This window comes from Amycolatopsis rubida (assembly GCF_900115345.1).
GTDB classification, from domain to species: domain Bacteria; phylum Actinomycetota; class Actinomycetes; order Mycobacteriales; family Pseudonocardiaceae; genus Amycolatopsis; species Amycolatopsis rubida.
This window is the reverse complement of record NZ_FOWC01000015.1, coordinates 1-57,671: the sequence shown is the minus strand read 5'-3', so window position 1 is coordinate 57,671 and position 57,671 is coordinate 1. Positions and strand designations below refer to the sequence as shown.

The window sequence follows — 57,671 nt, the reverse complement described above, 5'->3', positions numbered from 1 at the left end:
GACCAATCTCGACGTGCCGCTCAATCCGGCTTTCGGCAAGGAACTCGCCGAATTCGAGCGAGTGCTGCTGGCCGCGGCGGGTGTCGGATTCCGGTCGAATACCTCCGTGCGCAGCTACCACCCGGGCCCGGCCGGGACGACACGCGTCGAGCTGGAGACGGGCGCGGTCCTGACTGCCGACCTCGTCGTCGAGGCAGTCGGCGCCGAACCGTGCACCGGCTGGCTGGCCGGGAGCGGGCTGACCGTCGACGACGGAATCCACTGCGACGCAGGCCTCCAGGCCGCGCCCCACGTGTACGCCGCGGGCGACGTATGCCGATGGTTCAACCCGCGCTACGGGCGTTCGATGCGGATCGAGCACTGGACGAATGCCCTCGACCAGGCCGCGCTGGCCGCGCAGAACATCGCGGGGAGCGAAAAGCAGGTCCTGGACGGCATTCCCTACTTCTGGTCCGACCACTTCGGCTGCCACCTGCAGTTCGCCGGCACCACCACCGGCCACGGGGTGAGCGGCCAGCGAGGCGCGGATTCCCTGACCGTCCGCTACCTCGACCGCACCGGCCGCGAGATCGGCGTGCTGTCGGTCAACGACCCCCGGCCCATCCTCGAACACCGGCGGCAGCCCGCCGCCGGATGACCCAGCCGCAAGGAGCCTTCTCATGCCCGACGTCCTCGTCGCCGGCACCCCGTTCGGCCTCCAAGTGGCCGACCCGTGCGGGCGCTGGCTGACCGACGCGCACGAAACCGTCCTCGAATCCCTTCCCGGGGTCCGGCTCGAACACCTTTCCGCGCGCGAACTGAGCGACGGTGTGCGGCCCCGGCGCAAGCCGAACGTGGTACTGCTGGAGACCAGCGGCATTTCGGCCGAGTACGCGTCGCTGCCCGGGCTGATCCCCCGCTCGGCGCTCGACGGCATCATCACCGGGGAGCTGCGGTGGATCCAGAGCTGCTCGGCCGGAGTCGAGCACCTGCTGCCGCTGGTTCCCGGCGGTGTCCCGCTCACCAGCGCTTCAGGGGTCCACGCGAAGGCCGTCGCCGAGGTGGTCCTGGCGGGAATCCTGGCCCACGCCAAGCGGTTCGACACCCGGCGGGACAATCAACACCGCCGCGCGTGGGAGGCACTCGATTGCCGTGAGCTGGGGGCGACCACGGTCTGCGTGCTCGGCGTCGGGCACATCGGCGCCGAGATCGCCCGGCTCTGCAACGCCTTCGGCATGCTGGTCGTCGGCGTGGCCAGGAATGCCCGGAAACTCGACGGTTTCGGGACAGTCTTCCCGCAGTCCCACCTCCACGAAGCCTTGCGCGGAGCGCGATACGTGGTCGTGGCCTGCCCGCTGACCGAGGCGACCCGGGGAATGGTGGACGCGGCCGCACTGGCGCAGCTCGACCCGTCGGCGTATCTGCTCAACATCGCCCGCGGGCCGATCGTGGACGACGACGCCCTCGTTGACGCCCTGCGCAGGAACGCTCTCTCCGGCGCCCTTCTCGACGCATTCGAGCTGGAACCCTTACCGGGCGACCACCCGTATTGGAGCCTGCCCACCGTCCGGCTCCTGCCACACGACAGCCATTCCTCACACCGTCTCGGCGACAATCAGATCAAGGCGTTCGCCGACAACCTGCGCCGGTTCGTCGACGGCGAAAGCCTGCTGAACGTCGTCGACCCGGACGCAGGCTATTGACCTGCCACCCCGCGAGAACAGGAGAAAACCCTTGAGCGACCAGATCGGATTCGCCGGACTCGGCGTGATGGGACTGCCGATGGCGCTGAATCTGCGGCGGGCCGGCCATTCCGTCCGCGGGTTCAATCGATCGTCCCGCGGCCGCGACGAGTTCAGTGCGAGCGGCGGCGAACTCGCCGGATCGATCGGCGAACTCGCCGCCGAGTGCACTGTGGTCTTCGCGATGCTTTCCGACGACGCCGCCGTCGAGGAAGCCGTGCTCGGCCCGGACGGGATCGTCCGGTCGGCGCGGCCCGGCACGCTGCTCATCGATTGCAGCACAGTCAGCCCCGCGACGGCCCGCCGCACCGATGCCCTCGCGGCCGAAAGGGGACTTCTGACCGTTGACGCACCTGTCAGCGGCGGCGAGGAAGGCGCCCGCACCGGCACGCTTTCGGCCATGGTCGGCGGGAGCGCCGAGGCGGTGCGGCGGGCGCGGCCGTATCTGGACGCGGTGGCGGGCACGGTCACCCACGTCGGCCCGCCGGGTGCCGGGCAGCTGGTGAAGGCAGCGAACCAGGTGATGGTCGCCGGTCACCTTCTCGTGCTCGGCGAGGCGCTGCAACTGCTGTCGGGATCCTCGGTGGACACGGCGGCGGCGCTCTCGGCATTGCGGGGCGGGTTGGCGCAGAGTGCCGTACTCGACCGGAAAGCCGAGCGCATGCTCGCCCGCGAATTCGCTCCGGGCTTTCGCATCCGGCTGCAGCACAAGGACATTCGCATCGCACTCGGGGTCGCCGAAGAATGCAACGCGCCAGTTCCCCTCACCGCGCTCGCCGCTCAGTTCCTCGCGGGCGCGATGTCCGCCGGGCTCGGCGAGCACGACCATGCCGCGCTGGGCCTGGTGCCCGGGCTGCTCGCCGGGCATGCTCCGGAATGACCGTCACGGCCGGGCGCTCGACCCCCGGAGGTACACGGTGGTGGTCGTGGTGAAGAACTCCCGCGCCGCGCGGCCCTGTTCTTTGGGGCCGAACGCGCTCTGCTTGGTCCCGCCGAAGGGCACGTGCGGGTCTGCTCCGGCGGTTTCGGAGTTGATGTGCAGCACCCCGACGTCCAGCTGTTCCACCGCCGCGCGAACGGCCCGCAGGTTGTCGGTGAACACCGCCGCGGACAGCCCGAACGGGCTCTCGTTGACCAGATCGAGCGCGGCCTGGTCGTCGCGGACCCGCCGCACCGCCAGCACCGGGCCGAACAGTTCTTCGTGCCACAACTCGCTTTCGCCCTCCAGCTCGACGATCGTCGGCGGCAGGAAGGCTCCGGCCTGGCGGAATTCGTCCGGATAGCGATACCCGCCGGTGAGCACCCGGACCGGATCCCGCTCGGTGGCATCGAGCGCGGCCTGGATCCGGTCCCGGGCGCTCGCCGTGACCACCGGCCCCATCTGGATTTCCGGCGACAGCGGGTCCCCCACGTTCAGCGCTGCGGTGCGGTCGGCGAGCATCGCGAGGAATTCGCCGGCCACCGCGTCGGCGACCACGAGGCGCGAAGTCGCCGTGCACTTCTGTCCCGCCGACCGGAAGGCACCGGCCATCACCTCCGCGGCGGCGAGGTCGAGATCGGCGTCGGCCAGGACCGCGGCGGCGTTCTTGCCGCCCATTTCCGTCTGGATCGGGCGCGCGCGGCGGCCGCAGATCTCGATCAGCCGGGTGCCGACTTCGGTCGAGCCGGTGAAGGTGACGGCATCGATGCCGGGGTGATCCACCAGCCTGCCGCCCAGGTCGCCGGTGGTGAGCAGCAGGTTGAGCACGCCATCCGGCAGCCCGGCCGTCACGAGCGCCTCGGCGAGCCGGATCGCGAGCAGCGGAACGACGCTGGCCGGCTTCCACACCACGGTGTTGCCGTAGCTCAGCGCCGGGGCGATTTTCCACGCCGGGATCGCGATCGGGAAATTGAACGGCGTGACGACCGCGAACACCCCGACCGGCTTGTGCAGCACCTGGATCTGCTCGCCTTCCCGCGGCGAAGCGAAGACCTCGCCGACCGGCCGCAGGCCCTCGGAGCCGGAGAAGCGCAAGATCTCCGCGGCCCGCCGCACCTCGCCGATGCCCTCGGCGACGGTCTTGCCTTCTTCGCGGGACAGCTCGGTCCCCCACTCCTGCGCCCGCTGGTCGAGGAGGTCGGCGGCCCGGCCCAGGATCCGCCCGCGGACCGGATGCGGGGTCGCCGACCACCGGGGAAACGCCTCGCGGGCCGCGCCGACCGCCGCGTCGAGCTCCCCGGCGCCGGCCAGCAAGCCCTCGGCCACGATCTCGCCGGGGCGGGCCGGGTTCACGTCGATCAGCTGCGCGCCGGAGCCGGTCCGCCACTGCCCTGCCACCAGATGCCGGAGAGAAGCACTCGGGGTATTCGCTGTCACAGCAGTCCTTCCTGATCGACGAGGATTCGTCCATCGTGCCGGGCACGGCCGCGGTCCACACTGGACGCATCGGCGTGCGCGATCGGCTGCCGCACGCCGTTTCGGCCATCGATCTCCCGCCGTGGCGCTGTTTGCATCGGTACCGCAGCGAATCCGTCCTTTCTGGAGGCCACGACATGACCGACCAAGTCCGCCGCGTCCGCACCGAGGTACCGGGGCCGCGGTCGCAGACCTTGCTGGCCCGGCAGCGCGCGGCCCTCCCGGCCGGGCTCGGCTCCGCGCTTCCGGTGTTCGTGGAATCCGCGAGCGGTGGCGTCATCGCCGACGTCGACGGCAATGCGTTCATCGACTTCGGCAGCGGCATCGCGGTGACGACCGTCGGCAATTCCGCGCCACACGTGGTAGCGCGGGCCACCGAGCAGCTCCGGCGGTTCACCCACACCTGCTACCTGGTCAATCCTTACGAATCGTATGTCGCGGTCTGCGAAAAGCTGAACGAGCTGGCGCCGGTCGCCGGTGCAGCGCGCACGGCATTGTTCAACAGCGGCGCCGAAGCGGTCGAGAATGCCGTCAAGGTCGCCCGGGCGGCCACCGGACGACCCGGGATCGTCGTGTTCGATCACGCCTTCCATGGCCGCACCCTGCTCACGATGGCCTTGACTGCCAAGAACATTCCGTACAAACAGGGTTTCGGGCCATTCGTCGGTGACGTCCACCGCGCCCCGATGGCCTACCCCTACCGGTGGCCCACCGGGCCGGAGAACTGCGCGCGGGAAGCCGCCGACGCACTCGCCGATCTCATCGACCGCCAGGTCGGCGCCGGCACTGTCGCGGCCGTGGTCGTCGAGCCGATCCAGGGCGAGGGCGGGTTCATCGTGCCTGCGCCCGGATTCCTGCCGGCGGTCCGGCAGATCTGCTCCGACCGCGGGCTGATCCTGATCGTGGACGAGGTCCAGGCCGGCATCGCCCGCACCGGCTCCTGGTTCGCCAGCGAGCACGAAGGAATCCGGGCGGACCTCGTCACCTCGGCCAAGGGTCTCGGCGGCGGGCTGCCGATCGCCGCGGTCACCGGCCGGGCGGACCTGATGGACGCCGCGCCCGCGGGCGGCCTCGGCGGAACGTTCAGCGGGAATCCCGTGGCCTGCGCGGCCGCGCTCGGCGTGTTCGAAGAGATCGAGGAACACGATCTGCTGGCCAGGGCCCGCCGGATCGGCGAGATCATGCTCCCGGCGTTGCACGACCTCCAGCGCTCGCACGAAGCCGTCGGCGAGGTGCGCGGCCGGGGCGCGATGATCGCGATCGAGCTGGTCCACGGTGACCGCCGGCCGGATCCCGGTCTCACCGCGCGCGTCGCCGCCCGCTGTCATCGGGAAGGTCTGCTGGTGCTCACGGCGGGCAGCTTCGGCAACGTGCTCCGGTTCCTGCCCCCACTGTCCATTTCGGACGACTTGCTGGCGGAAGGCCTGTCAGTGCTGCGCTCGGCCGTCGCCGCGGAGGTGTGACGGACGCCAGGCAGTCAAGGCCAGCAGGAGCTCGGCGCGCACGTGCGCGGAAGCGAGATCGGTCCCGAGCAGCTCCTGGATCCGCTCCATCCGGTTCCGCAGCGTGTGCCGGTGCACGCCGAGCGCCGCGGACGCCGCCTCCCACTGGCCGTGGTGCTCAAGGAAGGACTGCAGGGTCATGACGAGAGCGGTGCCTCCCGCCTCGTCGACCTCGGCCAGCGGGCGGAGGCGGGTCTCCGCGACGGCGTGCAGGACCGCCCGGGTTTGCGGGTGCCCGGCCAGGATCCGGCCAGCCAGCGCGTCGAACTCGACGAGTGTCTTCCGCTGCGCCTGCGCGACCCCGGCCGCCACGTCGGCTTTTCGCGCGGCGGCTGCCAGGCCGGATACCACGCTGGTTCGCGCCAGTCCGATGGCCGGCGTGCCCCCGGTCCGGCGGATTTCCCGCAGCCACTGCTCGACAGCCGGATCGCCCGGAAGCACCACGACGGCGTATCCGTCGCGGGCCGCTGCGACGTGCGGAAGGTCCGGCACCGCGACGAGCGGTCCGCGGATGGCCAGCACCACGAGTTCGTCGCCGACCGGAAGCCCGGCGAGCCGCAGGTACCGCTCGGCCTTCGCGGCGTCGAGGTCGCCCTCCAGCACCAGAGAAAGGACCAGGCCGCTCAGCTCGCGCCGGGTTTCCCGCATCCCGGGCGGTCCTTCCTGCTCCATCGCGATGAGCGACACCGCGTGCCCGATCAGCAGATGATCGGCCGAGGCGAGGTCCCTCCTGGCCGCCAGCACCAGGAGTGCGCGCACCCGGCGGCCCGCCCGGATCGGGTGCACGGTCACCACCCCATGTGCTCCGGCGCGGGAGCACGTCGTCCCGGCGTTTCGGCAGGCCGCCGCCAGATCGTCGCGGACCGGCAGATTCGCCGCGGCAGGCGGATGGGCGGCGAGGACGTTCCCGTTCGGGGCGCAGAGGACGACGTCGGAACCCGTGGCGGCCACGAGGCTCCGGACCACCGCCGCCGGGCCGCCCCGGAGCGCGGCCCTCGTCATCCGGGGCAGCGCCCGGGAAGCCCGCACCACGCCCTCGTACTCCTGTTCGGCGAGGCGATCGGTGACCGTTCGCACGATCGCCACGAACGGCGTCCGCAGCGGCACCTCCAGCACCGGCAGCGCCAGCTCGCCGGCGGCCTCGACGAGCTGCGCCGGGATCGCCGCGTGCGACAAACCGACCCCGAACCCCAGTGCCGCGACCCCCGCCTCGGCCAACCGCTGGAGATAGCGGCGGCCGTCCCCTGGCGGCAGCCGCAACCCGGTCGTCAGCAGCAACTCGCCACCGCGGAGCCACCGCCGGGGATCGGCCAGCTCGATGCTGTGCGCCCAGCCGATCTCCCGGTCCAGCCCCTTCTCCCCGCCGGCCACGGACAGCCCGAGCTGCCGCTGCTCCACGAGCCAGCGCACCGGGACGCTCCTGGCCGTCACACGAGCGCCGCCTCCGCCGGGTACGGAGTGGTCAGGGCGCGCAGCCCGGTCTCCTCCACGACGAAGTTGTCCTCCACCTTGACCACGACGATCGCGCCGCCGGCTTCCACGCTCGTCTCGGGTTCGAGCGCAATGCACATCCCGGTTTCGAGGGTGTCGTCGACATCCATCAGCGAGGCATTCGCGGCGACCGGCAGTTCGCACAGGCGGAGCCCGATTCCGTGCCCGATCGCGTAAGGCGTGCGGCCGAGCCCTTGCCGCGACAGGTAATCGTTGACCGCGCGGTGGATGGCCGACATCCGGACGCCGGGGCGAGCGAGGTCCCGCGCGATCTCGTACGCCGCCAGAAGGTGCTGGTACGCCTGGAAAACCTCGCGCCGGGGCTCGCCGACGAACGCCGTCCTGGCCGCATCGGACCCGTATCCGCCGACGCCGTAGCAGCCGATGTCGAAGAAGTACGCGTCCCCTTCCCGCAGGGACGCGTTCCTGGCGAACCAGGCACCGCTCCCGCCACGCACATTGCACACGGAATGCGTGACGAACTCGACGCCGGCTTTCAGCTGTGCCCTGGCCGCCTCGCCGAGGATCTCGTCGTCCGTCACGCCCGGCGCCACGATCGACATCGCCGCGTCCATCGCCAGCGAGTTGACCCGCGACGCAGCCTCGACGAGCACGATCTCCAGCGGGTCCTTGACCCGCCGGACCCGGTAGAACGCCGTGCTCGACGGAACGAACTCGACCGACGGGCACGCCCGGCGGAGTGCTTCGACGAGTGCCACGTCGATGGCGTCGACACCGATCCGCCGGGCGCCCGCGGCGGCGATCCGCCCGGCCACGAGCCGCACCCAGGTGCGCGGGTTCGCGCTCGCGGGGCTCCATCCCGGGTGCGGGTGCAGCGCGCGCACGTTCGGCAGGTCGGCGATGGGATTCTCGATCGTCTCGTCGACGTACTCCACGAAGACCTCAGCCTCGCCGTCCGCGGAGACCAATGCCGCGTGCCACGCGGAGTCCGCGGTGAGGTGCGAACGATAGCCGGTGGCGTACCGGATGTTGTCAGGCTCCTGCAGGAGGATGTGATCCAGCCCGGCTTCGTCGCAGAACTCCTTCAGCCGAGCCGTGCGCGCTGCCCGAAGGGCGGCCTGATCCACGTCGGGCCAGTCGTAACGCCGGTTCATTCCTTCACCTTTCCCCAGTGCACCGATCCGGATGCAAAAGCGCTTAGGCAAGCGTAAGCAGCCGACCGGAGCGGTGTCAACCGTGGTACAGCTCAGGCCGCAGATGCCGGCGGTAATCGACTTCGGCCGGAGCGGACCGATTCAGGGAAACATCGACGGAAATCACCTGAGCCGCGCCTCCGAGAGAGTGCAGAACGGCACCGTTCGCGCCGACCGTACAGGATTCACCGGTAAACCGGAGCCCGTCCTCGACACCGGTCCGATTCACATACACCAATGGCGTGCGGTTTTCGAGTGCGCGCGCCCGGATGGCGATCCGGTGTTCGGGACCGTAGGGATCCATGTTCGCCGCCACCGCGACGAACAGGTCCGGTTCCTGCCTCGCGAGAGTGCGGGCCACCTCGGGGAACTCGACCTCGAAACAGGTCATCGGCGCGATCCGGAGACCGGCCAGCTCCACCGCGGCAACCTCGTCATCAGGCCGGAAAACCGCGCGCTCCCTGCCGAACAGATGCGTCTTGCGATGCACCCCGGCGACCCTGCCGTCCCGGTCGACGCACAGGAGCGAGTTGTAGATCCCGGCCCCCGCCTCCGGAAACCCGAGCACCGTCGCGGTCGAATACCGCGCGGCCAGCGCGCATATCGCAGCCAGTTCTTCCGACCCGAGATCGAGAGCGACATCGCGGACGTAATCGAGCCCGTAACCCGAAAGAAAAAGCTCCGGAAAGACGGCGAGATCCGCTTCCGGAAAAGAGGCCAGCGTGTGCGCGACCGCCGCGATATTGCGTGGGACCGAAGCCGGTACCGGTTGCAGCTGGGCCAGCACCACCCTGATCGGCAGCTGCCCCATCGCACCTCCTCACCCCGGCCCAGCCAGGCATACTGCAAAAGTGCTTTACCAGAAGATTATCCGCCCGGTACCCGGGCGTCAACCGACGTCGCGCGCACTGCCTGAACGATCGAAGCGGCTGGGATAGGCTGACCGCACCATGAACACGAGACGCCCGAGCATCCACGATGTCGCAGCCGCGGCCAACGTTTCCATCACCACGGTTTCGCATGCCTTGAGCGGCAAGGGACGGCTGCCGCAGGAGACTCGCGACCACGTGCGGCAGGCGGCGGAACGCCTCGGCTACACCCCCAGCTTCACCGCCCGCGGGCTCGCCACCGGGCGTTCCACGCTGCTGGCCATCCAAGCGTCGGGGTTCGGACCGGAGACCCTCGTTCCCGACCTCGCCTACATCACCGACATCCTCAACGCAGCTTCGAGCCACGCGCTGGAGCGCGGGTACGCCCTGGTGGTGCTGCCGCCGCAGGCGCCGGTCGCGCACATCGAACGCCTCGGGTTCGAAGGGGCGACGGTGATCGACCCGCTCGGGCAGGAGACCCTGCTCGGCGCGATGCGCGGCCAGGGCAAACCGGTGGTCACCATGGGCCGCATCGTGACCGGCAGCAGCTCGATCCCCTTCGTGGACACCGACCACGACGCGGCGACGACAATGGTCCTCGACCACCTCTGGGACCAGGGTTACCGCCGCCCGGCGGTCCTCACCGGCGGCCGGGGTCTTTCCTACGTCGAGAGCGTCACGAGGACCTACCGCGGCTGGTGCGCCGAGCGGACGATCCCGGACCGGATCGTCGAGGTCGACGGCAGGCTCACCGACGAGTCGGGCCGCCAAGCGATGTCCGCCGCGCTGCGGACCCGCCGCGGCGAGATCGACAGTGTGTACGCAACGCTCGACGCCCTCGCCATCGGCGCCATGACGGCGGCCCGGGACCTGGGGATCAGCGTCCCGGACCAGCTCGGCATCGCGTCCATCACGGATTCGCCGCTGCTGCGCATCCCGAACCCGATGATCACCGCCCTCGACCTCCACCCGGCCGTCATCGGCGTGAAAGCCCTCTCGATGCTCATCGACACCATCGAAGGCGGTTCCGCGGGCGGGAAAAAGCAGGGCGAGCTGATCCCGGCCGACCTGGTGGTACGCGATTCCACCGCGCGGGGCGCTTCGGGGTGAGCACCCGGGTTTGCGCAGTGCCGCCGGGACTCCTGAGCAATTCGGCCACCACGGCAGACCGGGCGCACATCATCTGATGGTCGCCGTAGATCTCGAACACCCGCGCCCGCGCAGGAAGACGCGACGACATCCCGGGATGCCGGATCGCCCAGTGTCAGATCCTGCCCGGCTGCGACATACGTGATCGGAACGCCGGGGTCCGGGAACCGTTTGAGCTCGGCTTTGTCCGTGTAGGTCACGCACTGGTGCGGCTGCTGCCGCATCCACACCGCGCGCCTCCGCTTCCGCTGCCTCGTTCATGCAGGACTGGCGGAAGACGTCCCACGGGCAGGACACGCTGTAGCCGGGGCTTGCCCGCGCGGCTCGCCGCCAGCCCCGGGTAGACAGTGTCCGCCACGCTTTCCCCGTCATGGAGCACGAAAGCGGTCAGGAAGAACAGCCCGCCGACGCGGTCGCCAAGCTCTTCGGCCGCCCGGTGCACGACTGAGCCGCCGAAACTGTGCCCCGCGAGGATGAGATCGGAAACGTCCTCGGCGAGCACCGTCTCGACGGCCGCGGTCACCGGATCCGCGTGCCGCAGCCCTGCCCGGGAAGGGTGGGCGCGAGGGTCCGGCAGCCGTCCGCGTCCAGGTGCGGGCGAACGCCGTCCCACGCCCACCCGCCGTGCCAGGAGCCGTGCACGAGAACGAGAACCGGCGTGGTCACGTGGTCACCCGCTTTCCGGCCGCCGGATCCCGCTGCCGGGATTCGTGTTCGGCGACGCAGGCACGATGGAACTCCCTGCTCAGCCCTGCGCACGAGGCGCAAATCGCCTTCAGTTCGGTGCTTCGCGGATCCCGGTCCATTTCCACTGCGGCATAGCTTTCCGCGCAGACATGACACTTCACCCGCGCCGCCCAGATGTCGGCGACCTCGTCGCGCGGGTCGTGCTGCCGCCGGAGCACGACGGTGCGGGACTGCCTGCGGTAGATCACCGCGTACGCCCCAGCGGCGACGAGCAGGGTGGCCGGCGTCGACCAGGTCCGGCCGATCGCGCCGCCGTACTGGTTGAACAGGATGCCCAGCACGGAAACGGCCACCCAGAGCCAGGTGCTCGCGGCCACACTCGCCAGCCGGCCGGGGCGGAACTCCGGCAGCGTGGCGCCGGGACTCTTGCGGGACATCGCGATGTGCACGAGCGCGATCCCGATCCAGCCCGCCACGAACACGCCTTGCCAGGCCAGGGCGAGCAGCAGATAGCTCGGCACATCGGTGAGGATCATCAGGTACGCCACCGCCCCGCAGAGCAAGGTGGCGCCGATCCGCGACAACCGGATCCGGAACAGCTTGCGGAAGCACACCACCAGGTTGATCGACGCGACATAGAGATTCCCGGCGTTCACCCGCGCCTGGTTCACCCAGATGAACAGAATCCCCCACCCGCCGAGGAGGGCGACGATCGTGGTCAGCACCGTCGCTTCGGACGCCGCTCCGAGGAATTTCCCGGAATACGCGATGAGGATTCCGGCCAGGCCGTTGCCGAGCAACGTCAGCACGTAGAACAGGGGCCCGAACGTGACCAGGCCGTTCACCCGGACGTCCTGGGGCCTTCCCATCCGGGCGAAGTCCATGGTGAACAACACGAAAACCAGAATGCCCAGGTACACGAAGCAGACGTACAGCCAGCCTGGCGCCGCCAGGTTCCCCGGCCCGGCCGGCGCCTGCCTGATCCAGCCGAACGCGTCCCGGTTGCCCGCATTCGCCACCAGCACCGCCACCAGCAGGCCGATGACGTAGACCGGAAGCAGGACCCGGTTTCCCTTGTCCATCCACTTGCGGACCCCGCCCATGACGAGCGGCAGGTTCAGCACGATGACGAGCGCGTACCACAGCCACAGGTCGAACCACCCGAAATAGGCATGGAATGCTTCCGCCGCGACGGAAATCTCGAAAACCGCGTAGTAGATTCCCGTCGCGGCAAGGATGATCGAGGCGATCACCGCGCCTCTCGTGCCGAACAACCGTTGCGAGAACAGAAACGCGGTGAGGCCGGTGCGCGCGGCGAACTTCGAGAACACGAAACCCAGAACGCCGTAGATCGCACACGCGAGCACGATTCCGATCAACGCATCGACGGCACCCACCGTCGCGGTCAGCGTGGCCGCGGTGACCAGATAGAACATTCCGCTCAGCAGTGAATACCAGGCCATGGAGAGCGACCTTGTGCTGCTGCGCCAGGTCAGCGGGACCACGTGGTTCGTGTAGTCCTCGGCGGCCGACCTCTTCACTACCGTCGGATCATCGGAATAAGTGACGTCCAAGGGGACGGGAATACCGGTATCACGGGACATGTGGCTTCATTTCCAGGAGACTGGACAGGGCAGTGGTCGCGAGCAATCGGAAGTGATCGCAGTGGTACCGCGATCCGGTGGCGCGCCGGCTGATCAGCCGCAGCAATCCCCGCGCAGGTCTTCGATACCGGGGCCCGCTGTTCCCACCACTCAACGGTAAAGCGCTTTTCCAACTGTGTCAACGGTCACTTTCCCGGCCTCCCCTGCCTTCGAGCCGGGTCAGTACACCCCTTCGACATAGCGTTCGTAACGCGCGAACAACGGATTCCCGGACCCCAGCTCGGAATCGAGGTTTTCGCTTCCGAAGTCGAACAGCGACCGGGACAGCCGGACCACCGGTTCCACGGCCGCGATCCGTTCCTCCTGGTAGGCCGCGAGCGCAGCGGGGACGTCCCTCCCGGACTCGAGCGCGCGGCCGAGCGCACTCACATCGGCGAGTGCCTGGTTGGCTCCCTGCGCCAGCCCCGGCAACATCGGATGCGCGGCGTCACCGAGCAGGGCAATGCGCGAGGAACACCATTCCTTGAGCGGCTTGACGAAATCGTGCAGTGCATTCCGGATGATCGTCGGCCGGTCCGTTGCCCGCAGCAGATCCGGCACCGGGCTGCCTGCCCAGGCGCCGAAACGGGCGAAGAACGCCTCGACATCGTCGACGAGTCCGTCCCCTGCCGCGAACCAATAGGCCCGGCCCTTTCCCATCGGCAGATAACCGAAATGCCCGTCCGGTCCCCATACCTCCGCTTCGGCCATCGGGTCGATGCCGGTGTCCGCCAGGTCGAACAGGCCGCGCCAGCGCACGAGACCGTCCGAGCTGAATTCGCGCTCGCCGAACAACGACGTGCGGACCACGGAATGGATTCCGTCCGCGCCGATGAGGACATCACCGTGCACCACGCGGCCGTTGGAGAATCGGCAGGTGACCCGGTCGGCGGATTCTTCCACCCCGGTCAGCGCATGGTCGAGGTGAATGCGCTCGCGGCCCAGCGCGTCGGCCAGCATCCGGTTCAGATCGCGCCGGTAGACGCCGGCCAGTACGCCGCCGAACCGCGCCGACCACGCGGTGATGTCCCGGACGTCGAGAACCTCGCCCGTCGAACTGAAGGTACGGTAGCGGCTGAGCGAGGTCGAAATCGACGCGAGCTGCTCGCCGACCCCGAGCTCACGCAGGATGCGGACGCCGTTCGGCCACAGGTTCAGCCCCGCGCCGGCGGTCCGGATCTCCGGCTCGCGCTCGAACAACAGCACTTCCCAGCCGAGCTGGCGGAAACGGAGACCGGCGGTGAGGCCGCCGATGCCCGCGCCGCACACGAGAACCCGTTTCGTCACGGTCGCACCTCAGTATCCGGCTTCGAAATCGGGTACCCCGCGCAGAGGCTCCCCGGCGAGGTAATGACGGAGGTTTTCGCACAGCAGGTCGACGTTGCGATCGCCCACGCTCGCGGAGAAGTGCGCGTCGTGCGGTGTGATCAACAGGTTCGGCGTGTCCCAGAGCTCGCTGTCTTCGCCGAGCGGCTCCTGCACGAAGACATCCAGGTACGCGCCGGCGATGACCCCCTCGCGCAGCGCCGCGGCGAGGTCTGCCTCGTTGAGCACCTCGCCTCGCCCGATGTTGGCCACGAAGGCGTGCGGCGGGAGGAGGGCGAGCTGCTTGGCCGTGACGAGGTCGAGGGTCTCGGGGGTCTTCGGCAGCGCGGCGATCAGATAATCGGCGCGGGGCAACAGGTCCTCGAGCCCACCGCCGTGCATTTCGTCGTACAGCGGATGCGGTTCGGGATTGCGCCGGACGCCGGCCACCCGCATGCCGAACGCACGGGCCAGCTTGGCGAATCCGTTCCCGAGACTCCCGGCGCCGAGCACAACGGCCGTCTTGCCGTGCAACTCGCCGTATTCGATCATGTCCCACCGGTGCGCACGCTGGTTCTCGACCCGCTCCAGCAGGCGCTTGGCGTGCAGGAGCATCGCCGCGAGAACACTCTCCGCGAGCCCCGCGCTGTGGATGTCGACCGCCCGGACCATCGTGACGTGCGGCGCCAGAATCGGCGCGACCTTCTCGATGCCGTGGCTGCAGGATTGGAGCCAACGCAGTTTCGGTCCCTGGAGCCGCTGAATGTCGCGGCCCCGGACCAGAAACCGCAGCCATTCCGAATCGTCCCACTCGCTCGCGGTGCCGGTGGTCTCGGTGAGGATCACCTCCGGCGGGAACGCGGGCTCGGCTCCCGATGCGAGCTCGTCCCGCGACATGTGCATCAGATTGATCCGCGGTGACACCGACTGGATCGCCTCGCGGTGCCGCTCGGTCAGCCAGGTGCCGTCGGGAAAGGGCTTGCTGTAGCTGTAGGGCACGCCGGCGACCAGCACGTGAATCGGGCCGTCCGCACTCAGCGGCGGGACGACGTGAGGGTGTCTGAACTCTACCATGGGCACATCCTATGCAAAAGCGATTTTGCAGTCAATGGCCGGCCTTGGCCTTGACCACGCGCGCGGCGATTTCGAGCATCCGTTCCCTGAGTTCGAGCACCTCCGCGCGGTCTGCGCCGGCGAGCGGGCGCAGCGCCTCGCCGGCGACCACCGACCCGGGCACCTCGGCGGCGTTGGACAGTTCCGGGAACAGCTGGCCGGAAACCCGGACGAAGGTGCCGAGGCCGCCGAGATCAGCGGTCCCCAGCGGCCCGATCGCCATCCAGCGCGGTGCCAGCCCGGCACTGACGGCCAGATCGATGTCGGCAGCGTCGGCCACGCCGTGTTCCAGCAGGGACAAGCATTCCCGGAAGACGGCGAACTGGATCCGGTTCCAGACGAAGCCTTTCACCTCCGCGTTGACCCGGATCGGGTGCTTCCCCATCGACTCGACGAAGGCCGCTGCCGCGTCGAGCGCCCCGGCCGAGGTCGAGGCGCCGCCGGCGACCTCGACGAGACAGGTCCGGTCCGCCGGATTGAGAAAGTGCAGGCCGAAGAAACGCTCCGGACGGTCGAGCACCGCGGACAGCTCCGTCAGCGACAGGCTCGACGTGTTCGTGGCGACCAGCAGCCCCGGCCCGCCCAGCTCGCCGACGAGCCGGAGAACGTCCATTTTGGCCCCGGCGTCTTCCACGATCGTCTCGATCACCAGGTCGGCCACCCCGATCGCCGACGCGTCGAGCGGGCCGCCGTGCACCGGCCGCCCAGCCCGGGTCGTTGCCTCCCGCGCAGCCTGACGAGCCCGTTCCGCGTTACGCCCCACCACCGTGGTGGGGTGTGAACCCCCGGCGGCCGCGGCGGCAATGCCGACCGCCATCCGCCCAGTGCCGAGGACGACGACACGCATGTTCCACCTCCGGTCAGCTCAATACCCCCCGGGAGCGGGCAGCCGCACCGCGCCACCGGAGCAGTCGCTGCCCAGCCTTGAAAAAGGGTTTTTGCATTTGAGTGGAGGAGGCTAGGCTCCCGCTGGACACGATGTCAACCGGCAGCGGTGCGCGCGACCGCACGTCCTTCTGCCGCGGCCCTCGTGATCAGGCCAGCGCGGATCGGCCCGATGCCGGCGAGCTCCAAGCCGGATCTTTCCGTCCCGGGCAACCGGGCGGAGCTCAGGGCGTGCCGGCTTCCGGCCGGCTGGCGGTATCGCTGGAAGGTCCTTCGCATAGCGCGGCAGCGGGTCCTGCGACGCAGTGCCCGGATGCCCGAGCCCTTCGTGCCGGGCACTCGCAAGCATCAGCGTGATGCCGCGATCCGGCACCGCCCCATGGCCGGAGACTCACCGATCTTGCACGAACAGTTGCAGATTTGATTTTCTGCACCTATGGTTGCAGCCATGGAACCCCGCAACGTTGCTGTGTGGCTTGAGGCGCTGCGCCCTCACAAAGGGCTGTCGCCCGCACTCGACCGGGTTCTGCAGACGCTGATCACCAATCCCAAGATCGCGTCGTACGGCGAGGTCGGTGATATCGCCTCGCGTGCCCAGGTGAACCCGAGCAGCGTCGTGCGATGCGCCCAGGCACTGGGTTTCGAGGGATGGCCCGCACTCCAGCGTGAGCTGCGAGCCAAGTATCTGGCGTCGCTCACGTCGGAGGAGACTTTCCAAACCCGCCGGAAGGGGCCGCTCGGGCCCGGGCATTCCGCCTTCCAGCAGGACATCCAGAATCTCAAGGACGCGCTGGAGTCCGTCGAGCCCGCCGAGATCGACGCGGTCATCAGGCGGATCGCGGGCTCCGCCCGGGTGGTCGTTGCCGCCACGGGGACTTTCGCCGCGCCCGGTCAGGTGCTGGCCCATCTCGGTTCCGCTCTCGGATACCCGATCACTGCCGAGACCAGGGGTGCGGTACATCTCTCGGCGGCGCTGACGGGCTTCGGCCCGGAGGACACGTTGGTCGTGCTCACCGCCTGGCGCCCCATCGGCGACCTCGTCAGGTCGGCTCGGCTGGCCAGGCATCGCGGGGCGCGCGTCATAGCTGTCACGGATCTGCGCCGCGGTCCGTTCGCCGAACTCGCGGATCACATTCTGGTCGTACCAAGCGAAGGTGTTTCCTTCTTCCAGTCAGTCACTGCGGCGACCTCGCTCATGTACGGCATCGTCGACGGGTTGGCGAACGTCGACGTCGATCGCACCCGGGAACAGCTAGCCGCGGCACAGCAGTCCTGGGAGATCCTGCAAACGTACGAATCCTCGTAACTGCCCGCCGCCCGGATGGCGGTCGGCTTTCTCGACGTCAGGCACGTCGATTTACCTTGTACAGCGAGGTGTCTTATGCTCAAGAATGCCTTTTTACCGACTGTTCTTGTGGCCGCCGCCATCACTGCGCTCGCCGAAATTGTGGGCACTCGGTCGATTTCGCTCGGGCCCGGCAAATTAATTCTTTTCCCGATCATCTGGGCAATTCTGCTCGGTGGCGCGCTCAGCTTTCAGCGGATCCGGCCCGTTTCCGCCGAGCTGCAGCGGAAAGCGCTTGACCTGGTGTCGGTCGGTATCATGGTCTTCCTGGTTCTCGTCGGCGTCACCGTCGGCGGTTCGCTCACCGAACTGAAGGACGTGACCTGGGTCCTCGCTCTCCAGGAAGTGGCGCATCTGTTCGGTACGGTGATCCTCGCGCTGCCGGTCGCCGTCGTGCTGCGGATGGGCCGGGCGTCGATCGGCGCGACCTATTCCATCGACCGGGAGGCGAATCTCGCCTACACCGCCGAACGCTACGGCGCCGCGTCGTCGGAATACCGTGGAACGCTGGGGGTTTACGTCTTCGGATCGGTGTTCGGCGCGCTGTATCTCACCGTGCTCGCCGGATATCTCGGCTCGATCGGCTGGCTTCATCCGCTCGCACTGGCGATGGGCGCGGGTGTCGGCTCCGGCTCGATGATGGCCGCGGCGTCGGCGGCGATCGCGACCTCGCATCCCGGGATGGAGAGCCAGATTCTCGCCTTCGCCTCGGCTTCGAACCTGATGACGCAAACCATCGGCACCTTCGTCACCTGTTTCGTGGCGCTGCCCCTCGCCGAGCGGATGTATCGCTGGTGGTGCCGGCTGTTCCGGGTGCGCGAGCGCCTCGTGGCCGACGGCCCGCTCGTCGCGGCAGGCACCGGCGGGGGAAGAAACCCCGCCACCCCTGAGGCGGCCGGCCGGACTCCGGCGGCATCCGAGGTGAGCGTGACCAAGGATCTTCGGCGGATGCCTGTCGTTCTGCTGGTTTTCGTCGTTCTGATGGGGCTGGCGAACACGATCAGCACCGGCAAGATCAGCATGCAGACGGTTCTCGCGCTGGTACTGCTGGCCCTCGTGACCTACGGAGCGTTCGCGCTCAGCAAGATCGCGCCCAGGATTCCCGTGCTGGCGACCACGGTGGTGACCGGGATTCTGGTGGCCGCACCGTTCAGCCCGGTTTCCGGACTCGTCGCCGAACTCGTCTCGGGGATCAGTTTCCTGTCGCTGGTGACGCCGGTGCTCGCGCTGGCCGGGCTGTCGCTGGGCAAGGAGCGGGCCGCGCTCAAGAGGCTCAGCTGGCGCGTCGTGCTCGTCGCTCTCACCTCGTTCACCGCCACATTCCTGCTGGCCGCGGTCGTCGCCGATCTGTTCGTCCGGTGACCCGGACCATCCACAAAGGAGCATTGTGTACCGCAATCAGGACAACCTGCCCGCCGGGAAGACCGCAAGCGTCGGCGTCGTCGGGCTGGGGAACATGGGGCTCGGCATGGCGGTGACCCTCGATCAAGCAGGATGGCGGGTCACCGGCTATGACCTCGACGCGGCCGCGGTCGCCGAGGCGGGCGGCAACGGCATCGGGTGCGTAGCACAGTTGCCGGTGCTGGCCGCCGAGCAAGTCGTGCTTTCGCTGCCTGGCGCCGGCGCCGTCCGGTCCGTGGTGCCCGAACTGCTGGAGGGCGCACGACCGCGGGTGATCGTCGATACCACCACCTCGGACCCCGGTACCAGCAGGGAAATGGCCGCCCGGTGCGCGGAGGCGGGGGTCGCCTTCGTCGACGCTCCGGTGTCCGGAGGCCGGACCGGAGCCTGGTCGGGCGCTCTCACCGCATTCGCCGGCGGGACCGACGCCGCGGTGGATTCCGCCGCCGCCGTGCTGTCGATCTTGACGAAACAGTGGAGTCATCTCGGGCCCGCCGGTTCCGGGAACATCGTCAAACTGCTGAACAACATGTTGTGCGCCGTCAACATTGCTTCCGTCGCGGAGGCCGTCGACGTGCTCGCGGCGTATGGAATCGACCTCCCGCAAGCGATGACGGCGCTCAACACCGGATCCGGCCGGAGCGCGGTGAGCCAGGTCAACTTCGAGGGCGCGATCCTCAAGGGAGAACTCGTCGGCGGCTTCACCGTCGGCCTCATGGCTCGCGACGTCGCGCTCGGGATCGACGTCGCGACCGCGGCGGGCGCCCGGCCGAGCGTGCTCAGCGCGAGCAAGCAAGCGTGGGACCGCGCTCTCGCCCAGCTCGGACCGGAAACGGACTGCAATCTCGCGCCCTCGGCGTTCACGAGCGCGACCGACTGCCTCTCCTCGGCAGCTCTGCGCCCGGATGCCGCACCCGACCAGGAAGGCAACGACTGATGACCTCCACTGTGGACCGCCCGCTGAGCGGCGACGACCGGGCGGCGATGGTCCGGCACGCACTGGAGCGGGAAGTGCCCGGCGGGATCGGGATCTGCTCGGGGCAGCAGGTCCATCCCGGACGCGGTGACCGATTCCCGTTGCACGACCCGACCTCGCACGCGCTGGTGACCGAGTGGCCGGATCCCGGACGGGAAGGCGCGGACCTCGCGCTCGCCGCCGCGGTCGAGGGGTTCGCGCGCTGGACGGCGCTGGGTCCGGCCGGCCGCGCCGACGCGCTGCGCACCGCGGCACAGCTGGTCGAGGCCCGCGCCGGTGACCTGGCCCGGCTGGAGACCTTGACCACCGGGAAGCCCTTGCGGGATACGACGGCGGAGCTGCGTGCGGTCGTGACGATGCTGAAGTTCTACGGGGGATGGGCCGAGCGCATCAACGGGGAAACCCTCGGCGGCGCCGGCAGCTGGCATGCCTACAGCCTGTTGCAGCCCTTCGGCGTGATCGTCGCCGTGACACCGTGGAACGCGCCGCTGCTGACTGCCGCCGCGAACGGACTGCCGGCGCTGGCCGCGGGCAACGCGGTGGTGGTGAAGCCGAGTGAGTTCACCCCGGCGAGCACGATCCGGTTCGCCCAGATCCTGCACGAGGCCGGGCTGCCGCTCGGCGCCTTCGTCGCGGCTCCCGGGCTCGGCGCCACCGTCGGCGCCGCGCTCACCACCGATCGGCGGGTCGGCAAGGTCGTGTTCATCGGGTCGGTAGGCACGGGGCGCGCGGTCGCGTCCGCCTCCGCCGCGGCTGGAATCCCGAGCATTCTCGAACTCGGCGGAAAGAGCGCGAACGTGGTCTTCGCCGATGCCGGCCTCGACGACGCCGCGGCGGGAGCGCTGAGTGCCGTCTTCTCCGGCACCGGGCAGTCCTGCCAGGCCGGTTCACGATTGCTCGTGCAGGACAGCATCCGGGACAAGCTCCTCGACCGGATCGTGGCGGGGGCGCGGGTACTGCGGGTGGGCGACCCGCTCGATCCGGAGACCGAACTCGGCCCGATCGTGCACAGAGCACAGTACGAGCGGGTGCGGGAACTCGTCGCGCTCGGAGTCGCCGAGGGCGCCCGGCAGCTTGCGGACCTGCCGCTGCCCGCGGGCATCGCGACCGGCCCGATGCGCACCGGGAACTGGTGCACGCCGGTGTTGCTCGACGGGGTCGCCGCGGACCACTCGCTGGAACACACCGAGGTCTTCGGTCCGGTACTGGCGATCGACACGTTCTCCGACGAGAACGAGGCGCTCGCCCGTGCCAACGGCACCGAATTCGGCCTCGCGAGTGCGGTCTGGACCCGCGACGTCGCCCGTGCCCACCGGTTCGCCTCGGCGATCCAGGCCGGAACGTGCTACGTCAACTGCTACAAGGTCGGCCATCCATCGGCCCCGTTCGGCGGGTTCAAGTCCTCCGGCTGGGGCCGGGCCAGCGGCCGGGGCGTGGTCGAGGAATTCACCCAGTCCAAGGCCGTATGGGTGGCGACCCAGCGGACCGCGCCGGCCTTCCCGTCTCTGGACCGGCAGCGGTGAATCTGGTCGAGCGCGCGGAGCCGCACCTTCCCGGCCTGGTCCGGCTCCGTCGCCACCTCCATGCCGTCCCGGAGGTCGGGTTGCGGCTGCCCCGGACGCAGGCGGCGCTGCTGGACGCGTTGTCCGGGCTGGGACTCGCCATTCGCACCGGTTCGGCCTGTACGTCGGTGGTGGCGGTGGTGGAGGGCCAGCTGCCCGGCGAGACCGTGCTGCTGCGCGCCGACATGGACGCATTGCCGATCGGCGAGGACAGCGGAGAGCCCTTCGCCTCGGACAACGGCTGCATGCACGCCTGCGGCCACGATCTGCACATGGCCGGTCTCGTGGGCGCCGCCCGGCTGCTCACCGAGGTGCGGTCCCAGCTGCGGGGGCGGGTCGTGCTGATGTTCCAGCCCGGCGAGGAAGGACACGACGGGGCCCAAGTCATGCTGGACGAGGGGCTGCTCAAGACCACCGCGACGCCTCCTGTCGCGGCCTACGCCCTCCACGTCGGGCCGGGGCGCGCGGGGACGATGTGGACGCGGCCCGGCGCGATCCTGGCCGGCATGGGCACGTTGCGCATCACCGTGCGGGGAGCAGGCGGGCATGCCTCCGCGCCGCATGACACCCTCGACCCCGTGCCGGTGCTCGCGGAAATCGTGCTGGCACTGCAATCTCACGTCACGCGGCGGCACCGGGTGTTCGATCCGGTGGTGCTGTCGGTCACGCGCCTGCAAGCCGGCGACGCGGTCAACGTCATCCCGGGCTCCGCGACGCTGGAGGCGAGCGTCCGGGCGCTGTCGGCGGACGCGGTCGGGCAACTGCGCACCCAGGTCCAAGACCTCGCGTCGCACATCGCCCGGGCCCACGGGATGGAGGCCGGCTCGGTGTTCGCCGATCACTATCCCGTGACCTGCAACGACCCGGCGGAGACGGAGTTCGCCGTGCGAACGGCGTCCCGGGTCCTCGGCCGCAACGCCGTCGACCCCGCGCACCCAGCGTTGATGGGCTCCGAAGACTTCTCGAAAGTGCTGGCCAGGGTCCCGGGAGCACTGGTGTTCATGGGTACGACTCCCCCGGATCTCGACCCGGCCACCGCCCCGGGCGTCCACTCGCCACAAGCGCGGTTCACCGACCGCACCCTGCCGCTGCACGCCGCGCTGCTGGCGCAGCTCGCGTTCGACCGGCTGGCCTCAGGGAGCTAAGGCCCGAAGCACCAGGCCGACGTGCTCGCGCACGGCCTCGTCGGTGAGCGGGCGATGGCCGACCGTCAGCCGAAAATAGAGCGGAGCATAGAGGAGATCGAGCACGACATCCGGGTCGGCGGGCCGGATCACCCCGGCCCTCGCCGCCGCCCGCACGGTCGCGATCCCTTCCTCGCGGCGCGCGTTGACATAGCCCTCCCGGAAAGCATCGGCGATTTCCGGGTCGAACTGCCCTTCGGCGATCAGCGCGGCGACCACCTTGCCAGTCGCACCGCGGAACGCCTCGGCCATCGCCAGCAACCGGTCCTCGACGTGGGCCGGCGTGAAGTTCTCCGGATAGGGCAAAACCTCGCCGGACCTGCGGAGGAACGCGGACATGATCACCGCGGCGCGGTTGGGCCACCACTTGTAGACGGTCACCTTGCTGACACCCGCGCGCTGCGCGATCGCCTCGACCGTCGTCGCCTCCAGCCCTCGCGTCAGCAGGAGCTCGTAGGCAGCGTCCAGGATCGCCGCTTCCGCCCGCGGCGCCGTGCGCCGCGCCGAGCCGCGCCGGCCGGCGTTCGGGGTTTCCGGAGGACGGGACATCGGCAGCACCTCGACATCAACGCAACGGGCATTTCCACCGGACACAGTGCACTACAGCGACGGCTCCCCCGCGACCCGCCCGGTCGCTTGACAGCCGAGCTAAAGTGAACTGTACGTTCAGTTAACTTAGGAGGCGGCGGAATGAAATCCACCACGAGCACGAGTGCTTACACCCGCTTCGATCTCCCGGTCAGCCGCGTGGCCGGCGACGGGCCGGCATCGGAGGCAGAGATCGCCGTGCGCCGGGACCTCGCGTCGGCCTACCGGCTCTGCGCGCTGTTCGGCTGGGACGATCTGATCTACACCCACATCTCGGCGCGGGTGCCCGGAGCCGGGCATCACTTCCTGGTGAACCCCTTGGGGCTGGGATTCGACGAGATCACCGCGGGCAACCTGGTCAAGATCGACCTCGACGGCAACGTGGTCGGCGACAGCCCGTATCGGCCCAACGCCGCGGGTTTCGTCATTCACGGCGCCGTGCACAGCGCGCGGGCCGACGCCTCTTGCGTGATGCATCTGCACACCGAAGCCGGGATGGCGCTGAGCATCCTGGAGGAGGGGCTGCTTCCGTTGAGCCAGCACGCCATGCGCTTCAGCGGCCGCCTCGGTTACCACGACTACGAGGGGATCGCCCTCACGATGGACGAACAGCGGCGCTTCATCGCCGATCTCGGGGACAACGCCGCGCTGATCCTGCGCAACCACGGCACCCTGACCGTCGGCCGCAGCGTCGGGCACGCCTTCACCGAGATGTTCTACCTGGAGAAGGCCGCGCGGGCGCAGCTGCTTGCCCAGGCCACCGGCCGTCCGCTGCGCGTGCCCGATCCGGAGGTTGTCGAGCTGACGACCCGCCAGTGGGTCGACGATCTCGGTGTCTCCGAGGACCGCGAATGGCCCTCGCTGCTGCGCAAGCTGGAGCGCGTCGATCCCTCCTGCCGGGACTGAGCGCAGCCCGATGAAGCCCGAGACTCAGGACGCCCGGCGCGCCGCGGGGCACGCCGTGCTCGTGACCGGTGCCGCGGGCGGCATCGGCCACGCCGTCGCGGTGCGGCTGGCCGCTGACGGCTGGACGGTCCTTGCCGCCGATCTCGATCAGGTCGGCGCCACCCCGGAGGCCGCGCAGTTCCCGGACCGGGTCCATCCGATGGTTCTGGATGTGAGCGACGGCGCGGCAGTGGATCTCGCCGCCGCGCGGCTGCGCTCGACCGGCCCTGAACTGGCGGGCCTCGTCAATGTCGCCGGTGTGCTCCAGGACGTCGAACCGTTGGTGGCGCAGAACGCGCAAACCGCGCGGCGAGTGTGGGAGGTCAACTACTTCGGAGCGCAGCGGTGCACGCAGGCATTCGCGCCGCTGCTGATCGATGCCGGCGGCGGCGCGATCGTCAACATCACGTCGATCAACGCGCACCGTCCGCTCCCGTTGCACGCTTACGCGCCCGCCAAAGCAGCACTGGCGGCGGCGACTGTGCTGGCGGCAGGCGATCTCGGCCGCTATGGCATCCGGGTGAACGGCGTGGCTCCCGGATTCACGACGACCCCGGCCATGCGCCGGAAGCTCGCTCTCGGCACCCGGGACGCGGCCGGCCTCGTCGCGCACACCGCACTCGCCCGGCTGGTCGAGCCGAGCGAAGTCGCGGCGGCGGTGAGCTTCCTGCTCGGCGACGACGCCGCCGCGATCACCGGCGTGAGCCTGCCGGTCGACGCCGGGTGGACCGCCACCGCGCATTGGATGGATTTCGGCAACCGGCTGGACCCGGCCAAGGAGAAGCAGTGAAGCACCTGAGCACCTTCCACGAGCATTGGTCGCGCACCGTCCGGCGTGCCGGTCCCGCGACCTTCCTGCTGTTCCAGGACGAAACCGGCACCACTGCCTGGACCTATGCCGAATTCGATGCGATCGTCGCCCGTACTGCGGGCACCCTGCGTACGCTCGGTGTCGTTCCCGGTGCTTCGGTGCATGTCGTGTTGCGCAACTGCCCGGGCTTTCTCGCCGTCTGGCTGGCCGTTGCCCGCCTCGGCGCGTGGCTGGTGCCAGCGGACCCCGCGTCGAGCCCGCGAGACATCGCTGTCCAGATCCGCCGTACCCGCCCGGTGGCCGGAGTGTGTGCCGCCGCGAGAGCGGACCGGTATCGCCGAGGGGCCGGCGAAGCGCTGCCCCACCTCATCGAACTGCGGGAGAACGTCGGCGACGTCGGCGACGGTGGTGCACTCGTCGCCGGACCGCCGATCACCGGGGCAGCAGGCGGGATCAAGCCGGCGGACCGGCTCGCGGTGATGTTCACCTCGGGCACGACGTCCGAGCCCAAGGGGGTCGTTCTCAGCCAAGAGAATTACTCCACGGTCGCCGAGACGATGGCGGCGGCGGCAGCGCTGCGATCCGAGCACCGGTGGCTGGTCACCTTGCCGCTGTTTCACGCCAACGCCCAGTATTACTGCTTCGCGCCGGCGATCTCGGCCGGCGCGAGTGTCGCGCTCACGCACGCCTTCTCCGCGTCGCGCTGGGTGCGGCAAGCCCGTGAGCTGCGGGCAACGCATGCGAGCCTGTTCGCTGCGCCCATCAGGATGATCCTGGCCCGGTGCGGCGCCGAGCCGCCGCGATTGCATCTTCGGCACGTCTGGTTCGCCCAGAGCCTCGGGCGCGACCATCATCAGCGGTTCAGCGAGATCGCCGGATGCCGGCCGCGTCAGCTCTACGGCATGACCGAAACAGTCGCCGCCGTCACGGCCGACACCAGCCTGCCCGCCCGGCACGACATCATCGGCGGACCACTCGCCGGGCGCGAGATCGCCGTCGCCGACGCGGGGACGGGAAAACCGGTGGGCGACGGTGTGCCGGGAATGCTCCTGGTGCGTGGAGTTCGCGGCCGGGACCTTTTCGCCGGCTACCTCGACGATCCCGCCACGACCGGCCGCAGCTTCACCGATCTGCCCGACGGCACCAGCTGGTTCCGCACCGGCGACCTGGTGGGCCGCGACGCCGCAACCGGTGAACTGCGCTTCGTGGGCCGAGCCGACGACGTCATCAAGGTCGCCGGCGAGAACGTGAGCCTGTCCGAGGTCGAGTCCGTGCTGGCCCAAGCGCCGAAGGTGCTGGAAGCCGCAGTCGTCGCCCAGCGGGACCCGATCCGGGACCAGGTGCCGGTCGCGTACGTGGTGCCGGCAGACGCGCTGTCTCCGCCGGACGTCGGCGCGTTGGCCGAATGGGCCGCGGACAACCTGCCGCCCGCCGCACGGCCCCGCGCCTGGCACGTGATCGCCGAACTGCCGCGAACCAGCGTCGGCAAGGTCCGGCGATTCCAGATCGGCGAGAGCGGAAGGGCAGTAACCGATTGAGGCGGGAGCGACCCCGCGAGGTCCACGCGCCAGCACGTCAGGTCCGCCGCCGGTAGCCGACCGGTCAACGCGGTGAAACGACGGTCCTGCGTCGCGGCTATTTCGGGGATCCTCACGCTTTCGGCCAGCCAGGCGCCGATTTGAGCCGGAGTGCGGCAGATCGAGCAGTTTGCCGACAGCGGCGGCCCGACTGGGCTTCCGCGCAACTCGGCGCCGGGCGCGGATCGGCGCACTCGGCGCGAGCAGCGCGGGACACGAACAAGTGCGCGGGAGCTGTCGACACGGTTTTTGCCGCGCTCGCCGGGCCTCGCGGCGGCGGTCGCACTGCTCGACACGTCGGGACCGGGCACCGAGACGGTTCGGCGAGCCGGGACCCCGCTCCGGACAGTGGGTGCGGTTCGAGGCTCCGACGAGCTTTGCCAGCGCGGTGTTCTTTCTCGACGCCGAGCGGCGGAGGGCTGCGCCTGGTCCTCCACGGCTCGATCCGTAACCTCGCGGGCACGTCGCGCCGTGCCAGAGGGCGCGGTGGCCGAGCAATACTCCGGCTGGGCGCTTGTCGCGCGGTTAAAGCTCGCGCGAGAGGACAGGGAACTCCCGCGCCGCGGCAAGCATTCCTCGCACGGTCGCGCGGTTTCCCGGACGAGCCCACCGACAAGTTCCAGCCCCGCTGCACCACCGGGCGGGTAGCGGGGTACGCACGGGCGGCTGCCGTGCGCGATGCCGCTCTATGTTGAGCACATTTCGCCGCCAGCCTGACGTGCTCAAGCATCGAGCAGCCGCCTCGACGCGCCCCCGGCGCACGAGGGGCCTGAACCTGGCGCAGGCATCTTGGCGGGATCCGTCCTCCTCGGCGTCTCCGGCCCCTTTATCGGCCAGCCGATGGGCTCGAAGTCCCCAGTATCGGCAAAGCACCCGGCACCGCACGGCAGCCAGCGACACTCAAACGCACTGACCTTCACCGGCACAGATCGGCAGTGCACGGGACTGCCCAGCACGCACCGGAACTCGATATTCGCGCCTTACTCCCGGGCTTACCGTGCCGACATGTGTCACATGGTGCTGCCGAGGGCTAACCAGCGCGGGCCAGGCCGCATTTTCCCGGGCATTGACACCGGGCTGGGCCGCGGCGTATCGGGTGCTCCGTGAGTACCGGAGCCCAATCGAGGACCGACCTGGGTTGACCGCCTTTGGGAACCTATTTGCTCCTCGTATATCCGATCTGGCTCTTCCATGGCCGGCTGTTTCGACTGGTAACTATTCGATCGTTTCGGGAGCGCTTTCAGTGATCGCGCCGTCGCCGGGGTTTGAGCCGGTTGGCAGTCCGAGCCGCACGTCACTCGTACTGTTGGCGAGGCGAAAGTTTCCTTCGGGAGGCGCGCGTGCCGGGCCCGCGGCACGGGAACGATCCGGCGCTGGTCCGTGTTGGCTGATGCCGGTCGGCGTTGGACGAGCAGCGGGGCGTGATCCGGTGGGAGGCGGTGGCCGTAAGCGCTTGCGTGCGATGGTCGTCCCGTTCAGCCTGGGGTCGTAATGTTCCTCGTGACGGCGACGTCCACGGGATCGGCCCCAGCGAGTTCTGTTTCGTCCCGCTCCGCGAAAACCCTGATCGGCCAGAGCGGTTTGCCGCCGACTCGTGAACTGGCCCTGCCCGCGTCCGCGGAGAATCCGGCAGACCCGCCGCGCGGGCCCGATCGCCGAGAGCTCGGCAATCCAGCCGCCCCCGCGCGACCGCCGGGCGAGGCAGCGCTCACCACGATCGACGCGGGAGAGCGGGCGATCAGTATCCGAGTCGGCAGTCGCACGGAGCCGTCGCGCGGAGACGCCGGTCAGATTTGACGGCATGAGAACGGAACTGGACGCGGTGGCCGCGGCCGCGCTCGAACAGTACGATTTTTCTCCCGAAGCTGTCACGCTTGTCAACGTTTCCGAAAACCTGACCTATCGGGTGGACGACCGGAGGACCGGACGGTCGGTCGCACTGCGCGTCCACCGGCCCGATTACCACTCCGAGGCGGCGATCGAGTCCGAGCTGTGCTGGATGGACGCGCTCCGCGAGGACGGTGCAGCCGAGCCGCCGCGGCCGGTTCGCGCGCGGGACGGTGCTCGGGTCGTCACAGTCGTCGACGCGCGGGGACGGGCGAGGCATGCGGTGGCGTTCGAGTGGTTGCCTGGCCGGGCGCCCGACCCGGGCGGTGACCTGGTACCCGGGTATCGCGTGCTCGGCAGCATCGCGGCCAAGCTGCATGCGCATGGGTCTCGCTGGCGGCCGCCGTCGTCGTTTGACCGCTACACCTGCGATTACGACACCGCGCTCGGCCCGCAGGCGAGGTGGGGCCGCTGGCAGGAGGGACTGGGCATCGGGCGGCCGGAGCGCGACCTGCTGGCCCGGCTGGACGGCGAAATCGCCGGGCGGCTCGCGGACTACGGCACCGGGCGGGACCGGTTCGGCCTCGCACACAACGATTTGCGCCCGGCGAACCTCCTCGTCGACGGCGACCGCGTCCAGGTCATCGACTTCGACGACTGCGGCTATTCCTGGTACCTGTACGACTTCGCCACCTCCGTGAGCTTCATCGAGGACGACTCCCGGCTGCCCGAATGGACGGCCGCGTGGCTCGACGGATACGCGCGCTGTCGCGCGGTTTCGGCGGACGACCTCGCGATGGTTCCCACGCTGGTCATGTTCCGCCGGCTGCTGCTGGTGGGATGGATCGGCTCGCACCACGAGTACGCGGCCGAAGCCGCCGAACTGGGCGCGGGCTTCACTCGTGGCACGTGTGCGCTGGCCGAGGCATACCTGGCGGGCGAGTTCCTGACGCCGAGTCCGTATCGCAGTCGGTAGTTGGACCGATCCGGTGCGGCCGAACGACCGCCAGAGTGGTGGGCACCGGTTCCGATCCGCCGCGAGGACGAGGTTGCCATGGTGAACCACTCGGACTGCTTGCCGCTCGTTGGCCTGTCCACCGTCGTGGACGAACTCGCCCGAGGAGGAACAGCCGTGCTCGTCGCCGGCGGCACCGGGTACCTGACCATGGCTGCCGGATTCGCCGACTGGCGAAGGATCTCGTTCTTCGTGCGGCACACGTCCGGGTTCCTCTGCGCGGCCATGCCGCCGGAGCGGGCCGACCGCTTGGCACTGCCGCCCATGGTCCCGCACCGGCAGGACCGCGGCGGGCCGGAGTTCGCCGTGTCGGTCGACGCCAGCACCGGTGTCGGAACCGGGATTTCGGCCCGCGATCGCGCGCGGACCCTGCGCTTGCTCGCCGAGCCGGACACCACGCCGGACGGCTTCTGCCGTCCCGGCCACGTCATGCCGATCCGGACCCGGCGAACCGGCCCGGCGCAGGCGCCCGAGGCAGCCGTCGAACTGTGCCGGCTGGCCGGAGCCGCGCCGGTTGCCGTGCTGTGCGAACTGGTCGCCGCCGACGGGTCCCTGCCCCAACCCGAGTTTCTCGCGGACTTCGCGCACGAGTACGGCCTGCCGGTCATCGAAATGGAGGAAACCATGGGAATCGATCGCGCCGCTTCGCGCGGCGAGTGGAATGTGCAGAGACCGCACGGGTTCCTGGCCAGGGCGCCGCTCAGCAATGCCATCCGGGTGGGCGACCTCGTGATCACGTCCGGCCAGATCGGCATCGACGGGGCTGGTGCTGTCGTACCCGGAATCGGGCCGCAGACCCGGATCTGCCTCGAAAACATCGCGACGTTGCTGGCGGCCAGCGGCGCCGGCCTGAGGGACGTGGTGCAGACTCGGGTGTTCCTCGCCGATTTCGCCGGGTACGACGAATTCAACCAGGTCTACCGCGAATTCTTCGCCGACCCGTACCCGACCCGCTCGACGATCGGTGTTCCGCGACTCGCCCTCGGCGCGGAAATCGAGATCGAAGCCACCGCAATCCGCCGACGTGAACCCGCAGGAGAAGAAGCATGACCGACTCCCCCGTGCCGCCCGGCGCGACCGCACTCCCCGAAGCCGAAATTCTGGAAACACTTCCTCCGCTCGAATGGGATTACCGCACCGCGTTGGCCGACCGGGAAACCTACCTCACCCCGGTGCTGAAGACCTTTCAGGCGACAACGAAGCCTGTTCTGTTCAAAAGCGGGCTGGGCCAGTACCTCTTCGACAGCGACGGCAATCGCTACATCGATACCGTCGCGATGAACCAGGCCATCAGCGCCGGCTACCGCAGCCCGTATGTGCAGGCCGCGGTCCGCGAGCAACTCGAAGACATGCAGCACTGTTCCACGATGTGGATGCACCCCGGGCCCGCTTCGCTGGCCAAAGCGCTGGTGGGCAAAATGCCCCCCGGCGATTGGGTGGTCCATTTCCTGAGCAGCGGCACCGAAGCAGTCGACCTCGCCCTGATGATGGCACGCAATTACACCCAGCGGCACGCCGTCGTCGCCCTTCGCTCGGCCTACCACGGAGCGGTCGGGGCGACGGCGAACGCGACAACCTCGATCGCCCGCTTCCACCAGAAAATTCCGAGTGCGTCCGGAATAATCCATGTTACCAACCCCGACCAGTACCGCGGCATTCACGGACCCGGCGTCGACCCGTACCTGGCGGAATTCCGATCGAGTATCGCGGCTTCCACGAACGGCGAACTCGCCGCCTACATCTTCGAGCCCATCCAGGGTTACGGCGGCGTCATCCCGATGCCGACCGAATACGTCCGGCAGACCAGCGCCCTCGCCCGAGAACTCGGCGGCGTCGTGATCGCCGATGAAGTGCAGACCGCGGTCGGCCGCACCGGCGCACATTTCTTCGGGTTCACCGAGCACGGTGTCGTCCCGGACATGGTGGTGATGGCGAAGGGCATCGGCAACGGGTTCCCGCTGTCGGCGGTGATCGCCCGGCGGGACATCGCCGAGGCCATGACCGGCCGCACGTTCATGAGCACCATGGGGTCGAATCCCACCTGCTGCGCGGCCGGCCGCGGGGTGCTGGCCGCGCTGGAACACGGTGGGCTGCAGGAGAACGCGCGGATCGTCGGCGCGCAGGCGATGGACATGTTCCGCGAACTCCAGACCCGGTACGAGGTCATCGGCGACGTGCGCGGCCGCGGCCTGATGATCGGCATGGAGCTGGTGAAAGACCGGGACACGAAGGAACCCGCCACCGAACTCGTGCACGCCATCGCCGACGAAATCGCCGATTCGGTGATCGTCACGAAGGCCGGCGCGCACGCGAACGTGCTGCGGCTCGTTCCTCCGCTGTGCCTGACCGCCAAGGACGCGGCGGACGTCGTCGACCGGCTGGACTCCGTGCTCGCCCGGCCGCGGTGAACCAGCCGTGAACGTCGGAACGTTCTTGACCAAGGCCGCACGGGCGCATCCCGCCCGGATCGCGGTCGACGGCGGTGGCGCCACGCTGACCTACGCCGAACTCGACGCGCAGGCCGCGGCCTTCGCCGACGGTCTCCGTCGCCGGGGATACCGGCGCGGCGATCGCATCGCCCTTTTTCTGCCGAACCGGGCCGAATACTTCCCGATCCTGTTCGGCCTCCTCAAGGGCGGGTTCGTGGCTGTTCCGGTGAACGCCAAGCTCCACCCGGCCGAACTCGCCTACATCCTCGACCATTCCGGCGCACGGGCGGTCGTGGTCGACGAGCCGCCGGGCCCGCCGGCGCAGGTGGCACGGATCGCCGTCGGCCGGACGGGTCCGGGCTCCTTCGCCGAGATCGTCGCGACCGGCGACGCGCACGGGTTCGCCGATGCGGAAGCGGATCCGGACGACCTGGCGTGGCTCTTCTACACCTCAGGCACCACCGGCCGCCCGAAGGGCGCGATGCTCTCGCACCGGAACCTGTGTGCCAGCACGATGAACGCGCTGGCCGACATGTGCGACTTCCAGCCCGAAGACGTCGTCCTGCACGTCGCCCCGCTGTCCCATGGGTCCGGTTTGTACGCCCTGCCGTCGATCGCGCGCGGGGCGAGAAATCATGTCTGCCCGGGCACTTCCTTCGTTCCCGCAGACGTGCTCGCCACGATCGAACGCGAACAAGTCACGGTCATCGCCTTCCTGGCGCCGACCATGATCCACCGGTTGCTCGACGCGAAAACCGCGCCGTCGACGCTGCGACGGATCATCTACGGCGGCGCACCGATGGACCCGAGCCTCGCGCAAGCGGCCATCGATCGCTTCGGCCCGATTTTCGTCCAGCTCTACGGTCAGGGCGAGGCGCCGATGACGATCACCTACCTGCGCCCGCAAGACCATCGCGGGAAAGCGTTGTCGTCGACCGGAATCGCCCGCACCGACGTCGAGGTCCGCATGGTGGACGAGACGGGAATGCCGCTGCCGGAGGGCGCCGAAGGCGAAGTGTGCGTGCGCGGTGACGTAGTCATGCTCGGCTATTGGAACGACACCGCGGCCACCGCCGCGGCTTTGCGCGGCGGCTGGCTGCACACCGGCGATGTCGGGCGTTTCGAGAACGGCAGGCTCTACCTGTTGTCCCGCCGGAACGACGTGATCATCTCCGGCGGCAGCAACATCTACCCGAGGGAGGTCGAAGAGGCCCTGCTGCGGCACCCGGCGGTCAGGGAGGCGTGCGTGTTCGGCGAGCCGGATCCGCACTGGGGCGAGTCGGTCGCCGCCGCGGTCGTGTCTTCGTCCGCCGTGGAGGCAGGCGAGCTGATGGCGTGGTGCCGCGAGAGCATCGCGAGTTTCAAGAAACCGAAGCGAATCGAGTTCGTCGCCGAACTCCCCAAGAACGCGTACGGAAAGGTCGTTCGCCGCCAGGTACGCGATGAACTCGGAAGTCGGCAACCCTCTCGGCAGGAGTGCGGATCCGCCGTGCCCGGCGCCGGGGAATGCTCGACCAGATCAAGTGGCCCGTCCAGGAAAGAGAGTTGACTTGCCATGCGTTTCGTCATGTTGTCCGAGTGCGGGACCCAGCCGGGGAACACACACCGCCGGCGTTACTTCGACATGATCGAGGAAGCCGTCTTCGCCGAGGAGATGGGCTTTCACGGATGGGGGACGTCCGAGCACCATTTCTTCAACGACATCGCGGTCACCCCGTCGGTCGAATGCCTCTTCACCGCGGTCGCGCTCAACACCAGCCGCATCCGGTTGCGGCACATGAGCCGCCTGCTCCCGGTGGTCCATCCGATCCTCGTCGCCGAGCAACTGGCCACTGTGGACATCTTCTCCCGCGGCCGGATGGAACTCACGACCGCCCGGGGCAACACGCTGCTGCAGCTGGACGCATTCGGAGTTTCGCTGGAAGAGACGAAGGACCGTTCCGAGGAGGCGCTGGACCTCATCGTGAACGCGCTGAGCAACGACACCTTCAGCCACGAAGGAAAGTACTGGGGCTCGATCCCGGAACGGCGGCTGACCCCGAAAGGCGTGCAGGAACCGCATCCGCCGCTGTACAAAATCTGCCAGTCGGCGGAATCGGCCGCGGACGCCCGGCGGCGCGGCCTGGGCATGATCACCTCCGACCTCTACCTCGGCTGGGAAACGCTGGAGAAGTACCTGGCCGCCTACAACGCGGTCGCCGAATCCGAGGTCGCTCCGGTGGGCAAGTACGCGGTGAAGTCGGCGGCGTCGAGTGTGATGACCGCCCGGTGCGCGAAGACGAACGACGAGGCGCTCGCGCTCGCCGAGGACGACCTGCTGAAGTTCGGCCGGATGATCATCAACGACGTGTACGTGCAGCTCGCCGAGCGGTCACCGGAGCAGTACGGCGGATTCGTGCGGATCAAGGAACTGCGCGAGCACGTGGAGGACCCGCAGTGGCTGCGGGACAACACCCCCACCATCCTCGTCGGTGACCCCGAGTACGTCGTCAAGCAGGTCCAGCGCCACGAGGCGGCCGGAGCCGACGAGATCGTGCTCCGCATCGACGGCGGCACCCACGACGAGATCATGCAGACGATCGAGCACCTGGGCCGCCACGTGATCCCTTACTTCGCCAACCCGGCAGGCGTCGTGCGCTCGGGCCCGGTCGGGCTGCTCCCGGGCGACCCGCGGCAGACGGCCAGCTACGAGAAGGCCGCCGCGGAGGGCGCGGTCTGATGACGTATTCGCGCGAGGAACTGGCGGAGGTCCACGCGGCCGTGGTGCGCAGCATCGATCAGCGGGACGCGGCGCTGTTCGCTTCGCTCTACACCGCGGACGGGGCTCTCCTGCTGCCGGACGGAGCGGTAGTGCGGGGCCGCGCGGCGATCGAGCAGGCGTTCACCGGCTGGCTCGACGCGGGGTTCGTCCGGCAGGAGGTGGAGGTGGTCGAACTCAGGTGCGACGGGCGCCTCGCCGTCGAGGAAGGACGGGCCGCGGGCACGTTCCGCACCGCCGCCGGCGATTCCGTGCGGCGCAGCAACTACCTCATCGTGCACCGGCTCGACGCCGACGGCGCTTGGCGGATGCACCGGGACGTCTGGACCGCCGCCGGGGATTCCCGGGGAACCGGGACCGGGTACTGATGCTGTCACCGCAGGAGTACAGCTCGCGCGACGCGGTGGGCCTGGCCGGCCTGATCAGGGCCGGCCAGGTCACCGCGGCCGAAGTGTGGCAGGCCGCGCTCGAGGCGGCTGCCGCGCTCGAACCGCGGCTCGCGGCTTTCACCGAGGGCCCGTTCGAGCGTCCGCCACAGCCGGACGGCGAGTTCGCCGGCGTTCCGTTCGTCATCAAGGACCTGCTGATCGCGGCGGCCGGAGTGCGCGGGCACGGCGGGAGCGCGGCACTGGCCCAGACCGCGCCCGCCGAGGCGGATTCCACGCTCATGCACCGGTTCCGCGCGGCCGGGCTGGGTCTGCTCGGGACGACGAAAACCCCCGAGTTCGGGCTCAGCGTCGTCGCGGGCCAGAAGTGGCGGGGACCGGCGCGCAACCCCTGGAACCTCGGCCGGACTCCGGGTGGTTCCAGCGGCGGCTCGGCAGCGCTCGTGGCGGCCGGTGTCGTTCCCGTCGCGCACGCGAACGACGGAGCCGGATCGATCCGCATCCCGGCCGCGCACACCGGTCTCGTCGGACTGAAGCCGAGCAGGGGCCGGGTCCCGCTCGGCCCGGGGCAGCAAGAACTGATGTACGGCAACGTCGTGGAGTTCGCGGTGACGCGCACCGTGCGTGACTCCGCGCATCTGCTCGATCTCGTGCAGGGCAACGCTCCGGGCGAAAAGTACGGGGCTCCCGCACCGGCGAGGCCGTATCGGGACGAGATAGCGCATCCCTCGCCGCGCCGGCTGCGCATCGCCGTTGCGGCCGAAGGGCGGGAAGCCGCACCGGACGTGCGAGCCGCCGTCGAGCTGGCCGCGGCCACGCTCGCCGGGCTGGGCCATGTGGTGGCGGAAGCCAGTCCCGGGGTCGACTGGGAAGCCTTTCTGGCCGCACTCACCACCACCTGGTGCGCCGGTACGGCAGCGGCGGTGATTCCCCTGCTGAACTCCGGGGCGGACCGGGATCTGTTCGAGGCCACCACGATCGCCTGCGCGGAGGCGGGCCGGGCGCTGAACCCGGTCGACCTCGCCGTCGCGTTCGACCGATACAACGCGGCGAGCCGCGCGCTCGGCTCGTTCCACCAGGACTGGGACCTGTGGATCACTCCGACGTCGACCGCTCCGGCGCCCGCGATCGGGGAGATCGATGCGGACGACCCACGCTGCTCGGCGGCCGAATGGGTACGCCGATGCGTGGTGTCGCATCCCACCTGCGCGATTTCGAACGTCACCGGAGGACCGGCCGTCACGTTGCCGCTCGCGCAGACCGGGGACGGGCTTCCGCTGGGAGTGCAGCTCAGCGCGGACCTGTACCGCGAGGACCTTCTGCTCCGGACCGCCGCGCAGCTGGAGCAGGCGCTGCCGTGGGCCGGGCGCCGCCCGGCCGTCCACGTCGAGGAGGACCAGCGATGAAAGTCGTGATCGGCAAGCACTTGGCGGTACGGGAAACCGGCGATCTTCGCCGCCTCTCCGCCACCAGCGACCTGTCTCCCGAGGAGCTGTCATCAGCGCTGGAGGAGTCGGGAGCGGGCACCTACGCAGGTGATCACTGCTGGCTCAAGGTAGCCGTGCTGCGCGCACTGGGACCCGGCGAGGACGAGTGGCGGGCCGGGTTCGACGGGATGATCGCCTACGCCGCGACGCGCGGCTGGGTCGCGGGCGACTGGGTCCGCGTCCACTTCGGACCTTCGTCGTCCGGTTAGGACGAAGACGAAACGAGCGCGGCGATCTCGGCCCGTCGCCGCAGCCCGCACTTGGCCAGGATGTTCGACACATGCGTGTCGATGGTGCGGCGGCCGATGATCAGCTCGTGGGCGATCTGCTGATTGGTCTTGCCCTCGCTCACGAGCACCGCCACTTCCCGTTCCCTGGCGCTGAGAAGTTCGAGAAAGCCGTTGTCCGGTTTGGGTTTCTCCGGCTCGCCCGGGACAACCGGGGGCGCGGGGGCGAGTTCGTCGAATGCCCCGGCGAGGATCGCCCGCGCGCCGCTGTCCCCCAGAGCCCGGCCGGCCGCTGCCGCCTCCTCCGCTTGCGCGGGCGCGAGTTTCTCCGCCAGCACAGCCAGCGCCGCTTCCCGGTGGCCGATGAGCCGGTCGAATCCCAGCAGCACCTTCCCGGACATCGTCCAGTAGCGCGCGGTCGCGGCCAGCAGGACCGCTGAACGCTTCGCATCGTCCTCGACCATGGACCACGCGGCCACCTCGGACACCAGGACGGCGGCAAGGTGGTCGTCGAGGGTCATCGCCAGCTTCGCCGCGGCCAAAGCCCGCTCCAGCGCGGCGGCGGCCTGGCCGGTGACGTGGTGGCACAGCGCGCGCACCCACAACGTGTAACAGAGGCACCAGCGGTCCCCGTGTGCCTGACAGATTTCCGCGCTCCGCGCACACAACCGCAGGGCGATCTCGGGTTCGCCGATCAGGCTCCGGATCTCCGCCTGGTGCACCAGGAACATCGCGGTGGCGAGGTGGTCTCCGACTGCTCGGGCAGATCCGATCGCCTCCTGGTAACACGAACCGAATGCGGCGTAGTCGCCGGCGAAACCGTGCAGGGCGCCCAGAAACGCCTGGGCGTATGCGGCATTGCGGGTGTCGCCCTCACGCTTCGCGGCTTCCAGGCAACCGGTCAGGCTTCGCCGCGCGGTGCCGGTGTCGCCTGCGACGAGCTGGAGCCACCCGCGTACCCACAGGAACGGCGACGGTGCCGGGAGGCCGAACCGGCCGAGTGCCGCCGCGGTCTTGTCGCACCACAACGTGCCTTCGTCGATGTCGCCGCAGCCCAGCCAGTAGAACCACAATGCCGCAACCGTTCGCGCTGCTTGTTCGCAGTGGCGGCGATCGGCGAGTGCGGTGTCGAGCGCAGTGCGGATGTTCGCGATCTCGGTCTTGACGCGGGCGCCGATCGACTGCTCCTCCGGGCCGAACCAGGCGGTGGAGGCCTCGTCGGCCAAGGCCAGGTAGTAAGCCGCGTGGCGAAGGCGCAGTTCCTCGGTGGCGTCCTGCAGCATCAGCGCGCCGAACTCGCGAACGGTGTCGAGCATCCGGTACCGCGAAGCATCGCCGGCCTGGAGGTGCTGCAGCACCGAACGTCGCACCAGCGACTCGACCAGGCGGATGCCTTTCCGCCGGTCCAGGTCGGCGACCGCGAGCACTGCGTCCAGCGGTGCCGAGCCGCTGAACACCGCGAGCCGCGACCAGAGGCGCTGTTCGGCCGGCGAGCACTGGTCCCAGCTCCATTCCAGCAGGGCACGCAGGCTCTGGTGGTGCGGGGGAAGGTCGCGCGGCCCGCCGTCGAGCAGGTCGAACCGCGCTTGCAGCCCGTCAAGGATTTCGGTGATCGACAGTGCGCGGGTGCGCAGCGCGGCGAGTTCGATGGCCAGCGGGAGACCGTCGAGCCTGCTGCAGAGTTCGGTGACCTCGGGTGCGGCGAAATCGACCGTGGTGGTGCTGTCGAGCGCGCGGACTCGGTCACGGAACAGCGTGGCCGCCTCGGACAGCTCGGCACCGGTGGCCCGCACCCCGAGCGGAGCGACCTCGTACACCTGCTCGCCGCTGACCCCGAGCGACGACCGGCTGGTGATCAGCGCGCGCATCCCGGGGCACCGGAGCAGCAGTTCGGTGATCACCGGCCCCACTTCCGACGCGAGGTGGTCGCAGTTGTCCAGCTCGAGCAGGAGGCCGCGCCGCCCGATCTGTTCCCACAGTGCTCCGGTCCCCGGCGCGGCGGGCAGGACATCGCGGATGGCACTCTCAAGGAGGTCCGGACTGGTCAACGGCGTCAGATCGACGAGCCACACCCCGGCGTCGAACGCCCGTCCGAGGTCGGCGGCGACGGCACGGGCGAGCCGCGTCTTGCCGACCCCGCCGACGCCGATCAAGGTGACCATGCGGGATTGCCGCATCAGCCGCCGGATCTCGCGTACCTCGGCACCACGGCCCACGAAGGTCGTGATATCGGCAGGGAGGTTTCCGCGCACCTGCATCCTCCTTCGGGGCTTCGTCGCCCCGTGGACATGGTGAGTGCCGACAGTGTAGGCCGGGCCGGGCGGGCCGCACTGTGCGTTGGCGGGCCGATCCGCATCCGGGTCCGTAGTTGCACTGATCTCCCGGCGCTGACGCCGCCGCACACTGAAGCGATCGCAATCCCGGTGATCGGAGTGATACATGGACTTGGCCACCGGCCCGTTCGGCGGGACGCAAGTGCGGACGTTTTTCGGCCAGGTGCCCGCGGGCGTGCTCGCGCTGGCCGCGGAATCGCACGGCGAATCCGCGGTGATGACGATCTGCTCGTTCACCACGGTGTCGATCGAGCCGCCGCTGCTGGTCGCCTCGATCCGCCGGGAATCGGCGACCTGGCCGCTGCTGAAACGCGCGCCGCGGCTCGGCGGCTCGATCCTGAGCCACTGTCAGGCGGGCCTCGCGCGCCGGCTCTCCACGGGCGAGGCCCGTTCGCGGATCGCCGGCACTCCGGTGACCCGGCTTGACTCGGGCGCCCTGCTGTTCGAGGGAGCTTCCGCGTGGTTCGAGGCCGAACTGACCGACGAGTTCCCCGCAGGAGACCACTGTCTCGCTGTCCTCAGGATCAGCGCGATCGGGCAGCAGTCGCAGGCTTCGCCGCTGGTCTTCCACCGCAGCACCTTCGCCACCGTTTCCGGGGCGTGACACCGTGCTCCCGATCGATCTTCGCGGAAAGACCGCTGTTGTCGTGGGCGGCACTTCGGGCATCGGCCGCGCGGCCGCCGGCCTCCTCGCCGAGGCCGGGGCGCGGGTGGTCACGCTGTCCAGGCGGGCGGTCGCGCCGGACCCGGGATGCTCGCCGGAATCGGCCGCACGCATCACCCACCGGCGCTTCGACATCACCGACAGCGCGGAGACCGCCGAGGTGTTCGCGGACATCGCCGGTACCGGCGGACTCGACCTCGCCGTGCACAGCGCCGGCGTGCTCGCGCCCGGATCGGCCTTGGACACCGACGACGAACTCTGGCGGCGGCACATGGCCACGAACGTCGACGGCATGTTCTTCTCGGCCCGCGAATCGCTCCGGCAGATCCGGGCGAGCGGGCGAGGCGGGAAGATCGTCCTCGTCGGCTCCGTCTCGGGGCAGGTCGGCAACCCCGGCTTCGCGGCGTACTGCGCGGCCAAAGGCATGGTGGTGAATCTGACCAGGCAGCTGGCACTCGACTACGCCGCCGAGGGCATCAACGTCAATTCCGTGCTGCCCGGGTTCACCGACACCGAGATGACCGCGATCTACGACTCCGCGACCAAGGCCGGGATCACCGCGGCGATCCCGGCCAAGGCGTGGGCGACTCCGGAGCAGATCGCGAACGCGGTGCTGTTCCTCTGCTCGCCGCTGGCCGACTACGTGCACGGCGTGAATCTCGCGGTCGACGGCGGCTATCTGGCCGGCCGTCCGGCCTGAACACCCGAAGGAGCCTTCTCATGCCCCCTCTCCCCGTCCGCGCGTACACCGATTCCTTGAGCTACGAGCGGGGTCAGGTGATCCAGGTGCAGGTCAGCGCCGAAGGGCCAGTGGACATCAGCCTGGTCCGGCTGGTCAATGCCGCCGCGGACGACACGTCGCTCGACTCCGCGATTCCGTGGATCAACGCCGGGACCTACGACGCGTCGGTGCAGGAGACGCGGGTCGGCTCCTACCTCGTCGGCGAGCCGAGCGCTGCCGCGCCGGACCAGTCGCCCACGGTTTCCTTCGGCGCCTTTGTCTGGTCGGGTGACTTCGCGGCGGCTCGGACGCAAACCCTCGTGGCGCTCCCCGGCGGGATCGCGCTGCGAGTCCTGGACGGCAGGCCGGCCCTCGGGCCGGTGATCGGCCCTCGCCTGGCGGATCACGAGTGGCACCTGGTGGTGGCGAGTCTGGGAGAGGACGCGGCGATCACCGTCGTCCCGGTCGACAGCCTGCGCGGCGTGGCCGGGCATGAGACGGCGCCGCGCCGGCCGGCCGGCGTTCAGCTCACCGGCCCGATCGCCGTGGGGGCGGTCGCCAGTGGCGCGCACGGTCTCGCCGACGACCACTTCACCGGCAAGATCGAGGATCCGTTCGTGACGGCCTCGGTGCTCACCCGGGCGGAGGTCGCGGCGATCGCGCGTGGCGAGATCCGGATCGGCGACCTCCCGCTGGTCGCCGGGTGGGATCTTTCCTACCGTCGCGGCGCCGATCCGTCGGTTGCCACGGCCGTCGCCGGCGGGCAGCCGGACGGCGTCCTCGTCAACGGTCCCACGCGCGGAGTGACGGGCCGGCTGTTCACCGGCCGGCACTTGGCTTTCCCCGATGCGCCAGCGGAATACGCGGCCGTGCACTTCCATTCCACGGATCTCTTCGATGCCGGCTGGGAGACCGTGCTTTCCGCCCCGCTACCGGACGAACTGGCCAGCGGCGTGTACGGCGTTGTGGTCCGCAACGAAGCGGGCTCGGACACGGTGCCGTTCATCGTGGTCCCTCGTCCAGACGACGCGCGGAACAAAGTGCTCGTCGTGCTGCCGACCTTCACATATCTGGCCTACGCCAACGAAGCGCTCTTCACCGGCCTCGACGCCGGTGCGATGACGGACCAGGACGTGACTGTCGAAGCCGTGGACCAGGCGCACGTCGGTGATTCGTCGTTCGGGCTGTCGATGTACGACACGCATCCCGATGGCAGTGGCGTGACCACGTCCTCGGCGCGGCGCCAGATCGTGAACATGCGCCGCGGCTACCGCATGTGGCTGGTCGACGCAGGGCGTTCGTTCTCCTCGGACATGTATCTGATCGAGTGGCTCGCGCGGCGCGGAATCGAGGCCGATGTGGTCACCGACTACGAGATCCACAGCCGTGGCGCGGAATATCTCGCGCCATACGCCGCCGTGCTCTCCGGCTCGCACCCGGAGTACACCTCCGAGGAAATGCTCGACGCCCTCACCGCCTACCGGGACAACGGCGGCGGGCTGCTGTACCTCGGCGGGAATGGCTGGTACTGGGTGACCGGGGTCGCCAGTGCCGAGCCGCTCGTCGTCGAAATCCGGCGGGGGCAGGCCGGGATCCGCTGCTGGGAATCGCTGCCGGGCGAAGTGACGTTGACCTCGACTGGCCGCCCGGGCGGGCTTTGGCGGCATCGCGGCCGTCCGCCGCAGGCGTTGTGCGGAGTCGGGTTCGCGGCGCAGGGCTGGGGACGTTCGGAACCGTACTCTCGGTCCGAAGCCGCTGCCGATCCGGAGTGGGCGTGGGTCTTCGAAGGCGTCGACGAGGACCCGATCGGAGCTTACGGCGAGGTGATGGGCGGCGCGGCCGGAGACGAGATCGACCGCGTGGACCGGGCGCTCGGCACCCCGCCGCAGGCGGTGATCCTGGCGTCGTCACGGGGCCACTCCAACTTCTACCAGCGCGCCATCGAAGAGATCCCGATGAACCTCCCCGAGCACGGCGGGGGCGAACAGGACCCGGAGGTGCACGCGGACATCGTCTACTTCCGGACGCCCGGCGGGGGCGAGGTCTTCTCGACCGGGTCCATTGCGTGGTCCGGTGCCTTGCTGCACAACAAAACCGACAACGGCGTGTCGCGGATGACGGAGAACATCGTGCGCGCCTTCGTGGCCAGGAGGTCCGGCTGACACCACACCGGCACTCGGGCGGCGTGCGATAGATCATTGTGGTGACGGTGCAGGTGGATCAGGTGTGCGAGCGGATCGAGTGCCGGTTCCCGAACACCGCCCGAGACCAGCGGCTCGCGACCACGTTCGGGTCGCTGGCTTCGACATACTCGACTTCCTCGCCGAGGATGCCGTCGATCTGCTGAGAGTCGCCGCACCCCGCGGTCATCCTGTCCGACCAGCGCGGCCGACAGCCGGATCGTCCGAACAGGCCGAACTGGTCGAAGCGTTACCCGCCAAGGCAAGCGACCGAGATGATCGGCGGCGCGTCACAGTGTCCGCCCTGCCGCTTCGCCTCGCTTGTGCAACGATACGAAAGGGCCGACCTGCTGACGCGGCAGGTGTCCGCACACGATTTCGGCGGTGTGCGGAATACCGTTCTCACCCAGCTCGCACGACCGGTCTCGCGCATTTTTGACGCGTCGGATCCTGGTCCATTCATGGGCAAGCGGCTCGTGCGGCCTTCTTGTGCCCGTCAGGCAACGCCGCTCGGATCCGAGAGCTTCCAGTACTCGGCATAGCGACCGTTCAAGTGCAGAAGTTCCGCATGAGTTCCTTGTTCGAGAACTCGGCCGTTGTCAATGAACACGATGCGATCTGCACCTCGAACGGAGCGCATTCTGTGCGCGACCATGACGACGGTACGCCCTTCGCACAGCCGATCAATACCTGCGTGCACGGCGGCATCATTCACCGGGTCCAGGGCGGATGTCACCTCGTCGAGCAGGACAATCGGCGCATTCTTCAGTAAAGCGCGTGCGATGGACACCCGTTGCCGTTCACCTCCGGAGAGGCGCGCACCTCCTTCTCCGACTTCAGTCGCCCAGCCCTCGGGGAGACGGCTGATGACATCGTCCAACTGCGCGGCGGCAGCAGCAGCTCGCACCTCCGCGTCTGTCGCGCCTGGTCGTCCGAGGCGGATGTTCTGTTCGATTGTTCCGGCAAATAGGTAGACGTCTTGGAAGACGATCGAGAATTGTGCCATCAGGGTCGCGGGGTCGATGTTTCTCACGTCGACCCCTCCGACGCGCACGGCACCGGAGTCAACGTCGGAGAATCGGGCGAGGAGTTTCAGGATCGTGCTCTTGCCCGCACCCGATGGTCCGATCAGAGCAAGCCGCTGTCCGCTCCGCGCGATCAGTGAGACGTCGTCGATCACCGTGCGGTCACCGGCTCGCAGCGTTACCGCTTCGAGTTCCAGGCTGTGCTGCGCGGGAGTCTCGGGTTGGACGGCAACCGGCAGGGGCTCGGTTCGGAGGACATCGTCGATGCCGACGAGTACCGTGCGCGCGCCACGGATCTTCCCGCGGATCTCGTTCAAGGACAGTAGCGGATTGGTGCTCAAGGTGGCCAGGAGCAGGATGGCGAGCGCGTCCGGCGCCCGCAGCTGTCCGCCCACGGCAAGGTAGGCAGCGAGCGCCAGGAGCGCAGTGAATGCCGCCTGCACGACGGCAGTCAGCCCTAGTGCGCCAGGCAGGGTGGCGATCGTCGCGCGGCGTGCGGAGATTTCGAGTTCGCGCAGTGATCGGTCCAAGAGCTCGAAGCGTTCCGCGTTTCGGCTGCCGGCCCGCAGAACCGGTTGGGCGTGAAGGAATTCGACGACCCGTCCGGTTGCTTCTTGTTCTCGGGTCATGCGATCCGTATCGGCGGAGGTCGTCGACTTCTCTGTCCGGAAACGGAGGGCGATGATCGCCGGCGCCACCGCGAACGTCGCAAGTCCGACGCGCCAGTCGATGCAGAAGATGACGATGGCGATGGTCGCCGGTGTCACGGTCGCTGAGATGAGGGGGCCGAGCAGATGTGCGATGGCGCTCATCGCTTGCAGGACCCCTCGTCCCGCCAAGACGGAAACATCGCCGATTCGCGAGGCGGAGAACCACCCCGTCGGCAGCGCCGCCAGGTGATCGCCGAGGCGATGGTAGGTGCCTCGCAGGAGTGCTGCGCCAACCCGGAAGCCCATGAGGTCACTGATGTAGCGGACGACGCCGTAGGCGGCGATGGCGACAGCGAAGGCGATGATCCAGGGCCAGGCCGTCTCGGGAGCCGGGCTGAACACAGCGCGGAAGGTGGGGACGAGCAGCGCGTAGGAGACGCCCTCGATGACCGCCGCGGCGACCATCAGCGCGACTGTGCGACGTAACGGACGCGCGTATTTCTGTCCCAGAACACGGAGCAGTAGGCGGATCATCAGTTCTCCTGTCGAGCCGGCCGATGCCGTGCTTCTCCGATGCGTCCGTGCTCGAGCACCAGTACGGTGTCGGCTTCGGCAACGGATTCGGGGCGGTGCGCGATCATCAGGATCGTCTTTGCCTGGGCGGCCAGCATCTGGCGCACCGCGCGTTCTGTCTGCGGGTCGGCGAAAGAGGTCGCTTCGTCGAGTACCAGCACGGGTGTGTCGGCGAGCAGCGCACGAGCCAGCGAGACTCGCTGCTTCTCCCCGCCGGACAGCACCACGTCCTCGCCGATCACGGATTCATACCCGCGGGGCAGCTCAAGAATCCGTCGGTGGATATTCGCCTGCTCGGCGGCCCGCACGATGGCGTCCTGCTCTGCGTGCGGAACGGCCAGCGAGATGTTCTCCGCGATCGTTGCGCGGAGGACGCGTACGTCCTGGAACACGAAGGAGATGTGGCGGTGGAGCTCGCTGCTGCTCAGGTTCCGCAGGTCGACTCCGCCCAGCAGGACCGCACCCGCTGTCGGATCAGAGAACCTCGGCAGCAACTGCACTAGCGTGGACTTGCCGCTGCCGGAAGGGCCCGTCAGCGCGGTGGTCGTCCCGGGTTCGAGTACCAGATCGATCCCTTTCAGCACCCGATGGTCACCGTATCCCGCGTGAACGCCGCGGAACTCGACCCGGTGACCGGCAGGTGCACCGGGGTGCTCCGGCTCGGTCATCGACGGTGTCGAGAGCACCTCCGCGATCCGCGCCACAGCGCGTCGAGCAGCCTGCAGCTCGTCGAACCCGTGGCCGAGAGCGGCGACGGGCGCGGTCAGCCCCATGCCCAGAAGGAGGAAGGGCAGCACATCGACGGCCGCCATGCTTCCCGTGCTGACCATGGCCGAGCCGCCGATCAAGACGACCAGCAGCACGAATGCCGGTGAGAGAACGAACTGCATGGCCGCGGCCGTGCTGGAGATGCCCCGCACCCATCGGGTGAAGACCGTCACGAACCCGTCGGCGGCAGTGCGGAAGCGGTGATGAGCACGCCCGGACCCGCCGAAGCTCTTCACCACAGCGATCCCCTCGACGAACTCGATGACCGCGCTGGTGATGTCGCCCATTGCTTCGTCGAACTCCTGTTGCTCACGCAACCGGGGAGGCGTCATCATCAACGGCACCAACCCGACCGCCAGCACGACGGGTACCAGGGTGATGAGTGTCAATCTCCCATCGATGCTAAAGAGGTAGGAGAGCGCGACGAGGGGGACGACGAAGGCGGAGACGAGTTCTCCGGGCGCGTGGGCGATGAACGGATGCACCGTGCTCACGTCTTCGCCCACGGCTTTCGCAAGGTCGCCGGTTCGGCGTCCGGAGAACCAGCTCAGAGGTACGCGGCTCAGCTTCGCGGCGAGTTGCCTGCGGAAGCTCAGCTGCACCTCCCCGTCGAGCACATGCCCGAGCGCGGCCGCCACGGCAGTGAGCACGACTCCGACGACGAGTCCCAGAGCGCCGAGCAGCACCGCCGTCCAGGCATGCCGGTGATCAGTCGCCCCAGCGGAGAGGAGGACCCTGCCGATCTCCGCGACAGCCAGCAGCGGTGCGAGGCCCGCGACGGACCCGGCGACGTAGAACGCGATGATTGCCGCGAACCGGCTCCGGTAGGGCTTCAGAAGTTCCTTGGTCTGCACGATCAGTTTTCCTTCGTCCCGTTCACGTGCGCGGAGGTGCCGCTCAGGTGTTCAGACGCTGTTCCAAGAAGGCAGTGATCTCCGGGCGGGCCGCCTTCGCCTGGGGGACGAGGTTGGGCATGCTGAGAAAGGCGTGAGTGGCCCCCGGGTATTCCGACACCTGGACGGGAGAACCGCTCTCCCGCAGACGTGCGGCGTAGCGCCGCCCCTGGTCAGAGATCGGATCGTGGGTGGGCACGACAACAAGGGCGGACGGGAGCCCGCTTGCATCCTCCGCACGCAGAGGGGACAGGGCCGATGCGTCCGTTCCCGGGGGCAGCGCGAGGCGCAGGAACATCTCCATCTGGCCAGTCGTCAGCGTGGGGTTCTCGGCGTAGCGGCGGTAGGACGGCAAGTCATTCATGCTGGAGGCGACATCCACACAAGGATTGGCCAATACCTGCGCGCGCAGGGACAGGCCAGCGTCGCGCGCCCGGATCGCGACGAGCGCCGCGATCAGCCCTCCCGCGCTTTCGCCGAACACTGCGGCCCGTCCGGGGTCGACTCCCCACTCTTCGGGTGCTCGGCAGACATGCTCAAGTGCTTCCCAACCGTCATCGACCGCATCGGCGAGCGGTGTGCCCGGTGCCAGGAGCCGGTGGTCAACGGACATGACGACGGCCGGAAGGCGGGCCGCGAGATGACTGTTGATCCAATCGCTTTGCGCGGCAGTGCCGACGAAACCGCCTCCATGCACGTGCAACACGAGCGGAAGCGCGCCAGCGGTGTCGTGGCGGTCCGGGAAGGGGCGATACACGCGTACCGGGAGCGTGCGCCCGGGCAAGGCCATTTCACGCCACTCGGCCGTTGCGTGCGGATCCATGCGGCCGGTGATGATGCGGGCCAGGGGCGACGCACGCTTACGGTTCACTCTGAGCCGCAGGGTGTGCAGTTCTTCGGCCGTTATCCGTGACCACTCGGGCTCTTTTCCGAGGGCCGCGTAGAGCCGGATTCGCAGCGAGGGCCGATCTGTGTCTTTGGTCATTTTCCTTCTTCGTGTGCGGGGAAGTTTTCGCTTCCGGCTGCAGGAAACGGTCCTTGGCTTTCCGGCGCATGGCGCGCTAGCTTCGATCGACGATCTTTGCGATCTTTCCGTTCTCGAACGAGAACTCGGTCGTCCCCTTGAGTTCGATCACCTTGCCGCTCCGATCGTCGCCCGGCACCGGTGCCGCTGGAACCCCGCGGTAAGCGACCTGCGCGGTTGCTCCCGCCGGATGGAGGCCGATGGAGAGAACCCGTTGTTCGCGCTCGGCGAAGAGCGCTGCGGACTGTTCGGCGAGCTGCCGGAACGCCTCGACGCCGTCGCTGCCGACGGTCAGTTGCCGGTCAGAGTGATTCTCGAAGCGGATGTCCGGTGTCAGCGTGGAGAGCATCCCGTTGATGTCGAACTCGTTGTACGCGCGCACATATCGATCGATCAGCGCGCGTTTCTCAGCGGCGCGCATCACGCACCAGCGAAATCGTCGCGATGACTCCCAGAACCGCCGGAAGGAGAACCAGGATCCCCCACACCGGAGAGAAGACGCGCTCGCCGTACTCGGTGGCAGTCAACAGCAGAAGCGCGATCGTACCGGTGACGACGGCCGGAACCGCCGACAGAACTGGCGCCCACCATCCCCGCGCCCTCGACGACAGGAACATCAGTCCCCAGAGCACGATGATCGTGACGGCGACTGCATACAGAATCGCGTAGACCAGCCCCGGATCCGGCGTCACCCCATGCGACGCGTACGCGGCTTCAGTGTATCCGTACAAGCTTTGGTTGCCGGCCTGGTCGATGATCGTGGCGAAAAGCGCAAGCACGGAGGCAGCGGTACCGGTCCAGAGCACGGCTGCGGGCAAACGGCGAACCCGACGCTTCCGGGTGCCTTCACCCCCGAGCTGTTCTGAAAGTGACTGTCTCATAGATAGTGACTCTATGCGCCTTGGAAGCGGAGAGTCAACACCTGCATGAAAGTGACTTGCTGCGCGGTGACCGCGGTGTTAGCGTTCCCGCATGGCTGGACTTCGGGAGAGCTGGCGTTTGGCGGCGATGCGCACGATCCAGGAACGTGCACTGGATCTGTTCGACGAACGGGGATTCGCGCCCGTGAAGATCGAGGACGTCGCCGAAGCAGCGGGAGTGTCCCCCTCTTCGATCTACCGGTACTTCGGCACCAAGGAAGGGCTCATCGTCGCCGACGAGTTCGACACCTGGGGGCAGGAGACGATCGAAACCGTCCTGGACGGCCGGGACCCGGTAGGCAGCTTGATCGAGGCCGTTGTCGCCTATGAAGCTCCTCGAACTTCAGCGGGAGACAGCGTCAACCCGTCAGCGGACATCCCGTGGCGGCGAATTCGATACTTCTTCACCGAACCGTCGGTGCGCTTAGCCGCACAAGCCTCGCTTGACCGGGCAAGCCAGCTCATCGTGCCCATACTCGCCTCTTCGGCCGCGCTCAGCCCGACCCAGGCGCGAGTGGTCGCGAACTCCCTCGCCTTCGGCTACTTCGCCTGCCTCGAACAGTGGTACCTGGACGACCGCGCCCGGCCCATCGCCTGGTACGTCGAGGAAGGGCTGCGTCCTCTGCGCGAGCTCTCCCAGAAGTAGGGCCGGGCCACCCGCTATCAGCTCCGGCGCTCACCGCGCGAGGCCACCGAACCAGCCCCAGACCGGAGAGAAGGCACCGAACTCCCCGTCTCGCCAGAAGTCAACCGATCACGCCAGCTCCCTGCCCAGCGCCTGGAACATTTGCTGCGGGCACAGACGCGCCGGGCTGGCCGCGCAGTCGCTCATGTCGGCGGTGCGGCGATCGTGTTCCGAAGACGCTGTTTCCCCATCAATCGCATTATCTCGATCGACGACAATATCATTGAATGATCAATAATAATCCGAACGTGCCGCAGCCGTCATCGGCACGTCGAATAGCTATTGCCGAACCGCTCGCGCCCGCACCGCGAAAGCCGGCAATCGACAAGCCAGCTCCCCGCGCGTCTTCGGCAACAAAAACCGCAGCCAGTCCCACTGTCGCTCCCCCGCTAAACCGGCACCGGCAAGGGCGACCGTCGGGAGCCGCCCGGCACCCGGGCCTGCCCTTCCCGCACGGACAACCATCGCCGACGAGCAGACCTTGTCCCGGCCGCAAACTCGCGGCCGCGTCCTGATCCGGCGCCCCTCACTACAATGCCGTCCAGCACCGGGCCGAGTGACGCGGAACAGCGCACGGTCCAAAAGCTGCCCGGCGCAGGTGCCAACCGGCCGCGCCGATGTGGTTGTGCTGACCGCGTGATCGCTGCCTGGGCCACCGTGTCGGCAGTGTCGCGACGCACGCGGCGGCGTAGAACTACCTGTTCGTCCGGCCCGCCGCACTCGTCAGGCGTGCTTGTGCGCGGTGATGGCCGAGACGGATTCCGGTGGTGCGGCGGCTGGTTCTCGTCGCGGCGACGAGGCTGGCGACGCGCCTCGTCGTGCGCCGACCGGTCTCGCGCGGTTACCGTCCGATCATGCAGTCAGGTGTGCGGATCGCCGCGCGAGGCCTCGGGGTGCGCGGACCGAGGGGGCCGGTGTTCGAGAACGTCGATCTGGACGTGCCCGCGGGCGCGATCCTGGTCGTGCACGGGGCGGCCGGGACCGGTCGGACCTGCCTGCTGCTGGCCCTCGCGGGCCGGATGCGGCTCGCCTCCGGCGCGGTGCGGGTGGGCGCGCACGTCCTGCCCGACGACCATCGGGAGGTCCGGCGGACGGTGGCGGTGGCCGCGGCGGGGCCGGCGCTCGCGCTGGAGCCCCGGTTGCGGGTCGGCGAGCTGATCGCCGAACGCACCTGGCTGGCTCCCGGCGTGACGACCGCCGCCGTGCGCGCCGCGCTGGACGCGGTCGGCCTCGACGTCCCGGGGACGCTGACGGCGGAGGAGCTCGGGACCGCCGGTTCGGCGCGGCTGGCGCTGGCGCTGTCCCTCGCCGAACGCCCGGGCGCGATCGTGCTCGACGACCTCGACCGCGACTGCACCCCCGGCCAGCGCCGCGAGGTCTGGGCGGCTGCCCGGCAAGTCGCCAAGACCGGCGTCACCCTGCTCACCGGCTCCGCCCGTCCCGCGCCCGCGGAGCTGGACACCGTCCCGTTCGAACTGCCGGCGCTCAGCACCGACCGGCTGCCCGGCGACCCGGCACAGGAGGAAGCCCGATGAAGGCGGTACGGCTCGCGGTCCTCGAACTCCGGCGGTTCCGCGGGAGCCCGCTGCGCCGCCTCGTCCCGGTGGTGCTGTGCCTGGTTCCGCTGCTCTACGGGGCGATGTACCTGTGGGCGAACTGGGACCCGTACGGCAAGCTGAGCAGCATCCCGGTCGCGGTCGTCAACGAGGACCGGCCCGCGCAAGGCCCCCAGGGCGAGCCGATCGACGCCGGAACCCAGCTCGTCCAGCAGCTCAAGGCGGCAGGCACGTTCGACTGGCACTTCGTCGACAGCGGCGAAGCCCGTGCCGGGCTGACCGACGGCCGCTACTACTTCACGATCACCGTCCCGCCGGACTTCAGCGGCAAGCTCGCCACGGCCGCGAACACCCGGCCCGAGCAGGCGGCGATCGGGATCCAGCTCAACGACGCCAACAACTACGTGGTCGGCATCATGACCGAGGTGGTGCAGCCGGAGCTGCAGGACCAGATCAACGCCGCCGCCCACGCGGCGTACGTCCGCAGCATTTACGGCGAGCTGTCCGAGGTCCGGGACAAGCTCACCACCGCTTCGGACGGCGCGCACAGACTGGTCGACGCCACCGCGGTCGGGCAGCAGGCGGCCACCGCCCTCGTCTCGGGCACCGGCACGCTGCGCCAGGGCACCGCGCAGATCTCCGGTGGCGCGGACCGTGTCTCCCAGGCCGTGCACACGCTCGGCGGCCAGGCGCGGAAGCTCGGCCAGGTCGTGTCCGACCAGCTGCCTGCCGCCGCGGCCACCCTGAGCGGGATCACCAGCGGCACGGCGAGGGGCCTCGCCACCGCGCACACCGGCACCTCGCAGATCAGCCAGTACACCCAGCGCGGCACCGCCGATCTCACGCAGCTCGCCGACACCTTCCCCCAGCTGCGCGGCGACCCGGCCTACCAGCGCGCACTCGCGGACGCGCACCAGCTCACCGACGCGGCCGCGCGAGTGGACGGGGACACCGCGGCGGCCGACCACACCGCCCAACAAGCGTTCCAGCAGGCACAGGCCCTGCAGGCGAACGTCGGCACCGCACAGCAGAACATCACCGCGCTCAGCGGATCCACCACGCTGCTCGACGACGGCGCGCACGACATCAGCGCTGGCACCCGCACGCTCACTGCCGGGATGACCACGCTGAACAAAGGCGCGACCACCGCGCAGACTGCCGCCGGCCAGGCGCACAGCGGTGCGGCCGACCTCTCCGGGGTGGTCGACGACAGCCTCAAGCGGATTCCGCAGACCAACCCCGCCCAGATCGCCCACGCGGCCGAGGTGCTCGGCAACCCGGTGCACGTCGACCGGCACAACCTCAACCCCGCAGGCGTGTACGGACGTGGTTTCGCGCCCTTCTTCTTCGGAATCGCGCTGTGGGTGTTCGGTCTCTTCGCCTATCTGCTGCTGCGTCCGCTCAACAAACGCGCGCTCGCCTCCCGGGTATCGGCTGCCACCGTCGCGGTGGCCGGCTGGCTTCCCGGCGCGGTGCTCGGCTGCGCCGGGGCACTGGTCCTGTACGCCGTCGTGGACTTCGGGCTCGGGCTCGATCCGGTTCACCCGCTGCTGACCGTTCTCCTGCTGCTCGTCGGCGCAGCCTCGTTCGTGGCGATCGACCACTGCCTGCGCACCGCGCTCGGCGCCCCCGGAGACGTGCTGTCCCTCGTCCTGCTCATCCTGCAGCTGACCTCGTCCGGCGGCCTGTACCCGATGCCGACGACCCCGGGGTTCTTCCAATTGCTCAATCCTTTGCTGCCGATGACCTACCTCGTCGACGGCCTGCGCGTCACCGTGTCCGGCGGCCTGAGCACACATCTCGTCCGGGACTTCGCGGTCCTGGCGGGCTTCGCGGTCGTGGCGCTCGCGTGCACCAGCTTCGCCGTCAACCGGCAACGAAGGTGGACCGTCGCCCGGCTGCACCCCGAAGTCGAGCTCTGACACGGAATCCCGCGCCGATTCGGACGCAAACGCGCGCGGCCCTTCGGGCCCGTGCGTTTCGCCTGCCTCGCACAGCAGCTCGTTCACTTCGGCGCGAGCGTTTTGGCTTCGTTCCGTTGTCTTCACCCGTCATCCGGCCCGTTGCGAGCCGGCCATCGAAGTCTGTTCCGAGTCGCGGCCCGCTATCCCGGTGGCAGGCTGTCGGGCATTCGCTCGAAGTCGGCCGAGGCATCGTGGCCCCGGGCGCGTCCGCCGCGCACGGCGCATTCGTCTCGACATTGTGACGGCGAGCGTCACCGCTTCAGCCACCGCAGGCGAGGTACGTCGGGTGACCACGCCTAGGCCCAGGCAGCCCCGCCCCTGGATCGCACTCAGCCATTCTCGCCCACCGACTTGGGTGCCGACGAGTACAACCGGCCCGCGACGGGGCCGAATTCCCGGCATTCCCGAAGCGATCCGCGGCGCCGCGCGCGGGCGGGCAGATCCGCGCGGTTCTGGACAACCCACGCCGGACGCCGTTGCCGGGCTGGAGAACAACCGGCAGGTGCATCCGCCTCACCCCATCGGACCGTCGTGGATCAGCCAGACCGAGGCGTGCTTCAGGACCATCGCCCGCCAGTCGATCCGTCCCGGCGCCTTCTTCCCGGCCAAGATGCTCATCGCCCGGATCCGCGACCGCCGCACTGCCGGGAACAGCGACCCCGAAGCTTTTCGCCCGGGCCGCCGCCGACGAGATCCTCGTCAACGTCCGCCTCGCCCAGGTCAGCATCAAGAAACTCGTCGACAACAGCGCCAGGTCACGGCACCAGGATCAACAACACCAGCGGGAGCACGAGCCGAGGGGCCGCGGTTCCCGGCCCAGAACAGCGACGGGCTGATCACAGCACCCCCGGCCGCCGTGGCGGCTCCGCGGACGAAGCACCGCCACGCGAGTTCGCTGAATGGTGAGTCGTGTCGATCGGATCGGCGTCGCATGCGTAGTTCTGCCGTCGTTTCATCGACGATCGACGTTTCATTTGCCGGCTCCTCAGTCATTGCCGCCTGCCCCGCAGAATGACGGCAACGCAGATAGCGCCCCACGGGGGTCCGGCTGAACGCACGGTTTGGGCGTGGGCCTCGCTGCACGTATGGTTCCGGCCGGCTTCGAATATTCAGGAGTCCGGGACCCGGTGCGGCAGGGCGTGCCGACGTGTTCGCTGGTCGCGGTCGCCAGCAGCGGGCAGACGTCGTGAATCCGCCAGTTCGCCGTCAGAATCAACCGCCGGTGCTCGATTCGCACCGCCTCGATCCGCGGTACCACCGCTTGTCCGGCCCGACGACCAGCTCCGCCCGCAGCAGGACCTCAACGACCGGCGGCCGAGCAGCCGGCGGGCCCATGCTTCAGGGCTGGTTCACCTCCTTCGCGGCGAAGACCCATCGGTTGCTCGCCAGCGCGTCACCGGGCACCGGGGCCAGGCCCGCGCCGAGCCGCGCGGAGAACTCGAACGGCGTGCGCACCGACGTCGACCAGCCCAGCGCCCGGAACGCGGCCGCGGAGTCCGGGCGGGGTTCCGCGTCGAACAGCGCGGTGAGGTCCACCCCGATCTGTTCCCGGGCCGAGCGGTAGACCGGCCCGGACCGGACTGCCGCCGTCTCGTGCCAGAACTTGGCCTCGAACGCGCACGCACTGCCCGGTGCGGCCAGCCGGCCGACCGTCTCGACGAGCTGGCGTTCGGCGTTCGCGGGCAGATAGAGGAACAGTCCCTCGGCCAGCCATCCGGCCGGGCGGTCTGGGGCGAACCCTGCCTGGCACAGCGGTCCGGCCCAGTCCTCGCACAGGTCCACCGCCACCGGCACCCGGGCCGCCGCCGGCGCCGCCGCGATGCCGTCGAGGGTGTCCCGCTTGAACGCCAGCACCTCCGGCCGGTCCAGCTCGAAGATCCGGCAGCCGGGCGGCCAGCCGAGCCGGAACGCCCGCGTGTCCAGGCCGGCGCCCAGCAGCACGATCTGCCCGGCGCCGGCGCGGGCGGCGGCGAGCAGGAAGTCGTCGAGCACCCGGGTGCGCAGGCCGAAGTACCGGCCCAGCCTGCCCCACAGCGGGTTCGTCTCTCCGCCGGCGACGTCGGCCCAGCACACCGGCCATGTCCCCGAAGGGGCCGCGGCGTGGACGAAGTGCCGCGCGAACCCGTCGTGCACCAGTGAGTCCGGCCGGGTGGCCTCGATCGCCCGGGCCGCGGCGACCATCAGCGCCGTCCGGCCGACTCCGCTTTCGACGCCTCGGGCCGGGATGTCCACTCGTCCTCCTCGCCGGCGAAGTGCGCCCACGACGCCGGCTGGTCGTGGGTGGCGGTCCGGGCGCCGTAAACGACCTTCATGAACCGCACCGTTTCGTCGTCGCTCCGGTGCAGCGCGGTCGTGCAGTCGGTCAGCACCGTGACGTGGAACCCCTTCTGGAACGCGGTCCTGGCGGTCGAGTCCACGCACACGTCGGCGTAGACGCCCGCGAAGACGAGGTGCCCGATCCGCCGGCGGCGCAGGTATCCGCCGAAGCCGTGGGCGAGGAACGCGTCGAAGCAGGCGCGCTTGGTGAACACCCGCTCGCCGTCCGCGGGCGCGACCCCGTGGAACTCCGCACCCCACGTGCCGGACAGGCACTTCGGCCGCTTGCCCAGGAGCCGGTCGCGACGGCGCCAGCTCGGCCGCTGGAACGCGAGGTCCCCGGCGAACCGCACGAAGACGACCTCGACCCCGGCTTCGCGCGCGAGGCCGACCGCCCGCGCGGTGTTCGCCACGACCCGGGCGAGGGCCGCCGGGCCGCCGGGCCGGGCCGCCGCGACCGGACCGGTGCAGAAGTCGTTTTGCAGATCCACCGCGACCAGCGCTGTCCTCACGACCCGCCCACCGGGGCGCGGTCGTCGGCCGGGCGCAGTTCCGCCAGGACCGCCGCGACGACCTCTTCCGTCGAGTGCGCGCCGCCGGTGTCCGGTGTGCCCACGCCCCGGTCCCGGACCGCGCGCAAGGCCCGATCGAGTGCCGCGACCGCGCCCGGGCAGCCCGCGTGCCGCTGCGCGACCGCCGCCGAGGCACGCAGCGTCGCGGTCGGGTTGACCCGGCCCGTGCCCGCCAGGTCGTCGGCCGAACCGTGCACGGTCTGGTACTCGACCAGCCCGGCGACCTCCGGGTGCAAGTGAACGTTCTCGCTGCAGCGGTCCTCCTGACGGGCGCCGCCGAACCGGTCGAGCAGCACGACGTGCATGACGTCGCCCCATTCGTTGCCCGCCACGAGCAGCGTCCGCCCGGTGAGGCCGTGCTCGATCAGGTTCCGGTTCACGGTGTCCGGCTGGCACAGCTCGACCTGGACCCCAAGGCGCTGCGCGATCTCCGCGACCCAGGCCCCGAACGCGCCGTCGAGCAGGTGGAACTTGTACGCCAGCACGATCCGGTCCGGCCCGGTGCCCGGCCACTGCTCCCGTGCCCGGCGCAGCGCGAACTCGACCACCTTTCCGGTGATCTCGCGGCTGAACACGGTCGTGCGGGTGACCGTCGCGGGGCCGTGGCGGTTCTCGCCGGTGTAGAAGCCCTGGGCTTCGTCGCGGACCATCAGCAGCGACGGCGTGACCGGGTCGACCTTGACCGCCCGCAGCCGTTGGCGGACCAGATACAGCGACTGGGCGTTCATCGCCGTGCGGAAGACCGCCGTGACACCGGCCCGCGCCTGGACGCGGCAGAACTGCTCGTAGTGGTCGGCGTCGGCGTGGGTGAGGCGGCGGATCTCCTCGGTGCCGCCTTGCGCCTTGAGGGAGAAATAGGAATGGTAGGTGCGCGGCGAGCGCCTGATGTCGATTTCGGTCGAGAACAACCGGCCGATCGTGGTCAGGGCGGTCGTGAAGACGTCGGCGAGTTCCGGGCCGGTCCCACGGCCGACCGCCAGTCCGACGGCCGGCCGCGCGCGGTGCGTTCCCATTCAGCCGGCCGCGTTCGCGACCAGGCGGTCGCCCGCGATGCCGGTCTTGCCCGGGCTGTAGTAGTCCTTGATCCCCTCGGCCCAGACTTCGACGCGGATCCGGTCGTCGCCGTCCGGCGCGAACGCGTCGAAGAGCGCCTCGATGTTGGGCCGGTCGAACCCGATGGCCGTCATCAGGTCGATGAACACCGGCCGTTCGATCTTCCCGTCGCCGTCGGGATCCCCCAGTGCGGAAAGGGATTCCGCGAAGTCGGTGACGGTATCGCCGAACCGCTCCGGCGACAGCACGCAGGCCGAGAACTCCTCGTAGCTCACCCGGCCGTCGCGGTTCGCGTCCAGTTCGCGTTCCAGCGTTGCCCAGTACCGCCCGAAGGCTTCCTCCAACGCCCGTTTCGCGGCGTCGCCGGAGCCGCGGGCCGCCCGCACCACGCTGGCGGCCATCGTCGTGAAGTCCTGCTCTTCGAGATATCCGTTCCGGTCAACGTCGAACAGCGAAAAAATGGTTTTTATGCGGTCTTCGGCCGTTACGTCCATCGAGGAAACCTTTCCGTCGAACTGCGGTCGCAGATGAAGTCTGCCGCAAAACCGGGCCCGCCGGAATCGCCGTCAACCCAAAGTGGAATTCGCGTTTCCGCGCCGATTCCGAAACAGCGTCGGCGCGGGACGAGCCTTGCGACGAACGGGGAACGATGTGCACGTCCGGGGGTCGGAGCCGTCGCTGCCGGCACTGACCGTGGCAACGGGCGAGCCGGGCGCCCGTCGACGATCACGCGGCCGAGGACGATCCAGGACGGCGGCAGCCGCGGACTCGCACCGGCGCGCCAGGCACCCCGTGCCGCACGGGCGGTCCTCGTTGCCGATGGGGCGTACTCGTCTCGCCGCGCAACCAGTGTCCCGAGTCGCAGGTTCGCCGTGGCGGCGGGATTTGCTGGCGCCGAGCCCGAAGATCGAACCGGTGGTGTTGCCCGAGGGGGAACGGCGGGTCCGGCCTGCCTGGAAGGCGGCGAATGCCCAGCGCGCTCACACGACGTCGTCAACACGCTCGCGCTTGCGGATCAGTCGCCGCACCGCGCCGCGGTTCAGCCGCCCCGTTGAACGTCCGGTCAGGACGGGCTGAAAGTCTGCCGGACCTTGATCGTCGCGCCGCCGCGCATTGCGGGCATCCCCGGAACCCCGATCAGACCCGGCCCCTCGGGTACCGATGACCGTCATCTCCCCGTGGAGCGCCAGCGGTTCGGTGTGTTCGCCGGTCACCACGGCGAAATCAGGGCTGCTGGCTGTTACGCCGCACGCGCCGTTCGAGGACGTGGCGGCGGTGCGCGACGCCGGGGCGGACCGCTACGTCACGACCGGCGGCGGCTCCAGTGCGGTTGACAGCCGCG

Annotated in this window: 51 protein-coding genes (1 of these 51 running past the window's edge); 28 read left to right on the top strand and 23 right to left on the bottom strand. The window is 69.3% G+C overall.

What is annotated here, in order from left to right; translation table 11 throughout:
• The 3 genes in view from BM362_RS37430 to BM362_RS37420 are tightly spaced (at most 31 nt apart) and all read left to right on the top strand, a layout consistent with a single transcriptional unit that may run on beyond the window.
• Positions 1 to 637 carry the 3' portion of an NAD(P)/FAD-dependent oxidoreductase gene (locus BM362_RS37430; protein WP_093576372.1) on the top strand. It extends 521 nt beyond the left edge of the window, so the window shows 637 of its 1,158 coding nt (coding positions 522-1,158); the start codon falls outside the window, past its left edge; its stop codon occupies positions 635 to 637.
• Positions 638 to 659: 22 nt separating this feature from the next.
• Positions 660 to 1,682: a D-2-hydroxyacid dehydrogenase gene (locus tag BM362_RS37425; protein WP_093576371.1), complete on the top strand. Its 1,023-nt coding sequence runs from the start codon at positions 660 to 662 to the stop codon at positions 1,680 to 1,682.
• A 31-nt stretch (positions 1,683 to 1,713) separates the two neighbouring features.
• Entirely contained in the window at positions 1,714 to 2,601 is an 888-nt protein-coding gene (locus BM362_RS37420) for an NAD(P)-dependent oxidoreductase (protein ID WP_093576370.1), read from the top strand.
• Positions 2,602 to 2,604: 3 nt separating this feature from the next.
• Here the strand turns inward: BM362_RS37420 and BM362_RS37415 are convergent, their stop codons facing one another.
• Complete coding sequence (locus tag BM362_RS37415) at positions 2,605 to 4,077, bottom strand: aldehyde dehydrogenase family protein (RefSeq protein WP_067581956.1); 1,473 nt, start codon at positions 4,075 to 4,077, stop codon at positions 2,605 to 2,607.
• Between the two features lie 176 nt (positions 4,078 to 4,253).
• Between BM362_RS37415 and gabT the strand changes: the two genes are divergently transcribed.
• The gene (gene gabT, locus BM362_RS37410; protein WP_067582376.1) at positions 4,254 to 5,579 is read left to right on the top strand and encodes a 4-aminobutyrate--2-oxoglutarate transaminase; all 1,326 of its coding nucleotides are present in this window, start codon (positions 4,254 to 4,256) and stop codon (positions 5,577 to 5,579) included.
• On the opposite strand, the gene BM362_RS37405 is transcribed toward gabT, so the two are convergent.
• From BM362_RS37405 to BM362_RS37395, 3 genes are all read right to left on the bottom strand, one after another.
• Complete coding sequence (locus BM362_RS37405) at positions 5,544 to 7,028, bottom strand: PucR family transcriptional regulator (RefSeq protein ID WP_208865456.1); 1,485 nt, start codon at positions 7,026 to 7,028, stop codon at positions 5,544 to 5,546. The genes gabT and BM362_RS37405 overlap by 36 nt on opposite strands.
• 17 nt (positions 7,029 to 7,045) lie before the next feature.
• Complete coding sequence (locus tag BM362_RS37400; protein ID WP_067581949.1) at positions 7,046 to 8,224, bottom strand: M24 family metallopeptidase; 1,179 nt, start codon at positions 8,222 to 8,224, stop codon at positions 7,046 to 7,048.
• Between the two features lie 76 nt (positions 8,225 to 8,300).
• Positions 8,301 to 9,074, bottom strand: coding sequence for a nitrilase-related carbon-nitrogen hydrolase (locus BM362_RS37395; protein ID WP_093576368.1), 774 nt, complete (start codon positions 9,072 to 9,074; stop codon positions 8,301 to 8,303).
• Between the two features lie 139 nt (positions 9,075 to 9,213).
• On the opposite strand from BM362_RS37395, the gene BM362_RS37390 reads away from it, so the two are divergent.
• Positions 9,214 to 10,242, top strand: coding sequence for a LacI family DNA-binding transcriptional regulator (locus BM362_RS37390; protein ID WP_093576367.1), 1,029 nt, complete (start codon positions 9,214 to 9,216; stop codon positions 10,240 to 10,242).
• Positions 10,243 to 10,477: 235 nt separating this feature from the next.
• Here BM362_RS37390 and BM362_RS37385 read toward each other — a convergent pair whose 3' ends face one another.
• The 6 genes from BM362_RS37385 to BM362_RS37365 all read right to left on the bottom strand — a co-directional run bounded on the left by BM362_RS37385 (position 10,478) and on the right by BM362_RS37365 (position 15,876).
• Positions 10,478 to 10,804 (bottom strand): alpha/beta fold hydrolase, encoded by a 327-nt coding sequence (locus BM362_RS37385; RefSeq protein WP_067581937.1) that lies wholly within the window; start codon positions 10,802 to 10,804, stop codon positions 10,478 to 10,480.
• Complete coding sequence (locus BM362_RS47095) at positions 10,801 to 10,947, bottom strand: alpha/beta fold hydrolase (RefSeq protein ID WP_143132604.1); 147 nt, start codon at positions 10,945 to 10,947, stop codon at positions 10,801 to 10,803. The genes BM362_RS37385 and BM362_RS47095 overlap by 4 nt, the downstream gene beginning before the upstream one ends.
• A complete protein-coding gene (locus BM362_RS37380; RefSeq protein WP_143132603.1) occupies positions 10,944 to 12,542 on the bottom strand; it encodes a purine-cytosine permease family protein in 1,599 nt (532 codons plus the stop codon). The genes BM362_RS47095 and BM362_RS37380 overlap by 4 nt, the downstream gene beginning before the upstream one ends.
• A 249-nt stretch (positions 12,543 to 12,791) precedes the next feature.
• Positions 12,792 to 13,898 carry an FAD-dependent oxidoreductase gene (locus BM362_RS37375; protein WP_093576365.1) on the bottom strand — a complete coding sequence of 369 codons (1,107 nt, stop codon included), beginning with the start codon at positions 13,896 to 13,898 and terminating at the stop codon, positions 12,792 to 12,794.
• A gap of 9 nt (positions 13,899 to 13,907) precedes the next feature.
• Entirely contained in the window at positions 13,908 to 14,990 is a 1,083-nt protein-coding gene (locus BM362_RS37370; RefSeq protein WP_093576364.1) for a D-2-hydroxyacid dehydrogenase, read from the bottom strand.
• Between the two features lie 31 nt (positions 14,991 to 15,021).
• On the bottom strand, positions 15,022 to 15,876 hold the full coding sequence (locus BM362_RS37365; protein WP_093576363.1) for a 3-hydroxyacyl-CoA dehydrogenase family protein: 855 nt from the start codon (positions 15,874 to 15,876) through the stop codon (positions 15,022 to 15,024).
• Between the two features lie 486 nt (positions 15,877 to 16,362).
• Between BM362_RS37365 and BM362_RS37360 the strand changes: the two genes are divergently transcribed.
• From BM362_RS37360 to BM362_RS37340, 5 genes are all read left to right on the top strand, one after another.
• On the top strand, positions 16,363 to 17,220 hold the full coding sequence (locus tag BM362_RS37360; protein WP_161269510.1) for a MurR/RpiR family transcriptional regulator: 858 nt from the start codon (positions 16,363 to 16,365) through the stop codon (positions 17,218 to 17,220).
• Between the two features lie 75 nt (positions 17,221 to 17,295).
• Entirely contained in the window at positions 17,296 to 18,621 is a 1,326-nt protein-coding gene (locus BM362_RS37355) for a DUF3100 domain-containing protein (RefSeq protein ID WP_167545585.1), read from the top strand.
• Positions 18,622 to 18,646: 25 nt separating this feature from the next.
• Entirely contained in the window at positions 18,647 to 19,597 is a 951-nt protein-coding gene (locus BM362_RS37350) for an NAD(P)-dependent oxidoreductase (RefSeq protein ID WP_208865455.1), read from the top strand.
• On the top strand, positions 19,597 to 21,159 hold the full coding sequence (locus tag BM362_RS37345) for an aldehyde dehydrogenase family protein (RefSeq protein WP_093576361.1): 1,563 nt from the start codon (positions 19,597 to 19,599) through the stop codon (positions 21,157 to 21,159). Before BM362_RS37350 ends, BM362_RS37345 begins: the two co-directional genes overlap by 1 nt.
• Complete coding sequence (locus BM362_RS37340; protein ID WP_067582363.1) at positions 21,156 to 22,343, top strand: M20 metallopeptidase family protein; 1,188 nt, start codon at positions 21,156 to 21,158, stop codon at positions 22,341 to 22,343. Before BM362_RS37345 ends, BM362_RS37340 begins: the two co-directional genes overlap by 4 nt.
• Here BM362_RS37340 and BM362_RS37335 read toward each other — a convergent pair.
• Positions 22,332 to 22,931 (bottom strand): TetR/AcrR family transcriptional regulator, encoded by a 600-nt coding sequence (locus BM362_RS37335; protein WP_143132602.1) that lies wholly within the window; start codon positions 22,929 to 22,931, stop codon positions 22,332 to 22,334. The two genes, BM362_RS37340 and BM362_RS37335, sit on opposite strands and share 12 nt — an antisense overlap.
• Positions 22,932 to 23,072: 141 nt before the next feature.
• Here BM362_RS37335 and BM362_RS37330 point away from each other — a divergent pair, with 141 nt between their 5' ends.
• The 11 genes from BM362_RS37330 (at position 23,073) to BM362_RS37280 (ending at position 36,414) form a co-directional block, all read left to right on the top strand.
• Positions 23,073 to 23,876, top strand: a complete 804-nt coding sequence (locus BM362_RS37330; protein ID WP_067581917.1) for a class II aldolase/adducin family protein — start codon at positions 23,073 to 23,075, stop codon at positions 23,874 to 23,876.
• Positions 23,877 to 23,886: 10 nt separating this feature from the next.
• Positions 23,887 to 24,705, top strand: a complete 819-nt coding sequence (locus BM362_RS37325; RefSeq protein ID WP_067581912.1) for an SDR family NAD(P)-dependent oxidoreductase — start codon at positions 23,887 to 23,889, stop codon at positions 24,703 to 24,705.
• The gene (locus BM362_RS37320; protein WP_244287409.1) at positions 24,702 to 26,264 is read left to right on the top strand and encodes a class I adenylate-forming enzyme family protein; all 1,563 of its coding nucleotides are present in this window, start codon (positions 24,702 to 24,704) and stop codon (positions 26,262 to 26,264) included. The genes BM362_RS37325 and BM362_RS37320 overlap by 4 nt, the downstream gene beginning before the upstream one ends.
• A 1,840-nt stretch (positions 26,265 to 28,104) precedes the next feature.
• Entirely contained in the window at positions 28,105 to 29,106 is a 1,002-nt protein-coding gene (locus BM362_RS37315; protein WP_067581910.1) for a phosphotransferase enzyme family protein, read from the top strand.
• Positions 29,107 to 29,184: 78 nt separating this feature from the next.
• Positions 29,185 to 30,195 carry a 3,4-dihydroxy-2-butanone-4-phosphate synthase gene (locus BM362_RS37310; protein ID WP_093576358.1) on the top strand — a complete coding sequence of 337 codons (1,011 nt, stop codon included), beginning with the start codon at positions 29,185 to 29,187 and terminating at the stop codon, positions 30,193 to 30,195.
• On the top strand, positions 30,192 to 31,553 hold the full coding sequence (locus BM362_RS37305) for an aspartate aminotransferase family protein (protein WP_093576357.1): 1,362 nt from the start codon (positions 30,192 to 30,194) through the stop codon (positions 31,551 to 31,553). The genes BM362_RS37310 and BM362_RS37305 overlap by 4 nt, the downstream gene beginning before the upstream one ends.
• Before the next feature lie 7 nt (positions 31,554 to 31,560).
• Positions 31,561 to 33,123, top strand: coding sequence for a class I adenylate-forming enzyme family protein (locus BM362_RS37300; protein WP_093576356.1), 1,563 nt, complete (start codon positions 31,561 to 31,563; stop codon positions 33,121 to 33,123).
• 6 nt (positions 33,124 to 33,129) lie between these two features.
• Positions 33,130 to 34,293: an LLM class flavin-dependent oxidoreductase gene (locus tag BM362_RS37295; RefSeq protein WP_093576355.1), complete on the top strand. Its 1,164-nt coding sequence runs from the start codon at positions 33,130 to 33,132 to the stop codon at positions 34,291 to 34,293.
• The gene (locus BM362_RS37290; protein ID WP_067581897.1) at positions 34,293 to 34,700 is read left to right on the top strand and encodes a YybH family protein; all 408 of its coding nucleotides are present in this window, start codon (positions 34,293 to 34,295) and stop codon (positions 34,698 to 34,700) included. Before BM362_RS37295 ends, BM362_RS37290 begins: the two co-directional genes overlap by 1 nt.
• Complete coding sequence (locus tag BM362_RS37285; RefSeq protein ID WP_232791658.1) at positions 34,700 to 36,124, top strand: amidase; 1,425 nt, start codon at positions 34,700 to 34,702, stop codon at positions 36,122 to 36,124. Before BM362_RS37290 ends, BM362_RS37285 begins: the two co-directional genes overlap by 1 nt.
• Entirely contained in the window at positions 36,121 to 36,414 is a 294-nt protein-coding gene (locus tag BM362_RS37280) for a hypothetical protein (protein ID WP_067581893.1), read from the top strand. The genes BM362_RS37285 and BM362_RS37280 overlap by 4 nt, the downstream gene beginning before the upstream one ends.
• On the opposite strand, the gene BM362_RS37275 is transcribed toward BM362_RS37280, so the two are convergent.
• The gene (locus BM362_RS37275) at positions 36,411 to 38,684 is read right to left on the bottom strand and encodes a LuxR C-terminal-related transcriptional regulator (RefSeq protein ID WP_167545584.1); all 2,274 of its coding nucleotides are present in this window, start codon (positions 38,682 to 38,684) and stop codon (positions 36,411 to 36,413) included. The two genes, BM362_RS37280 and BM362_RS37275, sit on opposite strands and share 4 nt — an antisense overlap.
• Positions 38,685 to 38,871: 187 nt before the next feature.
• Here BM362_RS37275 and BM362_RS37270 point away from each other — a divergent pair, with 187 nt between their 5' ends.
• The 3 genes from BM362_RS37270 to BM362_RS37260 are packed head-to-tail and all read left to right on the top strand — an operon-like array spanning position 38,872 to position 42,312.
• Positions 38,872 to 39,369, top strand: a complete 498-nt coding sequence (locus BM362_RS37270; RefSeq protein ID WP_093576353.1) for a flavin reductase family protein — start codon at positions 38,872 to 38,874, stop codon at positions 39,367 to 39,369.
• Between the two features lie 4 nt (positions 39,370 to 39,373).
• The gene (locus tag BM362_RS37265) at positions 39,374 to 40,129 is read left to right on the top strand and encodes an SDR family NAD(P)-dependent oxidoreductase (RefSeq protein ID WP_255366132.1); all 756 of its coding nucleotides are present in this window, start codon (positions 39,374 to 39,376) and stop codon (positions 40,127 to 40,129) included.
• A 20-nt stretch (positions 40,130 to 40,149) separates the two neighbouring features.
• Positions 40,150 to 42,312, top strand: coding sequence for a N,N-dimethylformamidase beta subunit family domain-containing protein (locus tag BM362_RS37260; protein WP_093576352.1), 2,163 nt, complete (start codon positions 40,150 to 40,152; stop codon positions 42,310 to 42,312).
• A gap of 58 nt (positions 42,313 to 42,370) precedes the next feature.
• Here BM362_RS37260 and BM362_RS47910 read toward each other — a convergent pair whose 3' ends face one another.
• The 6 genes from BM362_RS47910 to BM362_RS37235 form a co-directional block, all read right to left on the bottom strand.
• Positions 42,371 to 42,520, bottom strand: a complete 150-nt coding sequence (locus BM362_RS47910; RefSeq protein ID WP_167545583.1) for a hypothetical protein — start codon at positions 42,518 to 42,520, stop codon at positions 42,371 to 42,373.
• A 306-nt stretch (positions 42,521 to 42,826) separates the two neighbouring features.
• A complete protein-coding gene (locus BM362_RS37255; RefSeq protein ID WP_093576351.1) occupies positions 42,827 to 44,539 on the bottom strand; it encodes an ABC transporter ATP-binding protein in 1,713 nt (570 codons plus the stop codon).
• Positions 44,539 to 46,200 (bottom strand): ABC transporter ATP-binding protein, encoded by a 1,662-nt coding sequence (locus BM362_RS37250; protein WP_232791657.1) that lies wholly within the window; start codon positions 46,198 to 46,200, stop codon positions 44,539 to 44,541. The genes BM362_RS37255 and BM362_RS37250 overlap by 1 nt, the downstream gene beginning before the upstream one ends.
• Positions 46,201 to 46,243: 43 nt before the next feature.
• Entirely contained in the window at positions 46,244 to 47,224 is a 981-nt protein-coding gene (locus BM362_RS37245; protein ID WP_093576349.1) for an alpha/beta hydrolase, read from the bottom strand.
• Positions 47,225 to 47,300: 76 nt separating this feature from the next.
• Positions 47,301 to 47,684: a nuclear transport factor 2 family protein gene (locus tag BM362_RS37240; RefSeq protein WP_067581869.1), complete on the bottom strand. Its 384-nt coding sequence runs from the start codon at positions 47,682 to 47,684 to the stop codon at positions 47,301 to 47,303.
• Complete coding sequence (locus tag BM362_RS37235) at positions 47,671 to 48,042, bottom strand: hypothetical protein (RefSeq protein ID WP_143132600.1); 372 nt, start codon at positions 48,040 to 48,042, stop codon at positions 47,671 to 47,673. Before BM362_RS37235 ends, BM362_RS37240 begins: the two co-directional genes overlap by 14 nt.
• Before the next feature lie 193 nt (positions 48,043 to 48,235).
• On the opposite strand from BM362_RS37235, the gene BM362_RS37230 reads away from it, so the two are divergent.
• Positions 48,236 to 48,829 (top strand): TetR/AcrR family transcriptional regulator, encoded by a 594-nt coding sequence (locus tag BM362_RS37230; RefSeq protein ID WP_093576347.1) that lies wholly within the window; start codon positions 48,236 to 48,238, stop codon positions 48,827 to 48,829.
• Positions 48,830 to 49,088: 259 nt separating this feature from the next.
• Here BM362_RS37230 and BM362_RS47905 read toward each other — a convergent pair whose 3' ends face one another.
• The gene (locus BM362_RS47905) at positions 49,089 to 49,244 is read right to left on the bottom strand and encodes a hypothetical protein (protein WP_167545582.1); all 156 of its coding nucleotides are present in this window, start codon (positions 49,242 to 49,244) and stop codon (positions 49,089 to 49,091) included.
• 478 nt (positions 49,245 to 49,722) lie between these two features.
• Between BM362_RS47905 and BM362_RS37225 the strand changes: the two genes are divergently transcribed.
• Both BM362_RS37225 and BM362_RS37220 read left to right on the top strand, forming a co-directional pair.
• On the top strand, positions 49,723 to 50,403 hold the full coding sequence (locus BM362_RS37225) for an ATP-binding cassette domain-containing protein (RefSeq protein ID WP_067582349.1): 681 nt from the start codon (positions 49,723 to 49,725) through the stop codon (positions 50,401 to 50,403).
• The gene (locus tag BM362_RS37220) at positions 50,400 to 52,346 is read left to right on the top strand and encodes a YhgE/Pip family protein (protein ID WP_093576346.1); all 1,947 of its coding nucleotides are present in this window, start codon (positions 50,400 to 50,402) and stop codon (positions 52,344 to 52,346) included. Before BM362_RS37225 ends, BM362_RS37220 begins: the two co-directional genes overlap by 4 nt.
• A gap of 1,380 nt (positions 52,347 to 53,726) precedes the next feature.
• On the opposite strand, the gene BM362_RS37215 is transcribed toward BM362_RS37220, so the two are convergent.
• Genes BM362_RS37215 through BM362_RS37205 form a run of 4 tightly spaced genes read right to left on the bottom strand, consistent with a single transcriptional unit; the run spans position 53,727 to position 56,823 of the window.
• Positions 53,727 to 54,620: an SAM-dependent methyltransferase gene (locus tag BM362_RS37215; protein WP_232791656.1), complete on the bottom strand. Its 894-nt coding sequence runs from the start codon at positions 54,618 to 54,620 to the stop codon at positions 53,727 to 53,729.
• A complete protein-coding gene (locus tag BM362_RS47900; protein ID WP_167545581.1) occupies positions 54,569 to 55,216 on the bottom strand; it encodes a cysteine hydrolase family protein in 648 nt (215 codons plus the stop codon). The genes BM362_RS37215 and BM362_RS47900 overlap by 52 nt, the downstream gene beginning before the upstream one ends.
• Positions 55,213 to 56,289, bottom strand: a complete 1,077-nt coding sequence (locus tag BM362_RS47895; protein WP_167545580.1) for an isocitrate/isopropylmalate family dehydrogenase — start codon at positions 56,287 to 56,289, stop codon at positions 55,213 to 55,215. The genes BM362_RS47900 and BM362_RS47895 overlap by 4 nt, the downstream gene beginning before the upstream one ends.
• On the bottom strand, positions 56,290 to 56,823 hold the full coding sequence (locus tag BM362_RS37205) for an EF-hand domain-containing protein (protein WP_067581847.1): 534 nt from the start codon (positions 56,821 to 56,823) through the stop codon (positions 56,290 to 56,292). It lies immediately after the preceding gene.
• 667 nt (positions 56,824 to 57,490) lie between these two features.
• On the opposite strand from BM362_RS37205, the gene BM362_RS37200 reads away from it, so the two are divergent.
• Positions 57,491 to 57,671: iron-containing alcohol dehydrogenase (locus tag BM362_RS37200; RefSeq protein ID WP_143132599.1), on the top strand; the 181-nt coding region annotated here is incomplete at its 3' end.

Bases quoted from the DNA above. Each gene is read 5' to 3' on its own strand.
- BM362_RS37360 (WP_161269510.1), top strand. From the start codon at position 16,363: ATGGAACCCCGCAACGTTGCTGTGTGGCTTGAGGCGCTGCGCCCTCAC.
- BM362_RS37400 (WP_067581949.1), bottom strand. From the start codon at position 8,224: ATGAACCGGCGTTACGACTGGCCCGACGTGGATCAGGCCGCCCTTCGG.
- BM362_RS37310 (WP_093576358.1), top strand. From the start codon at position 29,185: ATGGTGAACCACTCGGACTGCTTGCCGCTCGTTGGCCTGTCCACCGTC.
- BM362_RS47910 (WP_167545583.1), bottom strand. From the start codon at position 42,520: ATGACCGCGGGGTGCGGCGACTCTCAGCAGATCGACGGCATCCTCGGC.
- BM362_RS37205 (WP_067581847.1), bottom strand. From the start codon at position 56,823: ATGGACGTAACGGCCGAAGACCGCATAAAAACCATTTTTTCGCTGTTC.
- BM362_RS37255 (WP_093576351.1), bottom strand. From the start codon at position 44,539: ATGATCCGCCTACTGCTCCGTGTTCTGGGACAGAAATACGCGCGTCCG.
- BM362_RS37290 (WP_067581897.1), top strand. From the start codon at position 34,293: ATGACGTATTCGCGCGAGGAACTGGCGGAGGTCCACGCGGCCGTGGTG.
- BM362_RS37285 (WP_232791658.1), top strand. From the start codon at position 34,700: ATGCTGTCACCGCAGGAGTACAGCTCGCGCGACGCGGTGGGCCTGGCC.
- gabT (WP_067582376.1), top strand. From the start codon at position 4,254: ATGACCGACCAAGTCCGCCGCGTCCGCACCGAGGTACCGGGGCCGCGG.
- BM362_RS37355 (WP_167545585.1), top strand. From the start codon at position 17,296: ATGCTCAAGAATGCCTTTTTACCGACTGTTCTTGTGGCCGCCGCCATC.
- BM362_RS37345 (WP_093576361.1), top strand. From the start codon at position 19,597: ATGACCTCCACTGTGGACCGCCCGCTGAGCGGCGACGACCGGGCGGCG.
- BM362_RS37305 (WP_093576357.1), top strand. From the start codon at position 30,192: ATGACCGACTCCCCCGTGCCGCCCGGCGCGACCGCACTCCCCGAAGCC.
- BM362_RS37370 (WP_093576364.1), bottom strand. From the start codon at position 14,990: ATGGTAGAGTTCAGACACCCTCACGTCGTCCCGCCGCTGAGTGCGGAC.
- BM362_RS37245 (WP_093576349.1), bottom strand. From the start codon at position 47,224: ATGACCAAAGACACAGATCGGCCCTCGCTGCGAATCCGGCTCTACGCG.
- BM362_RS47895 (WP_167545580.1), bottom strand. From the start codon at position 56,289: ATGGGAACGCACCGCGCGCGGCCGGCCGTCGGACTGGCGGTCGGCCGT.
- BM362_RS37325 (WP_067581912.1), top strand. From the start codon at position 23,887: ATGAAGCCCGAGACTCAGGACGCCCGGCGCGCCGCGGGGCACGCCGTG.
- BM362_RS37295 (WP_093576355.1), top strand. From the start codon at position 33,130: ATGCGTTTCGTCATGTTGTCCGAGTGCGGGACCCAGCCGGGGAACACA.
- BM362_RS37240 (WP_067581869.1), bottom strand. From the start codon at position 47,684: ATGCGCGCCGCTGAGAAACGCGCGCTGATCGATCGATATGTGCGCGCG.
- BM362_RS37315 (WP_067581910.1), top strand. From the start codon at position 28,105: ATGAGAACGGAACTGGACGCGGTGGCCGCGGCCGCGCTCGAACAGTAC.
- BM362_RS37330 (WP_067581917.1), top strand. From the start codon at position 23,073: ATGAAATCCACCACGAGCACGAGTGCTTACACCCGCTTCGATCTCCCG.
- BM362_RS37335 (WP_143132602.1), bottom strand. From the start codon at position 22,931: ATGTCCCGTCCTCCGGAAACCCCGAACGCCGGCCGGCGCGGCTCGGCG.
- BM362_RS37260 (WP_093576352.1), top strand. From the start codon at position 40,150: ATGCCCCCTCTCCCCGTCCGCGCGTACACCGATTCCTTGAGCTACGAG.
- BM362_RS37230 (WP_093576347.1), top strand. From the start codon at position 48,236: ATGGCTGGACTTCGGGAGAGCTGGCGTTTGGCGGCGATGCGCACGATC.
- BM362_RS37220 (WP_093576346.1), top strand. From the start codon at position 50,400: ATGAAGGCGGTACGGCTCGCGGTCCTCGAACTCCGGCGGTTCCGCGGG.
- BM362_RS37365 (WP_093576363.1), bottom strand. From the start codon at position 15,876: ATGCGTGTCGTCGTCCTCGGCACTGGGCGGATGGCGGTCGGCATTGCC.
- BM362_RS37280 (WP_067581893.1), top strand. From the start codon at position 36,121: ATGAAAGTCGTGATCGGCAAGCACTTGGCGGTACGGGAAACCGGCGAT.
- BM362_RS37395 (WP_093576368.1), bottom strand. From the start codon at position 9,074: ATGGGGCAGCTGCCGATCAGGGTGGTGCTGGCCCAGCTGCAACCGGTA.
- BM362_RS37425 (WP_093576371.1), top strand. From the start codon at position 660: ATGCCCGACGTCCTCGTCGCCGGCACCCCGTTCGGCCTCCAAGTGGCC.
- BM362_RS37270 (WP_093576353.1), top strand. From the start codon at position 38,872: ATGGACTTGGCCACCGGCCCGTTCGGCGGGACGCAAGTGCGGACGTTT.
- BM362_RS37390 (WP_093576367.1), top strand. From the start codon at position 9,214: ATGAACACGAGACGCCCGAGCATCCACGATGTCGCAGCCGCGGCCAAC.
- BM362_RS37225 (WP_067582349.1), top strand. From the start codon at position 49,723: ATGCAGTCAGGTGTGCGGATCGCCGCGCGAGGCCTCGGGGTGCGCGGA.